Here is a 57,671-nt window from a genome sequence, read left to right on the forward strand (position 1 = left end):
ACGGGAATCCAAATGGAACGTTCAAAACCGCCCTCAAGATCGCAATCGATATACGCGCAGGGCTTTTTAGACGCATAACCGTTCGAGAACGAGGAGGCCGCCTTCTTATCGGGAAAGACGACCGTGGCGTCGGTCACCGTATACGACATGTCGGCATCCGCTACTCGTCGTCATCGTCGAGCATTGCGGAGCCATCGATGGCGTACAGCTCATCAAACTCCTCGGGGGCGGGCTGGCCGGTCAACTCAACCTCGGAGGGGGCATCATCGTCATACTCAAGGCCGCAGGCAAGGCGAACCTTGTGCTCGATCTCGTCAGCGCAATCGGGATGCTCACGCAGGAATGTCTTGGCGGCCTCGCGACCGTTGCCGAGCTTATCCTCGCCATAGGCAAACCAGGACCCCATCTTTTTGCAGATGCCGCACTCGACGGCCATATCCAGAATCGAGCCCTCTTTAGAGATGCCGGTGCCATACATGATGTCAAATTCGGCCGAGCGGAACGGAGCGGCCACCTTGTTCTTAACAACCTTGGCACGCACGCGATTGCCGATAACCTCGTCCTTGAGCTTGATGGTATCGATTTTGCGAATATCGATTCGTACGGAAGAGAAGAACTTGAGCGCGCGGCCGCCCGTGGTGGTCTCGGGGTTGCCGAACATGACGCCGATCTTCTCGCGCAGCTGGTTAATGAAGATGCAGGTCGTGTTGGACTTGGAAAGCGAGCCGGCGAGCTTGCGGAGCGCCTGGCTCATCAAACGAGCCTGCAGACCCACCGTCGTGTCACCGATCTCGCCCTCGATCTCGGCACGCGGAGTCAAGGCGGCAACAGAGTCGACGACGATGGCGTCGATGGCACCGGAGCGCACAAGCATATCGACAATCTCGAGCGCCTGTTCACCCGTATCGGGCTGGGAAATCAAGACCTCATCGATATCGACGCCGATGCGCGCGGCATAGGTGGGATCAAGCGCGTGCTCGGCATCGATAAATGCCACAACGCCGCCCATGGCCTGCGCCTCTGCAAGAATCTCGAGCGAAAGCGTCGTCTTACCGGAGGACTCGGGGCCATAAATCTCAACGATACGGCCACGCGGCACGCCGCCGATACCCAAGGCGGCATCGAGCGCCAGAGAGCCCGTCGGAATAGCTTCGACCTCGAGCTCGGGACCACCGTCGCCATACCTCATAATAGAGCCCTGGCCGAACTTCTTCTCGATCTCGGCCTTGGTGGTGGCGATCATCTCGTCGCGCTCTTTGCCCGTCGTGCGTGCATGAACGGTACGTACGGGACCTGAATTCTTGGCCATGAATAGCCCTCCTCTTAACAACCTGAAACGATAATAAACGAACGGCTGTTCGTGGTCAACCGTTCAGATTCATCATATGCACCTGACCATTCCAAAACCCGACCAAACGCCGACCAATCACCGACCAAACGCTTGACCGCGCCAATCACAAATACGACTGCTCGAACAAATTTAGGCCATATACCAGCGCAAACACCAATACCGTCAAAGGTCCCTATCTCCACAATTAAGGGGCCCTAAGGCCCCTTAAACCACGTCTATTCCATAGAATTGAGCACGCGGACAATGCACTCCAAAGCCTCCGCGACCGCATAGGCCCGAACGCACGACCGATCGCCCTCATAATGACAACGTGCAGACTCGACAACCGGCGCTCCCCCATCGGCCGCGCGATACGCCCAGCCAATATAGAACGTGCCGGCAGGGTCTTGCTCGGTGCCACCACCGGGCCCAGCGTAGCCCGTTGCGCTTACGGCAATATCGCTCTGATAGAGTTCAAGCGAGCCCGCGGCCATCTCGCGCGCCGTCTGATGCGACACGGCACTAAACCGATCGAGCGTTTCCTGCTCGACGCCGAGCACGCGATGTTTGATCTCATCGCAGTAGGTCACCGCACCACCACGAAGCACCGCCGAGGCACCCGGGATATCGGCAATCGTCGAGGCGATCATGCCCGCCGTCAGCGACTCCGCCGTCGACACCGTCACACCACGGGCACTCGCGCGCTCGACAATATCGCGCGCCAACTCCTCGTTGTTTGCGGCGATCTGCAAATAAGACTCCGTCATACCCACCAGGACCTAGACCGAAAAGACGATCTTACGGCAGTTCCAGAAGTACTGGGCACCCGAGACAATGGTCAAAATCACGGCGATGACGTACAGGAAGCGCGACACCGAATAGACACCGAGCAGCAGCGACACCGGCCCCAGCTGAAGACCGGCCATCGCAAAGACGCACAGATAGCCGCAGATAGAGACCATCGTGGTCGCCGTCTTATACTTGCCGAGCTTATCGGCGGCAACGACCACACCGGCAGCACTTGCGACCATACGAAGGGCGCTCACCAACAGCTCACGGAACAGGATAATGAACACGGACCACACGGTCACCGCGCCAAAATCCAGGAACAGCAGCAGGGCCGAGAACACCAGCAGCTTGTCGGCGATGGGGTCCAAGAACTTGCCGAAATCGGTGATCTCGTTGCGCGAGCGTGCCAGATAACCGTCGACCTTATCGGTGCACGACAGGATCACATACAGAATGAAGGCGGCGGCTGCAAGCGGACCGTCGAAGGTGCTCCAGTCCGTACCGGCAACGCTCGCGTGAGACAGAGCCGAGACGATCATGAACACCGGGATAAAGACGATGCGAACGCACGTCACGATGTTGGCGGGCGTCCAAACACTCGTCAGTTCCTTATTGCTCTCGTTTGCCACAACGCTCTCCTACTCCACAACATGACCGATAAGCTCATAGCAGAAGCTATCGGTAAACTCGACAGTCAGAATATCGCCCACGGACGCCTCGCTGGCATCCAGATGCACCGCGCCATCGGAATCGGGCGCCTGGAACCAAGCGTGACCGATCAGCTCGGCGCCGTCCTCGGTCTCCTCGATGCCATCGACGATCACCTGGGCGCGCTCGCCCACATGGGCCGCCGTGGCGGCAAAACCGAGCGACTCGGCCAGATCCATGGCCTCCTGGGCGCGCTCGAGCTTGACCTCCTCATCGACCTGGCCCTCCATCTTGGCGGCCAGGCTGCCTTCCTCACGCGAGTAGGCAAAGACGCTCGTGTAGTCAAAGCCGACGGTGTCCATAAAGTCGATAAGATCGCGGAACTCGTCGTCGGTCTCGGTCGGGAAGCCAACCATGGCCGTGGAGCGAATCACAATACCGGGGATGCGCTCGCGAAGGTCGCGGAACAGATCCTCGAGCTCCTGGCGCGAACCGGAGCGACGCATGGCCTTGAGGATGCGCGCATCGCAGTGCTGTACGGGGATATCGATATAGGGCAGCACCTCGGGCGTATCGCGAATCGTCTCGATAAGCTCGTCGGTCATGCCCTCGGGCTGCAGATAGAGCACGCGGACCCAGACGTTATGCGGGCGCACAGCCTCGGCGACGGCACGCAGCAGCTGCGCCAGATTGCGCGGCGAGCCCTCGGCGACGTCCTCGTCGGCAAAGTCGGTGCCCCAAATGCCTGTGTCCTGGCCGATCAGCACGATCTCGCGCACACCGCCGGCAACCAGGTCACGCACCTCGGAGATAATGCTCTCGGCATTGCGCGAATGATAGCGACCGCGAATATAGGGGATCATGCAGAAGCTGCAAAAACGATTGCAGCCATCGGAAATCTTGACGTAGGCAACGGCACCCTCGACGGTACGCTTGACCTGCGGGATATAGGCCGCGATCTCGCGCTCCACGCCCAGTACGCCATCGATGACAGAGACGATACCGTCTTCCTCATCGGCCTTCACAAAGGCCGCGACCTCGGGAAGCTCGTCGGGCAGGTCGTCGCCGTAACGAGACGGCACGCAACCGCACATGACGATGGGGCATGCGCGAACGCCGTCCTGCACCTCGTTAGCGAGCTCGAGCGTGGTCTCGATACTCTCGGACGTCGCCGAGGCGAGAAACGAGCACGTGTTGACGATAGCGATATCGGCATCCTGCGGATCGAATGCCTCCTCATAGCCCGCGGCGGTCAGCAGCGAACGCATGCGGTCGGTGTCAACCTCGTTCTTAGCGCACCCGAGGGTGATGTAGAGCACGGAGCCCAAAGGTGTATCCATGTTGGAGAACGGTCCTTTCGAGTAAGTTAGCGGTAGTTGGTAAACTGCAGCGGCTGGCCGTAGTCTTGGTCGCGCAGGAACTGGATCACGGTCTGCAGCGCGTCCTTAGAGGCCGAGGAAACGCGCAGTTTATCGGCCTCGATGGTCACCTTGACCTTGAGTTTTTGATCCTTGATGTCCTTATTGATCTTCTTGGCGGTCGCCTGGTCAATGCCCTCGACGATATGGCCGAGCACGCGCACGGTACCGCCCGAAGCCGCCTGCGACGCGTCCCAAGAGACAGCCTTAAGATCGATGCCGCGCTTGATGAGCTTAGAGCTCAGCACGTCAATGATCTGCTTGGAGACGAAATCGGCCGGGGCATTGATTGTAAAGAGCTTGTCGCCCTTCGAAAGCTCGATGGTGGCGCCGGAGTCCTTGAGGTCATAGCGCTGAGAGATCTCGCGGGTGGTCTGTTGGAAGGCGTTATCGACCTCCTGCATATTGACCTCGGACACAACGTCGAAGCTGGAATCTTTAGCCATGGTTCTTCCTTTCGGTACGGGGAGCCTTAGTAGCTGTCGTACGAATAGTCATCTGAATCGTTTGCAGTCTGGCCGTCGGATGCCGTGTCGGTACCGTCGGTAGATTGGGCGTCGGTGCCGTCGGTAGACTGGGCGTCGGTGCCGTCGGCGGTATCGGTGCCGTCGGCACTCTCACCGTCTTCGGAGTCAGTGGTCTCCTTCTTGGGAACGGTAATGGTCACGCGCGCCACGCCCGATGTCTTGGTGTCGTAGCGAACCTTTTCACCGTTCTTGGTAACCGTGACATCGGAGGGCTTGGACGTGGTGATCTCGATCGAGGACTCGGGCGTGTACTCCTGCTCAAAGGGACCGGTTGCCTGGGCGCCAAAGACCGATTTACCGTCGACCTTGACCTCGATCCAGGCGGTCTTGCCCTTGGCAACGGAGACCTTGACCTTGATAACCTCGTCCTCTTTCTTTTTCGCGTTCGCCTTGGCGGCATCGGAATCGGCAGAATCCGTCGCCTCGTCGATGCCTTCATCCTCGTCAACAGATTCGGTCGTCTTGGAAGACTTCTTGGTCGTCGTCTTGGTGGCCGCGGGCGTCTCGGGCGTCGACTCGGGTGCAGAAGAGCCGCAGCCACGCAGGAGGACCACGATGAGCAGAATCAACAAAAGCGCCACGGCACCGATGCCGGCGTAGATGATGCGCGGATCGAGTCCATTGTTCTGGGGGGCACGTCCACCGCCGCGTCCGCGATTAGAGCCACCGCGACCGTTTACCTGCGGCATACGGCCGCGACTGCTATCGGGACGACCACGATATCCGCCTTGGCTCTGCGAGCCGCGCTGACCCGAACGCGGCGCAAGCTCGCCACGGTTCTGATAGCCACGCTGGCCAGAGCGAGGCGCCGAAGAGCGTTGCCCGTAAGGCTGCGATTGAGAACGGAGGCGCGGCGTCACCTGCGTGGTATCGGCGTCGGCATATCCACCGTGGGAACGCCCGGCAGATACTCCGCGATAACCACGACCGGAGTAGCCACCGTCGCCGTAACCGGCGCGGGGATCGCGACTCAACCCGCGAGCGGCGGGAAGCGCACGATCATCCGGCATGGGCGTACTGCGAAAGCGATCTCGCTGAGAACGAATCTCCTCGCTGGAGCCCGTCTCGGTGATATAGCCCGCCTGCGGAGGGCGCTGGCCGTACCGCGTCGAGCGACCACCCTGAACCATCAGAAAGCGTCCGTTATCGACCGACGAACGCGAGTTAACGTAGCCGGCAGCATCCTGAAAACGACCGCCCTGCTGCGAGGTCTCGCGTTCATATGCCATGAGGTCATCAAAATAAGCGTTGACGACCTCGCGCGGGTTAAGCCCCAAAAAGCGAGCATAGCTCGAAATCATGCCCTGCGCATAGCCGCGCGGAGGCATCGATGCAAAGTTACCGGTCTCGAAAAACTCGATGATCTGCGGCCTGATTTTGATGGTGTTGGCGACCTGCTGGATGGAAAGGCCCATCCGGCGACGCTGCTCGAGCAGCATGTCACCAAAGCGTGCAGCCATCAGAATCCTCCAAACTCACGATCTTCACGTGCCATCTCGGCGTCGACAGACTCCAACGCGGCGAGCCCCTCCTCGTCCAGCAGGACCTCGCGCGGCTTGGAACCATCGGGCGGGCCGACGACACCCTTTTCTTCCAGCATGTCCATAATACGCCCGGCGCGCGCATAGCCAACCTTGAGGCGGCGTTGCAGCCCAGATGTGGAGCCCAGCTGCGATTCCACCACAATATGGGCGGCCTCCCAGATAAGCGGGTCGTCATCTTGCGGTTCGGCAACGCCCGTGCGAACAATGCCGCCACCAGCCATGGACATGGAAGCGGGCGCCACGGCAGAGAGAATCTCCTCATGGTAGTCGGGCTCGCTTTGCGACTTAACGAACTCGACGATCTCGTTGATCTCGTCGTCCGAAACAAAGCAGCCCTGGATACGGCGGGGCTTACCCCAGTCGACTTTGGAGAACAGCATGTCGCCCAAACCAGTAAGCTTTTCGGCGCCCACCTGGTCGATAATGACGCGGGAATCGATGCCCGTAGCCACGTTAAAGGCAATACGATTGGTGATGTTGGCCTTGATAAGGCCCGTCACCACGTTGGAGCTGGGGCGCTGCGTAGCCACGATAAGGTGAATACCGGCGGCACGGCCCAGCTGGGCGATACGGACGATCGAGGCCTCGACATCCTTGCCGGCTACCATCATCAGGTCCGAAAGCTCGTCGATGATGATGACCAGATAGGGCATCTTTTGCGGCGGGTTATCGTAATGCTCGAACTCGCCGGCAGCCTGCTTTTCGTTATAGGTCGAAATCTTGCGAACGTTGAGGCGCTCGAAGACCTTCAGGCGACGCTCCATCTCGGACACGGCCCACTGCAGCGCACTGGCAGCCTGCTTGGGCTCGGTCACCACGGGCACATAGAGATGCGGCAGGCCGTTATAGCCCGCAAGCTCGACGCGCTTGGGGTCGACCATGATAAGGCGAACGTCCTCGGGAAGGGCGCGCATGAGCAAGGTCGTGATGATGGAGTTGATCATGACCGACTTACCCGAACCGGTGGTGCCGGCGATCAGCAGATGGGGCATCTTGGCGAGGTCGGCGACAACCGGCGTGCCCTCGGCATCGCGACCGATGGCAAGCTCGAGCGGACCGCCCTTCACATAGGGAAGCACGTCGCCCAGGTTGACGTTCTGACGCTTGCGATTGGGGATCTCGATACCCACAAGCGAGGTGTCGGGAATCGGCGCAAAAATGCGCACCGACTGGGCGGCAAGCGAAAGCGCGATATCGTCCTCGAGGCTCGAGATCTTACTCACGCGCTCGCCCTCACCGGGCTGCAGCTTAAAGGTCGTGACCGTGGGGCCGGCAATCCAGCCGACGACGCGGGCGCTACGGCCAAACTCAAGCAAGGTGGACTGCAGCGACTCGGCAGTCTGTTCCAGCTCCTTGTCAGAAGACGCGGAGGACGCCGACTGCGGGTTGGCATGCAGGATTTCGAGCGGCGGGAGCTTGAGGCCGTCCTCTTGGTCGCCCTCGGCATCGGCATTGGTACCGTCCGCTCCCCCATCGCCGGCTGCAACAGAAGCAGCGGAAGCCGTGGGGGCGGAGGCATCGGAAACCTTGGGATGCTTTAGGAAGTCAGGGATCTGCGGAGCTGCCGAAACGGGATTCACGGCAAACGGCGGCTCGGACTCGTCAGCCTTGTCCGGATCGTCTTCCATCGAAAACTGTCCGGTGACCTGTCCTGCCTTGGCACGGCGACGCGGCAGTAAGGTTGTCTTGGCGGTCTCGAGCGGAGCCTCGTCGTCCTCGTCATCGCCCTCGGTGAGTTCGATTTCGCTATCGGACCAAGACGGGTCGGGCTCGCTCGTGTTGAGCTTGGGCACGGCCTTGCCCTTCTTGGTATGGCGGCGCGGCAGCAACGTGGTCTTGGCTCGCTCGGCCTCCACGGTCTCGGACACATCGACAAACGGGTCATCGTCCTCGTCGTCATCCAAAACCGAATCGACATCGCCACCCATGACCTTGGTCACGGCGGCGTCAGTTGCCTTCTGACGCAGGATGCTCAGGTGCGGACGGGCGACGCCGGGAACCGACAGGGCCTCTTCGTCGCCCCACGGGCTCGCATTGACATCGGCACGACGGCGCTCGGCAAAATCGGCGGCGCGATCGCGTGCGGAGCGCAAAACGCCGCCCACCGAGAAGCCGATAATGACCAGGCCAACGACGACAAGGCCCAGCAAGACAACCATGGCAATAGGTTTACCCAGGGCGTTTTGCAAGGTACTTGCGATAAAGGCGCCAATGTAGCCGCCCGAGGCGGAAAGGTTCTGCGGCGTAAACATGAGGTCACACGAATCGCTCGTGCCCGGCACCATCAGCGACAGGATAGAGACAATGGCCACAAAGACCACGGCGCCGCCCGCGACCGAGCGAATGTTGAGCGGCGAGTCCTCACCCAAAAAGAGCGTGGCGGCGAACAGCAAGATGACGATCGGCAGCACGTAAGCGCCCAGGCCAAAGCCGAGGTGATAGAAGCCGGCGACAGCAGCCGTCACGGGCGCCGTTGCCGGCGAAATCACGGCAATGAAGGATGCAATCGCCAAAACGGCAATGACCACGCCGGCGATATCGCGATTGGCCGAAGGCTCGACCAGGGGCTCGAACTCATCGAACTCGGACTCGTGGCCCTTATTGGCACGCAGATGGGAACCGGCACCCTTCGCAGATGCCGGTTGGTTGTTGGCCTTATTGCCTTTGGCGTTTTGTGCAGATCCGCGCGCCAAACTAAACCTCCATGACGACCGGGATGATCATCGGGCGAGTGCGCGTACGGCTCCAGATAAAGTTGGAGAGCGAATCGCGCACGGCTTTGCGAATGGCATCGGAGCCGCTGCTGGTAAAGCTAAACTTGCCCTTCTCGATCGTCTTCATGATGGCTGCGGAGGCATCCTCGGAGAACTGATCGTCGATGGCAAACGAAACGCCGCGGCCCGAGAACTCGATAGCCTCGATCTTCTTGTGCTTGAGCGAGACGATGGCAACGGCCGTGACCATACCGTCGTTGGCGAGCTTTTGGCGATCGCGCAGGACGATGGGATCGGTGTCACCGATGCGCAGACCGTCGACATAGACGACGCCGGACTCGACGGGCGTACCGCGCTTTACGATACCACCGCGCATCTCGAGCGTGTCACCGTTGTCGAGGATAAAGATGTGATCGTCCTTGATGCCCATCTTACGGGCAAGCTGGGCATGGGCGCGCAGATGCACGGCTTCGCCGTGAACCGGCATAAAGTAGGTAGGCTTGGCCATGGCCATCAGAAGCTTGAGCTCCTCCTGGCTGCCGTGGCCCGAGACATGAACGAGTGCGCGATTCTTATCCCAGACGTCGCAGCCGAGCTTGGCCAGGCTGTTGACGACCTGCTGGACGGCCTTCTCGTTGCCGGGAACGGGAGTTGCCGAGAGGATGACGGTATCGCCCTCGTGGATGGAGAGCGTCTTGTGCTCGCCGTTAGCCATGCGGGACAGGGCCGACAGCGGCTCGCCCTGCGAACCGGTGCACATGACGACGATCTTATCGTCAGGCAGGTTATCGATATCGAAGGCATCGAGGATATCGGCATCGTCGATGTTGAGGTAGCCCAGCTCGCGCGCCACGCGGGTGTTGGTGAGCATGGAGCGTCCGGTCACGACGACCTTGCGGCCGCACTTGCGAGCGGCGTCGCAAATCTGCTGTAGGCGATGGATGTGGCTCGAGAACGACGCGACGAACACGCGGCCCGGGGCGTTCTTGATGGCGTGCAGCAGGTTGGGGCCGACTTCGGCCTCGGACTTGGTAAAGCCCGGAACCGTGGCGTTGGTGGAGTCGGAAAGCAGCAGGTCGATGCCCTGTTTAGCAAAGCGGCTGATGGCGGCATAGTCGGGCGTGACGCCATCGATGGGCGTCTGGTCGAGCTTAAAATCGCCCGTGTGCATGACGGTGCCCTGATTGGTGCGAATGAACACGCCCAGAGCGCCGGGGATGGAGTGCGTCATGGAGAAGAAATCGAGCGAGATGCCACCGAGATTGACGTGGCTGCCGCCCTTGACCTCACGGAACTTGGGCGCGCGAATGCGGAACTCGGAGAGCTTACCCTCGATAAAACCGAGCGTCAGCTTGCTCGAGAAGATGGGCACCTTGTTGTTGAGGTCCTGCAGCAGGTACGGAAGCGAACCGGTGTGGTCCTCGTGGCCGTGGGTGACGACGATGCCGCGGAGCTTCTCCTCGTTCTCCAGGACATAGGTGTAGTCGGGAAGCACCAGGTCGATACCGGGCTGGGAGTCGTCGGGGAACATGAGGCCGGCGTCGACGAGCACCATGTCGTCGCCGCACTCGAAGACCGTCATGTTCTTGCCGATGCCGTCAAGGCCGCCGAGCGGAATGATCTTCAAGGGAGATGATTTTTTAGCTGCCATAGGTTCGTGTGGTTTCCTTTCTTCGAAACGGGTCTGGAACAACCGACGGGGCGCTTCTGGCAAACCGACCGCCGGGAACGTACAAACATGCATCGCAGAGTCGATGCAGTAACCACAGCATCATACCCAATTGTCCATCAACAGACCACCCATGCATCAAAGCCCCATCTGAACCTGTGTATCCCCTTGATTCTCATTTTCATTGCAACAGCCTCAGGACTCAGCGCAACGCGTTGCGCTGAGTCCTGAGGCGCGAATCCGGGTAGGCAACCCCAGAGGGGCCGGAATCCCCCGGCCCGCGATGGAGGGAGGCCGGCATGTCCAGACCCAAGCCGTCCGGAAGGTCGTACGGGAGGCTCACGAGGCACGAGAGGAACACGGTCGAGAGGATGCTCGACCGCAACCGCAGCGCCCGCGAGATCGCCGCGGAGCTCGGCAGGTCGCCATCGACCGTGACCAGGGAGGTGGCGGCGCACCGCTACGTCACCGCGCCGCGCTCGCGCTACGGCGAGCCCGCGCCCGCGGACCTGTCGGGGGCCTGCCCCAGGCTCTCCGCGTGGCCGAGGTGCTGCAACGGCTGCTCGCACAGGAGGGGCTACGGCTGCTCGAGGAGGCCCAGGGTGTTCTACAGCGCAAGGAGGGCGCAGGAGGCGGCCGACGCCGAGCTCTCGGCGAGCAGGTCCGGGATCGACGAGACCGAGGAGGGCGCCGCCGCCAAGCTCGCGGCCATCAGGGACGGGCTCGCGCGCGGGCTCTCCCCGCAGCAGATAGCGGCGACGACCCCCGGGCTCAGCGCCTCCACCGTCTACAGGTGGGTGGACGCCGGCTACGACGGCATGACGAACATGGAGCTCAGGCGCAAGGTCGGCTACAGGCCGAGGTCGCGCCGGGCCCCGGGGAGGGCGACGTCCCACTCGCCGCGCAGGTCGCACGCGTCGTTCCTCGCGCTCGGCGAGGACGCCTGCGCCGCGGCCTGGGAGATGGACACCGTCGAGGGCCCCAGGGGCGACTCCGCCAGGCTCCTCACGCTCCTGCACCGCCCGAGCCGCTTCCAGCTGGCCCTGCCGCTGCCGGACGGCACGTGCGCCTCGGTCCTGGCGGCGCTCTCCTCCCTGCGCGGGGTCCTCGGCGAGGACGGCGCGAGGCGCGCCTTCGGCGCCGTGCTCACCGACAACGGGAGCGAGTTCGCCGACGAGGGCGCCATCGCGGCGCTGTTCGGCGAGCGGGACGGCGAGACCAGGCTCTTCTACTGCGACCCCCGGCAGAGCCAGCAGAAGGGCGCGTGCGAGAAGAACCACGTGGAGATCAGGAAGCTGCTGCCCAAGGGCGCAGGGGCCAGGTTCGACCGGCTGACGGCGGCGGACTGCGCGCTGCTCATGTCGCAGGTGAACTCCGAGCCGAGGGGGGCGCTCGGGTTCCTGACGCCGGCGCGCGTGCTGCGGATGGCCCTCGGGGAGGACGCCTCCGCCCTCATGGACGCGTTCGGGATAGAGGAGCTGGCGCCCGGCGAGCTCGACCTCACGCCCGGCTGCATCGACAGGGCCAGGGCCGCGAGGGGCGAGGGGCCGCTGGCGGGATAGGCGGCGGGCCGGGACATGGGCCGGAGGGCCCGTTGCGCTGAGTCCGGAACGGCTGCGCGGCGGGCTGGCGGAGCATGCGGCGGCGGCACGGGGACGCCGGCCTCCACAGCCTCTCCACCTGCGGAAACGAGGCGACGACCAGGTGCCGGGGGCTATTCCCGCGTTGCGCTAGCTGCGGAAACGCGGAGCCCGTTCAGGCTGTTGCGTTGAGATTGAAAATCAACCAACCTGTGTATCCCGCCGGTCTGGGCTCAGCGGCCCCGGCACGGGCTAAGTTTCCTGCTCTACAGTCCTGCTCACGACGGAGGCCACATTAAGTGGCCTCCTGTTCGTGCGGAACTCGCGATAAACTTAGCCCGTGCCGGGGCCGCTGAGACCAGACCTGCCAATAAAGGACAGGTTTATTTAAGTAGGTTTTATCTGAGGAAATGCTGCTACGTCTATCTACAGATCTGAAATCTGACTACTGAATAGACCGTCTAACTAAATAGCGAGCGGCATTAACCAGCCCTTTTGCTTGCGCCCGGGAGGGCCGTATATGAAGTTTATCGCGAGTTCCGCACGCAAAGGAAAGCACTTAATGTGCTTTCCGTCTTGCGCAGGACTGTAGAGCAGGAAACTTCATATGCGTCCCTCCCGGGCGCAAGCAAAAGGGCGACCCCGCAGTGGGGTCGCCCTTGTTGAGCTGCTTATATGCGGCTGTTACTCGGCGTCGTGGTGACGGCGGGGCTTGCGGCCTCCGTTGTCGCCGGGACGGCGCGGACGGTCACTGCGCTCGGAGCGCTCGCGACGCGAACGCTCACGGCGCTGGAAGTGCTCGCCGTCGCCCTCGGAGGCACCCTCGGCGCGAGCAGGGGCCTCGGGCTTGTCAAGACGATCGAGCGAGATCTTGCCGCGATCGTCGACCTCGATGACGACGACCTTGACCTCGTCGCCCACATTGAGGACGTCCTCGACCTTCTCCACGCGACCCTTGGCGACGCGGGAGATGTGCAGCAGGCCGTCCTTGCCGGGCAGCAGGTTGACGAAGGCGCCGAAGGGCTGGATGGAGACCACGCGACCGGTGTACTCCTCGCCCGGCTCGGGAACCTTGATGATGAGCTTGATGCGCTCGACGGCCTGGTCGACGGACTCGCCGGTGCCGCCGACAAAGACGGTGCCGTCCTCCTGGATGTCGACCGAAGCGCCGGTCTCGTCCTGGATACCGCGGATGACCTTGCCGCCGGAGCCAATGACGTCGCGAATCTTATCGGTAGGAACCTGGATGGAGACGATGCGCGGAGCGGTGCTGCGTGTGGTGTGGCGCGGCTCGGGAATCACATCGAGCATCTTCTGCAGGATGAAGGCGCGACCCTCCTTGGCCTGCTGCAGGGCGCGGGCCAGGATGTCGAAGGTAAGGCCGGTGGCCTTGTTGTCCATCTGCAGGGCGGTGATGCCCTCGGTGGTGCCGGTGACCTTAAAGTCCATGTCGCCCAGGAAGTCCTCGAGACCCTGGATGTCGGACAGGACCACGGTCTTGCCCTCCTCCTGGATCAGACCCATGGCGATACCGGAGACCGGGCGCTTAATGGGCACGCCGCCGTCCATAAGGGCGAGCGTGGAGCCGCAGGTCGAAGCCATCGAAGAGGAGCCGTTGGACTCCATGACCTCGGAGACCACGCGGATGGCGTAGGGGAACTCGTTCTCGTCGGGGAGCACCGGGAGCAGGGCGCGCTCGGCAAGGTTGCCGTGGCCGATCTCGCGGCGCTTGGGGCTGCCCATGCGGCCGGTCTCGCCGGTGCAGAACGGCGGGAAGTTATAGTGGTGCATGTAGCGCTTGCCCTCGGTGGGCTCGATGGTATCAAGACGCTGGCCCTCGTTGAGCATGCCGAGCGACAGGACGGAGAGCACCTGGGTCTGGCCGCGCTGGAACAGGCCGGAGCCGTGAACGAGCGGCAGGTAGTTGTCCTTCACCATGATGGGACGGATCTCATCGGCGGCACGGCCGTCGACGCGCTCACCGGTCTCGACGACCATGGTGCGCATGGCCTTCTTCTCGAGCTTCTTGAGCGCCACAGGGATCTCGCGCTCCCAAGCGGCCTGCTCCTCCTCGGTGAACTCGGCACGGATGGACTCCTTCAGAGCCTCGACCTTGCCGATACGGGAGAGCTTGTCGGCGTCGCGAAGGGCGGCTGCCATCTCGTCGTAGTGAGCGAAGATGCGCTCCTGGACCTCCTCGACGGGTTGGTCGAGCGGGTACTCCTTCTTGACGATGGGGCCGTTGACCTGCTCCCACTCGGCGACGAACTCGTGTTGAGCCTGGCAGAAGGCAGCAAGGGCTTCCTGGCCAAACTTCATGGCGGCGAGCATATCATCCTCGGAGATCTCCTCGGCGCCGGCCTCGACCATCGAGATATAGTCGGCAGAGCCGCCCAGCTCCAGGTCCAGATCCGAGTTCTCGCGCTCCTCGTAGGTGGGGTTGACGATAAACTCGCCGGTCTCCACGTTACGGCCGATGCGCACGCAGGCAAGCGGGCCCTCGAAGGGCACGCCGCCGAGCGTCATGGCCAGGGAAGCACCCATGACGTTGATGACGTCGAAGGGGTTGACCTGGTCGGCGACGAGCGAGGTGGCGACGATGTGCACCTCGTTGCGGAAGCCGTCCGGGAAGCTCGGGCGAATCGGGCGGTCGATCATGCGTGCGGTGAGCGTGGCCTTCTCGCTGGGACGGCCCTCACGCTTGAGGTAACCACCCGGGATGCGGCCGGCTGCGTACATCTTCTCATTGAAGTCGACGGTCAGCGGGAAGAAGTCGTAGTTCTTGCGCTCCTTAGAGACGACCACGGTGTCGAGCATCGTGGTGTCGCCCTGCTTGACCAGGCACGCGCCGGTGGCCTGCTTGGCAAGCTCGCCCGACTCAAAGGTGTAGGTCTTGCCGTACAGCTCAAAGGTCTTGGATACGAGTGTCATTGTTCTCCTTTACCCCACAGGCCCCTTGCCTGCGGGCTTCTCATGTGACACGGGCCCCCTGCCCCCGCCACGCTTCAGAGCGTGATTGTTCACGCCCTTACACAAAAAGAGCGCCCCGCTGCGCAGGACGCTCTTAGCATGTACAAATCCTTACTGGATGTTGTCGCGGATGCCCAGAGCCTTGATGAGCTCACGGTACTCGACGATGTCGTTCTTCTTGATGTAGGAGAGAAGACGACGACGGCGGCCGACGAGCATGAGCAGGCCACGACGGGTGTGGAAGTCCTTCTGGTGGGACTTCATGTGCTCGGTCAGCTCCTTGATGCGCTCGGACAGGATGGCGACCTGAACCTTGGGGTTGCCGGTGTCGACCGGGGTGTTACCGAACTGGGCAGTCAGCTCAGCCTTGCGCTCTTTGGAAACAGTCATTGTTTCACCTTTCGTTTCTTGTCGCCCGCGGGCGACATTATACGCCTCGGACTGGGAAGCCGCCGGTGGAGCGAGCATCCAAGGTCGAGGTACCAACAGGTCGGTATGTTACCACAAGCGGCCCGCGCCTGCGCATCATCACCGACCCAACATGAATTCCATCGCACGGAGGCGCTGATCGGTGTGCGTCGCAGCCCAAACATGCGAAAGCCCCAATAAAAAGGCAGCGGTATGGGGATCGATCCTCTCGGCCATGAGTGCATCGAAGGTCATGGACATGAGGGCGCGCAGCCACGCGACCTCACCGGTCGACACCAGCTCGGCACCCGGAACGCTCGACGCGCACGACCCGCACATGAGCCCGCCCACCCGGGGCGAAAAAAACGACAGCATGGGGTCTCCGCACAGCACGCAGGCCGAAAAATCGGGTCGATAGCCAACGTGCGACAGCAGCTTAAAGACATATGCCGCCACAAGTAGATCCATATGCGCCGTGTCGAGCCCGCTGCCCACCAGGGCAAGCGCTCGCTGCGTGATGGCAAAGGTAAATGGATCCTCGGCGTCCTCAAACGAGCACACGCGCGCGACCTCGGCGATCGCGCTTGCGGCACAGGTCGTCTCGTAATCGGGCGCAGCGCCGAGCGGCGCCTCCATAAGCTCGGCCTGGGAAACCACGTCGAGCGACCGTCCATGCGCGAGCAGCATATCGACGGTACAGAACAGCTCGCAGCGCGCAGCCAGGCGCCCACCGGGTTTGCGGGCGCCCTTTGCCACGGCGCGAACCTGCCGACCCCGTTCGTCAAGCATCGTCAGGATCAGGTCCGTCTCTTTGAGCTTCGTCTTGTCGAGGACGAGCGCCTTCGTGCGATATGTCCGGGAGCCTGCCATGCGCGCCGCGCGTCCTTAGTCCTCGGCGTTGTAGCCAAAGCGGCGAATCTGGGCCTCGTCGTCACGCCAGCCGGCCTTGACCTTCACGTCCAGCTCCAAAAAGACCTGCGTGCCAAAGATGCGCTCAAGATCGCGGCGAGCGTCGATACCGATATGTTTGATCATCTCGCCGCCCTTGCCGATGATGATGCCCTTTTGGCCCTCGCGCTCGACGTAAATGGTAGCGTGCACGCGCAGCACCTTCTTGGTCTGCTCGAGCGCATCGCAGATCACGCCAACGGAGTGCGGGATCTCATCACGGGTGCGGCGCAAGACCTTCTCGCGCACAAACTCGGCAACGAGCGTCTCATCGGAAGCGTCGGTACCCATGTCCTCGGGGAACCAACGCGGACCCTCGGGCAAAAAGTGCGCAACGGTCTCGATAAAGGCATCGACGTTGAAGTTCTTGACCGACGACGTCACGATCTCGTCGTCATATTCCATAAGCTCGTGGGCGGCCTTAAGCTGCTCCATGACCTGTGCGGGGTCGGCCTCATCGGCCTTGGTGAGCACCAGGACCTTCTTGGAACGGGCATTCTTGACGCGCTCGGCAACCCAGGCGTCTCCCCTGCCGATCGGCTTGGTGGCATCAATCAAAAACGCGACGACATCGACATCGTTCAGCTCGAACAGCGCGCTCTTGTTGAGCTCGGACCCCAGGCCGTCCTTGGGCTTGTGAATACCCGGGGTATCGACAAAGACCAGCTGGTAGCCGGGGCGATTGACGACGGCGCGCATGCGACGGCGGGTGGTCTGGGCCACCGGCGAGGTGATGGCAACCTTTTTGCCATAGCAGGCGTTGAGCAGCGTGGACTTACCGGCGTTGGGACGGCCGACCAGGGCCACGAAGCCGCTGCGAAAACCGGGTTCCACGTCGCCAAAACCCGCGAGGCTCTCATCCTCGTCGCACAGGGCGTCGAGCTCCTCGTCGCTCATGCCCTCAAACGGATCGAATTCCTCGACATCCTCGCAATCCTCGGTCGCTTCGGCATCCACCGCATCCAGGGACTCGTCGTCCAGAGTTTCATCGAAAGGCTGCATATTGTCGGACATGAAAATCCCTTTCTAAATAAAGTCGAGCGCGTGGGCAAATACCAGCAATCCCACAATCGCGGCGGTGATGGAAAGTACGTATACGGAGGCGGCGGCGATATCCTTCGCACGCTTTGCCAGCGGATGGAGCTCCTGGGTCGCCAGGTCGACGATCGCCTCCATGGCGGTGTTGCACAGCTCGCCGTGAATCACCAAGCCACAGCAGATGATAACCGTGGCCCACTCGGCAATGTCGAGCCCCACGATGCAGCCGGCAATGACGGTGCACACGCCCGCCACGAGCATGACCTTAATGTTGCGCTCGGTCTTAACGGCGGTGACGAAGCCCTCCATGGCGTAGGAGAACGACTTTAAGAAGGACGGATGGTCCTTGTTCGATCCGGGAATCATAGACGGCTCCTAGTCGTGGGCGTGGTTGGTGATGGGGCCGACGTGGACCAGCTTGGGGTCCTCGCCGCGCTCGAGCGCCAGATCGCGCAAGATGGCGTCCTCGCGGGCCTCCATGACCTCGGCCTCGTCGTCCTCGATATGGTCATACCCCAGCAGGTGCAGCATGCCATGCACGAGCATCAGGCGGCACTCGTCGGTAGGGCTATTACCAAAGCCGGGGGCCTGGCGGGCAATGACCTCCGGGGCCAGGATAATATCGCCGAGCTCGAGCGTCTCGTCGGCGGGAATATCCTCGTCAAAGGCCGAGTCGCACTCAAACGAGAGGACATCGGTGGTACGGTCGATACCGCGCCACTCGTGGTTGAGCTCGTGCATCTCGTCCTCATCGACATACGAAAGGGAAATCTCAACTTCACGCTCAACGCCCTCGGCGGCAAGCACGACCTCGCAGATGTGCTCTACCTCCTGCGCGTCGAGCAGCGTATCGAGCTCGGCATCGTTGCTGATCAATACACTCAACGGGACTCCTTTCGGTCGTCCACGCGCTTATCGCGCACATCATCATAAGCATCGTATGCCTCGACGATACGCCCCACCAAGGCATGGCGCACCACGTCGGCACGCTCGAGGTGAGAAAATGCGACATCGTCGACACGGCCTAAAATCCGCTCAACGTCGGCAAGACCGCCGCGACGACCCACCAGGTCGCGCTGACTCAGGTCGCCGGTAATCACAAACTTGGAGTTAAAACCCAGGCGCGTCAGGAACATCTTCATCTGCTCGGGCGTGGTATTTTGCGCCTCGTCGAGCACCACGAAGGCATCGCTCAGCGTGCGGCCGCGCATGTAGGCAAGCGGGGCGATCTCAATCACGCCGCGCTCCATGAGCTCATCGGTGCGCTCGCGATCCATCATGTCAAAAAGGGCGTCGTAGAGCGGACGCATGTAGGGGTCAATCTTTTCCTCGAGGGTACCGGGCAAAAAGCCCAGATTCTCCCCCGCCTCGACAACCGGACGCGTCAAGATCAGACGGCCCACCTCGTGACGCTTGAGCGCGGCAACGGCGAGCGCCATGGCCAGATAGGTCTTACCGGTACCGGCGGGACCAAGGCCAAACGTGATGGTATGCGAGCGGATGGCATCCACGTAGCGCTTTTGGCCGAGCGTCTTGGGGCGAATGGCACGACCGCGATACGAAAGCAGCACATCATCGCGAAGCGACGTAGCCTCGTGCTCACCGTCGCGCAAGACGGCCAGGCAGCGAGAAACATCGTCGGCAGACAGCGTGCGTCCGGCGGCCGCCTCGCGAAAAGTATGGTCGAAAAAACGCGCCACGAGCTCGACCTCGTCCGGGTCACCGCTCACGGCGATGCTGTCGCCACGGACGACCACATGGGCACGAACCAAACTCTCGAGTGCACGAAGGACACCGTCGCCGGCGCCCAAAACGCGCGAGGGGTCAATACCCTCGGGAACGGTAAGTCTAATCTTCGAGGCTTCCATGAACCTCCCTGCGTGCATGGACCAAGCCGGAATCATCGACTCCGATGATAGCAACATCGAGCAGGCACGGGGCTGTGAGTCCACAGGTATCGTCAAGACGGGCATGATGGAACGAACCGAGCGTCAGGTTGTCGCCATACTCAAGCACGGCACGCTCGACGGTTCCCACGCGACGGCGAGCGTCGGCAATGGCGAGTTCCTGCGCCGCGGCCCTCATGCGGCGGCTACGCTCGGCCATAACCTCGGGCGGCACCTGGTCGGGCATATCGGCAGCAAGGGTACCGGGACGCTTGCTGTAGCGGAACACGTGCATACGCGAAAAGCCCACACGGCGGCACAGTGCCAGCGACTCCTCAAACTCCTCGTCCGTCTCACCGGGAAAACCGACGATGACATCGCACGAAAGGGACACCTGAGGCAAGTTGGTGCGAATCATGCGCACCGTTTCCTCGAAGGCCTCGGCGCTATAGGGACGGCCCATGCGATGCAGTGTCCTGGTGCAGCCGGACTGCACGGGCAGATGTAAAAACGGGGCGATGCGCTTCGGATAGCGCGCCATGACCTTAAGCAGGGACTCGGAGATATCCATGGGCTCGACCGAGGAAATGCGCACATGCGGAATGGACGTGCGCTCCATGATCGCCTCGAGCAGCTCATCGATCTCGACGTGTTCATCAGTCGCGCTCTTGCCATCGTAGGCGCCCAGGTTCACACCCGTCAGCACCACCTCGGGCACGCCGGCCTCCTGTGCCTCGCGAACTTGCTCGAGCACGGACTCGACCGGCACGGAGCGCTCGGGGCCGCGGGCCTTCCACACAATGCAATAGGTGCAACGATGGTTGCAGCCGTCCTGGATCTTCACGCCCAGACGCGAGCGACCGAGCGCGTCGACAACCTCGCCGTCGCTGCAGGCGGGAACGTCATCGGACTCAACGCCCAGCACCTCACAGACGCGTTCGGCGACATCGATCTTGGACGGCTCGGCGATCACGCGGTCCGAGAGCTCCAGCAGCTCCTCGGGATGCAGATTGACCACGCATCCGGTCACGACCACATAGGGCTCGTTTGGATAGGCCAGCGCATGGCGAACGGCCTTACGGGTCTTGGCCTCGGCCTCGCCCGTAACGGCACAGGTGTTAATGACGATCAGCTCAGCATCCTGAGGCTCCACCATCGCAAAGCCCAGGCGCATTAGATCGGCAGTGATACGGTCGGACTCAACCCGGTTGACACGGCAGCCGAGGTTGACGACAGAGATATGAGGTGCGAGCACGCGGGCTCCTTAATCGAGGATGTCGTCGAGGGCACTCTTGATACGGTCGGTCACTGACTTCTTACCGGATGCGACGTCATCGCCTATCTCGTCGGCAAAGGCGCGAAGCAGCTCGCGCTGCTTATTGGAAAGGTTCGTGGGGACGACCACACGCAGCTGCACGATCAGACGACCGCGCGAACCGCCACCGCCGATACGCGGCATGCCGTAATTGTTGACGCTCACGGTGTCGCCGTACTGGGCGCCAGCGGGGACGCACACCTTGACGACCTCGTCAGGCATAATGCCCTCGACCTCGATCTCGCATCCGAGCGCAGCCTGCGCAATCGAGATATCGCTCACGAGGTACAGGTCGTCGCCGTTGCGCTTAAAACGCTCGTGGTCGGCGACGCGCACGTTGACGATCAGGTCGCCCGACGGCTCGCCGCGAAGGCCGGCCTCGCCAAAACCGCTCACGCGCAGCTGGCGACCGGTCGAAACGCCGGCGGGAATATCGATATCGATCTTTTCGTGCGAAGGCGTGCGGCCCTGACCGTCACAGGTCTCGCAGGGATGGTCGATGACCGTGCCTTCGCCGTGGCAGTCGGGACAGGGCGAAGAGGACTGAACCTGGCCCAGGAAAGAACGCTGGACCGTCGTCACATAGCCCGTGCCGTGGCAGCGGCTGCACTGCTTTTCCTGTGCGCCCTCGGCCCTACCGGTGCCGTTGCAATCCTCGCAGGGGGCAAGGCGGTCATAGCTGATCGTCTTTTTGCAACCGAGTGCCGCCTCCTCAAGGGTCACCGAAAGGGAGATGGCCATATCGCGGCCGCGACGACGCTCACGGCGATTTCGGGCGCCACCGCCGGCACCGCCGCCAAAGAACGACGAGAAGAGGTCGTCCATGCCCATGCCACCAAAGATATCGTTGATGTCGACATAGCCAGAGCCACCGGGGCCGTCCGCGGTGCCGTAACGGTCGTAGTTAGCACGCTTCTGCTCGTCGGAAAGAACGGAATACGCCTCGTTGAGCTCTTTGAACTTGGCCTCGGCCTCGGGGTCGTCCGAAACGTCCGGGTGTACGGTACGGGCCTTCTTTAGAAACGCGCGCTTAATCGTCCGCGCGTCGGCATCCTTGTCGACGCCAAGTACCTCGTAGTAATCCCTATTTTCCGACACGACCGAATCCTTCCGACTTTCATTATTGTCACAGTGCGTCCTATACCCAAGCTGGGCCGGCCGCAAACAGAGGGGTTGATGTTATTGCATTGCGTAGGGCGAAAGCATGGCACGTTGCGAGCAGCTCGCAAACCAAACCGACACGAGCGCAAACATAAATCCGTTGGCAAAACCGTTGGCAAACTGCATCGCGCCGCGCTTCCACCACAGCAGGCTGCGGTGCAGCACGCCGTCCGAGACCACCATGAACAGGCCCATGGCAAACGGAATAAAGCACATCACGGCAAAGGCCGAGAACACGCCCGAGATGGCCGACAGCACCAAAAACGGCGCCACGATGCCCATCAGGTAAAAACCGGTACGGGCCTTGCCCTCCAGACGCTCGGCCTCGACATGAGCGCGGCCGACCAGATCGCCACCCGAGGCACCGTTGGTGCCGGCGTGACCCATGCCGCCAATGCGGACCTCGTCGCCATCGTGCGTACCGGCAGGAAACTCAATCGTCTGCTCGGAGGTCACACGGACACGGCCGCTGCCGCCGCAATCGGGGCAGGGGTCGGCGACGACCTTACCGGAACCGCCGCACTCGGGGCAGACCGACTGAAACGTGCCGGCACCGAACAGGAAGGACAGGTCGACATCGATGTGGCCGCGACCACCGCAGCTCGGACAGGTATGTGCATGCTCGGACGAAACAGAACCCGAGCCGCCACAGTGGCCACAGGTATCGAAGCGCGTATAGCGGACGGTCTTGCGGGCACCGCCCTTGGCCTCCTTAGCGTCGAGCTTGATATCGACGACCACGTTGGCGCCGTTCTCGGGATTATAGGCAGCCTGCCCGCGACGCGGCTGGCCCCAGGCGCCACCAAAGGGAAAGCCGCCCTCAAAGGGATTGCCATAGCCTGCGCTGCCGGCGTAGCCGCCGCCATAGGGCGAAGCCGTAGGAGCGCCGGCGAAGGGGTTGCCCGAGCGCATGGCGTCGTAGCGCGCACGCTTCTGCTCGTCCGAAAGCACGGCGTAGGCCTCGGAAACCTCTTTAAACTTTTCCTCGGCATCAGGTTCTTTGTTGACGTCCGGATGGAGCTTGCGGGCCTTTTGCTGGAAGGCCTTCTGTATATCACGCGAGGTGGCGTCCTTGGAGACACCCAAAATCTCGTAGTAATCTTTTTCGTTCATCGTCGCCATGCGCGGCAACCTCCTGCTCACAGCAGCGTATATATTGCGGTAATTCTACCCGAGCGGCCTAAGCTAGACCCCAAAACAGCTCGAACAGCACATTTCCATCGAGCCAGCCCAAGTGGGTGGGCGCTAAACGGGCGTGGGCACGACCTGCGATAACGTCTTTCGAGGCGACGCACCCCGCATGCCCCTCGACATAATCGGGCACCCAAGTGGCAAGACCCAACTCGAGCGCACGGTCACAGGCCGCCACCAGCTCGTCTGCAGCGATCACGCTTGCCGAGCGAACCAACAGATCGGGCCCAATGCCACGCGTCATGCGGCAGGCGAGCATCAAATCCTCGGCCGCAGCCTCGCGCTGCGACAGATACTCGGCATCAAACGTCGTCGCGGCGTCGTCGCGTTGCACCAAGCGCACGCGATACGCATCGCCGCGAGCAGGCACGTCGGGAAACAGCCCGGCCAAGCGATCGAAATCCTCGGCGTCGAGCATACCGGCGGCAGAGCGGCCCAAGCCCAGATAGCCCCGTCCTGTCCAATAGGCAATGTTGTGGGCACACTCATGTCCGTCGAGCGCGTAGCTTGCCACCTCATACGGGTGATAGCCGGCCGCACCCAGGCACTCACGCGCCGCGTCCATGCACGCAGCCTGAAAATCCTCGTCGGGCTCGAGCGACTCGTCGCGACACGCCATGTGGTAGAGCGGCGTGCCCTTCTCGAGCGTGAGCGGGTACACCGACACATGATGCGGCGCCGCCGCCAGCACGCCATCGAGCGTGCGTTGCCAGCTTACGGCGGTCTGCCCGGGAAGTCCGCACATCAGGTCGCAGGACACATCGAGCCCAGCGTCCTTAACCGTCGTGATGGCAGCGAGCGCCCGATCGGCATCGTGAATACGGCCAATCGCAGCAAGCTCGGCGTTGTCAAGGGTTTGAACTCCCAGAGAGACGCGTGTGACACCGACCTTGGCAAGCGCAGTGGCAAGCCCGGCGGTCAACGACTCGGGATTGGCCTCGCAGGTAAACTCAACGGGCTTGCACCACATGCAAATACGCCGGGCAAGCTCCACCAGACGCTCTCCTGCCAGCGACGGCGTACCGCCGCCAACATAGACGGTGCGGACCTGCGCAAGCGCGCCTGCGTCGCCAAAGGAATCGAGGCGCGCATACAGTTGCTCAAAATAGAAATCGAGCGCAGCACTCAGGTCGCACGAAGCAAAACTGCGTGAGTCAAAGTCGCAGTATCGGCACTTTTGGGCGCAAAACGGCACGTGGACGTACAGCGCGGTAACGGCCACCGTTAGGCCTCCAGCGGATGAGCGGGCACCGACTCGCCGGCGGCAAGCGCGGCCTCGCAGGCCACCACATCGCGCTCGATATCATCGACCAATGCCATGAACTCCTCGTATGTGGAGCAGCGCACCACCTGCGCGCGCCAGGCGGCGGCATGGGGCATGCCCTTAAGATACCAGCTCGCGTACGTGCGGGCACGTGACATAAGCGGCAACAGCTCATGCGTGAGCGTCAGGTGCTCGCGCAGGGCATCCAGGCGCTCGACCGAGCTACGCACCGGTACTGGCGTGCCATCGAGTGCAAGGGCTCGAGCATCACCGAACACCCAGGGGTTGCCATAGATACCGCGCGCGATAAACACGGCACTGGCGCCCGAGTTGCGCAGGCGTTCCGCCGCATCCTCGGCGCAGAACACATCGCCCGAACCGATAACGGGAATCTCGACGGCGTCGGCCACCTCATCGACGACCGACCAATCGGCCTGGCCCGTATAGAGCTGCGTGGCACAGCGGCCGTGCACCGCCACCGCAGCTGCCCCTGCCCCCTCGAGCATCTGGGCAAACGTCGCGGCATTGCGGTCTTCGGCGTAAAAGCCCTTGCGAATCTTCACGGTCACGGGAACATGCGCCGCGCCCACCGCTGCCTCGACAATCCGCTCGGCCAGGTCGGGCGTACGCATAAGCGCCGAGCCCTCGCCCTTGGTAACGACCTTGCGAGCCGGACAGGCCATGTTGATATCAATCAATGACAGGCGATCGCCCACGCGTTCCTCGACGGCAGCGACGGCACCCGCAAACTGATCGGGCTTGGAACCAAAGAGCTGCACGCAGATCTGCTGCTCCTCGTCGGCCGGCAACACCAGGCGCCACGTCTTGTTGCTGGCATAGGCAAGGCCCGCAACGCTCACCATCTCGCTGTAGGCAAGGTTGGCACCGCGGCGGCGACACATGATGCGATAGGCGGGGTCGGTTACGCCCGCCATGGGAGCCATAAGGAACGGCTGCTCGGCATAGGCGCCCAGCAGACGCTTGCTGTATTCAGAAAGCGCCATGGACTTACTCGTCTACCTTTAGGATCGCCATAAAGGCCTCCTGCGGGACCTCGACCGAACCGATGGCCTTCATGCGCTTCTTGCCCTCTTTCTGCTTCTCGAGCAGCTTGCGCTTTCGCGAGATATCGCCGCCATAGCACTTGGCCAAAACGTCCTTGCGACGCGCCTTGACGGTAGAGCGGGCAATGATCTTGTTGCCGATGGCGCCCTGAATAGGCACCTCGAACAGCTGGCGCGGGATGATTTCCTTGAGCTTGTCACACAGGCCGCGGGCCAGGCCATAGGCCTTATCCTTGTGCACGATAAACGAAAGCGCGTCCACCTCATCGCCCGAAAGCAAAATATCGAGCTTGACGAGTTCGGAGGGACGGTACTCGTTGAACTCGTAGTCGAGTGAGGCATAGCCCTTGGTGCGACTCTTGAGCTGGTCAAAGAAGTCCAGGATGAGCTCGGCGAGCGGCATGTCAAAGCGCATCTCGACCGATTTGCTCGTGAGATGGATCATGTCAGTTGTAATGCCGCGGTGCTCGATAGCGAGCTGCATGACGGCACCCGTATACTCGGGCGGGCAGATAATTTTGGCCTTGAGGTAAGGCTCCTCAATGCGCTCGATGCGCGTAGCCTCGGGCAGATCCTGCGGGCTGCGAACATCAATCATCTCGCCGTCGGTCTTATAGACGTGATAGTCCACCGAAGGGCTCGTAGCAATGAGGTCAAGGTTGAACTCGCGCTCCAGGCGCTCCTTGACGACTTCCATATGCAGCAGGCCTAAGAAGCCCACGCGGAAGCCAAAGCCGAGCGCCACCGAGGTCTCGGGCTCCCACACCAACGACGGGTCGTTGACGTGCAGCTTATCGAGAGCGTCGCGCAGGTTCTCGTAATCCTTGTTGTCGATCGGAAACAGGCCCGTATAGACCATGGGCTTGGCCTCGCGGTAACCGGGAAGCGGCTCGGGGCAGGGATTCGACGCCCACGTGAGGGTATCGCCCACGTGCACGGCCTCAGGATCCTTCAGACCCGTGACCACGTAGCCGACCTCGCCAACCGTCAGTGCGTCAACCGGGGTCTCGGCAGGACGCTTGACGCCCACGCCGTCGACCAAGAAGTCACCTTCTGCCTGCATCATGCGCAGGGTATCGCTCTTCTTGATGGAGCCGTCAAAGACGCGGACCGTGGCAACGACGCCGCGGTACTCATCGAAATACGAATCCAGGATAAGCGCCTTGAGCGGCGCGTTCGCATCGCCCTTGGGCGGTGAAATCAAAAAGACGATGGACTCCAACAGGTCGTGGATACCCTCGCCGGTCTTGCCTGATACGCATACGGCATCGTCGGCGGGAATCGCCAGGTCATCCTCGATCTCGGTCTTGACCTCATCGGGGTGTGCCGACGGCAGGTCGATCTTGTTGATGGCGGGCACGATATCCAGGTTGGCGTTCATGGCGAGCGTCGCGTTGGAGACGGTCTGCGCCTCGACGCCCTGCGTGGCGTCGACGACGAGCACCGCGCCCTCGCAGGCGGCCAGCGAACGCGAGACCTCGTAGGTAAAGTCCACGTGGCCCGGCGTATCGATCAGGTTGAACTGATACGTCTCGCCATCGTCGGCGTCATAGGAAACGCGAACGGCATTGGACTTGATCGTAATGCCGCGCTCGCGCTCGATATCCATGGTGTCGAGCAGCTGCGACTCCATGTCGCGCTCGTCGACGGTATGGGTGAGTTCGAGGATACGGTCACTGATCGTGGACTTGCCATGGTCGATGTGCGCTACGATCGAGAAGTTACGGATGTGGGAAATGTCAATTGAAGTATTCATGCGGACTATCTTACCCGAGCGGTACAAAAAATGGAGCCTGTTCCATAAAACAGGCTCCATTTATGCGCGTAATCTGTGTGGTGTGAAATTTACAACTTAGGCGTTGATGCTGTTCACGAGCTTGGCAAGACCGGACTTGCGGTTGGAAGCCTGGTTCTTGTGGATAACATGCTTGGCGGCAGCCATGTCGAGACGCTTGGTGACGGTCTTGAGGGCAGCCTGGGCCTTCTCGGCGTCGCCCTCGGCGACGGCGGACTGGACGTGCTTGGTCAGCGTCTTGAGCTCGGACTTGACAGCCTTGTTACGCATGCGAGCTGCCTCATTGGTGCGGATACGCTTCTTCTGAGACTTGATGTTTGCCACTTCTGGAGTTCCTTTCGAGTTCCTTGCAAAAAATGTATGACACCTCTGAGACACGGTGAGGTCATGCAAGCGCCTACTATAGCACGCTCCCCCTCAAAGGGATAGAACGAATTTGTCAAATAGGCAGGTATCATCACGATTTTCTCAAGATGTTCGTAATCCAGAGCAAAAGCGCGGTCTCCGAATCAGCCGAACCCTTCAGTGCGAGCTCCACATCGACGGCACCCTCGAGCGCGGAAACGAGCTCGGTCATCGAAAAACGACGTGCCCAGGTCAGGTGATTCTTGACCTGCCAGGCCTGAAGCTTGAGCGTCGCGGCAAGCTCACGACCCTGCCCACGCGCATCGAGCGCCTTGGCAACGATAAGCTCGCGAATACGCCCGCACAGCAATGTGTAAGTCCACACGTAGCTCTTGGCGGGCAGTAGATTGAAGAGCTCAAGCGAGCGGCGCATATCGCGGGCCGACACTGCGTTGAGAAAGTCCCAGGGCTGAACTTCGGCCGTGCGCACGATCCAGCGCTCCACATCGGCAAGCTCAATTTGCGGCGCCTCGACCATCTGGGCAAGCTTGGCCAAGTCGTTATCGAGCATGCGGGTGTTCTCGCCCGAGCGCGAGACGAGCTCCTCGGCAGCAGCTGTCGAGATGGACTTACCGCGCTGCGTCGCCATCTGCTGAACGCGGCGCGGCAGTTCCCAGCGCTTGGTACCCGAACAATCGACGATAGCCTTCTTGTCGATCTTGGCGATTGCCTTATACAGGCGCGTATTCTTGGCAAGTGAGTCGGCAATAATGAGACAGACCGTCGTGGGGCTGGGACTTGCGAGGTACTCGACAAGCGGTTCCGAGACCGCCTTGGCAAGCTTGGAGCAGCCGTCGAGGATCACCAGGCGAAACTCGCTGCCCATGGGAAAGGTATTGAGCGAGCCGATGATCGACTCAATATCGGGATCTTTCGTCATGTCACGTTCATCGAGGTTGAACTCAACCATACCCGACTTTTCCAAGCGAGCTTTCATACGCGAGACGGCGTGGTCGCGCTTGACCCCATCGGTACCGACGATCAGATATGCCGGCAGCAGACCGGTTTCGGACATTGCGCTCCCCTCCCGCAGGATCTCGTGTTCGTACCGTGCCATTCTAGCCCACGGGTTGGTCCCGCGCCAACGGCAGCATCACGGTCGCTGACATCGCATGGCAAAACCGGTTGCGGTCGGCGAGACGGTAATGTCTCCTTGTTCGATAGTGCATGCGAACGCGCCGCCCGCATCGCGAACGGCATCGATACAGGCATCGGATGGATGGCCGTAGCGGTTGCCCTCGCCCGCACTCGCGATAGAGAGCTCGGGCTTAAGCGTTTCCAGCAGCTCTGTGTCGACGGAAACTTTTGAGCCGTGATGTCCCAGCTTAAGCACATCGATATCGCCCACCTCCTGTACAAACTCGCGCTCCTGATCGAGTTCGGCATCACCAGTGAGGAGCATACGCAGGCTCTTGCCTTCCCGAGCATAGGAGAGCAGCAAGACAAGCGAGTCCTCATTGCCCTCGCCATCCACTGTGTCAAACGGCCACATCACACGAGCCCGAAATGCGCCGATATCGACCGTGTCTCCGCGGGCCACCTGCCGATACGTTACGCCGGGGCGATTTAGGACCTCAGAAGGCGCGCCGTCCAGCGCATCCGCTGCAACCGCAATGGATCCAACCGAAAACTGATCGAGCACATCGGGAAGACCACCCCAATGGTCTTCATCCCAATGCGTCACGAAGACGGCGTCGATATGGTGGACATTGTTGCGAACCAACGCCGACACCACGCGGTCATCGAGCCCACAGTCGACGAGCGCCACAGCGCTGCCTTGGCGAACCAGAATCGCATCGGCCTGACCAACATCGAGAACCGTTACCGAAGGCGGCACACATCGATCCCAATAGACATACGGAACCCCCGCAGCAAGCATCAAACATAGCAGCCCCACTGCCATGGGCCGCACGCGGGGGCGTGGCCACCAGACCAAGAGGACCGCCAGCGCAAACGGCACCACGTATACCAAGAGCGTATCGGGCGGCACGCTAACGGATGCGCCCGGAACGGCGGCAAAGAGCTGTTCAAAGAACAGAGCGCAGCGAGCGACAATCATGGGCACCACGAGCGCCCCGTGACGCAGCAGCGGCACAAGCGAGCAGGGCACCAACACAACCGATACAGCGAGCAGCATGCTTATCACCGGACCGATCACGGCATTTGCAAGCGGGGCAATGAGTGAAAACGTCCCAAATGCGGGAATGGTTACGGGAAGTGTCGCCAGCTGCGAGCACAGCGTGACGGACAAAATACTGGCGAGGCCCGGTGGCACACTCAGCTCGCCCAAGGCGTAGGTAGCGTAGGGGCAAAAACAAAGGATGGCAAAGACACTGGCGCACGATAGCTGAAAACCCATCTCGAACAATACCGTCGGACGCAGCAACACAAAGATTGCCATGGTGACGAACAGAGCCGAGAGGCCATGCCGACGACGCCCGGCGCCGTTGGCGACAAGCGACGCCGCCACCATGCAGCACGCGCGCACGGCCGAGGGCGAAGCGCCCGTAAAAACGGCATAGGCAGCGAGGGCCAGCACCAACAGCCCCCGCTGCAGCCCACGAGAGAGGCGTGTCTTTTGCAGGGCGCTCTCAATCACAAACCCCACGATGGCAAGATGACTACCCGAGACAGCGATAAGATGTGCGGTGCCCGTTACCGAAAACCAATCGCCCGCCGGCTGGGCACGCAGCTCGGCCGAGCGTCCGCAGACAACGCCGGCAATGAGCGAGCGCGCTGGATCGGTCGCGGGCGCGATAACGGCAAGGAGCTCGTTTCGAAGCCAAGACAACGGGCCTGGAGGGCCCTCGTCGATCGATACCAACCGGACGACTTTAACCTTTCGAAGCTCGCCCCGAAGCACGCGTGAGCGCCCATACGCATCATTCTCAAAGCGCGAAATTCGACCGATAGCACGTACATGCGAACCGACGCCGAGCTCACGATCGCACGACAGCCATACCTGACCCAAATGCTTTTCGCCCGCAAACGCATCGCAGGTATAGGAGTACACACCGTCATTGATGGACGGATCGCCGTGCACAACAAACTCAAGACTGCTCGCAGCCCGATTATCCAGTGCCCTCGATGCGTGTAGCGCTCCTATCGCCCAAGCCGCGGACACGACCGCTCCCGCAACGAGGCCAAGGGCCGCGGCATACAGCCATCGCTTCCACCGCACAAGACGCATACAGGACCGTGCCAATACGATGCACGTCGCAGCCGCGAAGGGAATGGCCATAAGCAATGTGACGGGCGCCGCCCGCTCTCCCAGCAGCGCATCGGCCGCCATGTTAAGCACTAACCCACAGCTCGCACACAAGCCGGCACAAAGGGCTATCGCCCACGGCATCAATGGGCGCGGTGGCATCACATGCTCGCGCTCGGTCGCACTCATACGCAGATGCAATCTTTAATTTTGGCGAGTTTCTTCTCACCGATCCCCGATACGCGCATAAGGTCATCGACCGAGGCAAAGGCCCCGTTTTGCGTCCGTTCGTCGATAATTGACTGGGCCATAGAAGGCCCGATGCCCGAAAGCGTCTGCAGCTCCGCCGCACTTGCCGTATTGATATTCACAAGTCCCGACGAAGACCCTGTACCAGGGGTCGTGGAAGCACTGCTTTCGGCGGCGCCGACGGCCGCAGCCGTTTGTTGCTCCCCTACCGTCGGCACATAGATCTTTTGACCATCGGTGATCTTGGACGCACGGTTAAGAACCGTCACATCCGCCTCGGCCGTAAGCCCTCCGGCGGCATCAATCGCCTGGGACACCCGTGCTCCATCTTTAAGCCGGTACACGCCAGGCCTCACAACGGCGCCATCCACATCAACGTACACCTCGGCAGCAGAAGAGCTCTTGGCAGACGACTCATCGGCATCATCAGGAGACGCATCCCCGGCCCCGCGCACATTCGAGGTGCCCGCCTCATCACTACGCTCAAACGACACGCCGCTAGAGTGGCCACCAAAACTTGCCATCGCCAAGCCGCTCGCGGCGGCAATGACAACCAGGATCGCCACGACCATCGCCTTATGGCCGAGCAGCTTTTCTGCCCAGCGGTCCATCCGTTTAACCCGTTCGTGTTGCTCGCGCTGCGCCATAGCAAACACCTCCCAACACCATCGTGTCAGGAAACGAACGCCGCAGCCTCCGCACGCCCACACCGGTTTTCGCGGTCAAACCAAAAGCTGACCAAAACCTTGCGGAAAAGTGTCCATTTATTCAGGCACACGTCGACAAATGAACCGTTTATCGCCTAATGCCCAGATAGAAAAAGACCGACGATGCAAAATCACCGCCGGTCTATACACAACATTATTCGTGATCTTGGTAAATCTCACGTGGAGCGAGCTCGGAATGTTTGCGTTTTAAGGTCTTAGGGGCCTTATACGTGTTGCTCTCGAAGTCGATATACTCGGTCTGCTTGAGCAAGCGCTCAATCATCTCCTCGTGATCGAACAGCTCCCACGCCTCATGCACGGCATCGAGTTTGGCGTGCGTCTCGGGGCGGCGCGGCATAAAGAGCGTGCAGCAATCGGGAGCGGCCTCGGTCGAGATATCGAAGGTACCGATTTCCTCGGCACGCGCGATGATCTCCTGCTTGTCCGAACCAATCAGCGGGCGGAACACGGGGATCTTGACGGCCTCGTTGACGGCCATGATGTTCTCGAGCGTCTGGGAAGCAACCTGACCGAGCGATTCACCGGTCACAATAGCCTTGGCGCCCTCGATATGCGCAATGCGCTCGGCAACCGAATACATAATGCGACGGTACATGATCACGCGCAGGTTGCTGGGGCAGGTCACCGAGATCTCACGCTGACAATCGCCAAACGGCACCACGTACAGGCGGCCGATCTGGACACCCGGCTCAAGCGCACGGATGATGTCCTGCACCAAATACTCGCTCGTGTCGGGCGTCTGCGGACGACCGGAGAAATGTACCGGCACGCACACCGCGCCGCGACGCGCGAGCATCCAGGTCGCTACCGGAGAATCGATACCCGACGACAGTAGCGTCACGACCTTGCCGGCAGATCCCACCGGCAGACCGCCCACGCCGCGCTCGGAGCGCGCGTACACATAAACGCTACCCTGGACCACCAGCACGTGCACCATTGCGTCGGGGTCGTGCATCTGGACCTTTTTATCGGGAAACGCCTCGCACAACACCTCTCCCACCTGACGATTGATATCAATCGAGGTGAGCTCGTAGTCGGTGTTCGAGCGCTTGGCATGCACCTTAAACGACTCAAAGGGACCAAACTCGCGCAGCGCCTTCACGGCGGCGGCGCAGTACTCCTGCGGGTCGCGGTTCGTGTGATATGCCAGGGACACGCGAGCAACGCCGGGGACGGTGCGAATGACGCGCGCCGCCTCGTCGGCCTGATGCTCGTTAAAGGTCACGAGGATATAACCGGAAATTCGAGACACGGCATTCACGGAAAAGGCGGCCAAGGCCGCCTTGATGTTATCCATGAGGATATGCTCAAAATGTGCGCGGTTCTTGCCCTTTAGTCCAACCTCGTGATAGTGGACCAGGCAGACGCGGGCTGCCATTTAGGCTTCAGCAACCTTATGGCCGAGTGCCTTCTCGTAACGGGCCTCGTCGTAGGAGATGTCGCCGTCGACAATCTCGTCCATAGCCATCGAGATGGTATCGGCGCCGGAAAGCGCAATAGTGATGTCATCGACATCCTGGACGGCGAGCACGCGGTTGTGCTGGCCACGCAACATGCTGTTAATGTCGCAGGCGCGCTTGGAGGCAAGCGAGGCGAGCAGGAAGCGGTTGTGATCGGTCTTCTCCAGAAGATCGTCAATGCAAGGCTTTACAACGGACACGGACCTCAGATCCTTTCATGCATATCGAGAACGCGAACGAGCTCATCGGTCGCGCGGTCGAGATCGTCATTCACCACGACGTCGTCGTAGCGGTCGGCAAGGGCAAGTTCATCGGCGGCGTTTGCCATACGCAGCTCAATCGTCTCGGGCGTCTCGGTACCGCGACCGACCAGACGCTCGCGGAGCACCTCGAGCGAAGGCGGCTTGATAAAGATCAGCACGGCCTCGGGGAAACGCTCCTTGACCTGCAGGGCTCCCTGGACATCGATCTCCAAGATCAGAGACGAGCCAGAGGCGAGCTTGGATGTGACCTCGCTCACCAAGGTGCCGTAGCAGTTACCGTGGACCTCGGCCCACTCAACAAACTCACCGTTTGCCACGCGGCGGTCGAACTCCTCGCGCGTCAGGAAAAAGTAGTTGACGCCGTCGACCTCACCTTTGCGTGGTGCTCGCGTGGTAGCCGAAACCGTCAGGCCCAGGTTCGAGCGACGCTCGCGCACACGAGTGACGAGCGTGCCCTTGCCTGCACCTGACGGTCCAGAAATCACAAAGAGCTTTGAATCCTGAGCGCTCACTTATTTGGTCAGCTGCTCGAGGAGCTGCTCGCGCTGGCGGACGCCGAGGCCCTGGACGCGACGGGTAGCGGAGATGCCGAGCTCCTCCATGATCTTGGCGGCCTTGGCCTTGCCATAACCGGGGAGAGACTCGATGAGGGTGGAAACCTTCATGCGGGAAGCGATGGGGTCATCGGAGTTGAGCACGGACTCGAGGGACTTCTCGCCCTTCTTGATCTGCTCGCGAAGCTCAGCGCGGGCGTGACGTGCGGCGGCAGCCTTCTCAAGAGCCTGCTTGCGCTGCTCGTCGGTAAGCTGAGGGAGTGCCATTCGAACCTCCAAATAGTTGGGTTATATCTGATGCAATAATTGGCATTTTAGCACGTCAAACGCACTAAATGCCCAATCGACGGCACCATAGGTTAGACGATACCTGCGAAAAGTGCAATATACGGAGGTTAAAGTTGAGCCCCTGACCTGCGATTCCACACAAAGGATGGGAAAGTTTTCGCAGGCACAGGGGCTAATTTGTGCTAATGAGACCCAAAAGTGGTGACTTGAGGGAATCTTTTAGGCGACGTTTTCGACCAGCTCGGCAACGATAGCGTCAAAGGCGGCAACCGGGTCGTCGGCACCGGTGATGGGTCGGCCCACCACGATATGGCTCGCGCCGCGCTCGATAGCCTGAGAAGGCGTCGCCACACGGGACTGGTCACCAAGGGCGGCACCCACCGGACGAACGCCCGGAGTCACGATCAACGCGTCGGGGCCGAGCAGCTCGCGCATGTCATGGGCCTCCATCGGCGAGCACACGATGCCGTCGATACCGTTGGCCTGGGCAAGCTTTGCCAGGCGGGCGGCCTCCTCGGCCACGGGTGACTCGACGCCGATCTCAGCCAGCGAATCCTGGTTCATGCTCGTGAGCACGGTGATGGCGACGAGCTTGGCGCGGTCCTCGCGCGCCTCCTCGGCACCCTCACGGCACGCAGCGAGCATAGCACCAGAACCCAGGCCGTGGACCGAGAGCAGGTCGGCACCGGCAAGCGAGGCCGAACGGGCGGCACCGCGCACCTGATGCGGAATGTCATGGAACTTGAGGTCGAGGAAGACCTTAAAGCCCAGGTCCTTGAACGTCTTGACGATCTCGGGCCCCTCGGCGTAATAGAGCGTCATGCCCACCTTGAGCCAAGCGGCATGACCAGAAAGCTCGTGGGCGAGCTCGAGCGCACGCTCACGGTCGCAGTCGAGGGCGACGATAACGCGGTCGCGGGCGTCGGTCTCTAGCATTCGAAAGCACCTACCAGCTCGTTGATGTCCTTCACGCCCTGGGACTCCGCCCAGGCCTCGAGCTCGTGCGCGATCTTAATTGAGGCGCACGGATCGACGAAATTGGCCATGCCGACCGACACGCAGGTGGCGCCGGCCAGGATAAACTCGGCCGCATCCTCGCCCGTCATGACGCCGCCGACACCGTTGATGGGGATATCGACGGCCTGAGCGACCTCCCAGACCATGCGAACGGCGATGTGGTGGCACAGCGGACCCGAAAGGCCGCCCTTGGGCTTGGCCACACGGGACTTGCGGGTATGAACGTCAATGGCCATGCCCTGGATGGAGTTGATGACCGAAAGGCCGTCGGCTCCCGCGGCCTCGAGAGCCTTGGCAATCTCGACGACGTTGACCGGCGCCATCTTTACGAACAGCGGCTTATCGGTCACCTTGCGGCAGGCAGCCATAACGGCAGAGGCGCCCTCGGGCGAGGAGCCCATGGCGGCACCGCCGGCAGCAATATTGGGGCAGCTCACGTTGATCTCGTAGCCGGCAGCCCAGGGGCACAGCTCGACATACATCTCGAGCGCGCGGACAAACTCCTCGACGGAATGACCGGCAACCTGGCAAATGACCTGGCAACCGTCCTTGGACAGCTGCTCGAGCCACGGGCCGGACTCGCGGGCAAAGGCGGCGACACCGGGGTTCTGCAGGCCCACGGAGTTGATCATACCGCCGGGAATCTCGGCCATGCGGGGCGCAGGGTTGCCCGGCCAGGGCTCGGCGGCGCAGCCCTTAGTGGTGATGGCGCCCAGCTGGGAGACATCAAAGAAGTTCTGGAACTGCCAACCGTAGCCAAAGGTACCGGCTGCGGTGTTGATGGGGTTCTGCATCTTGACGCCGCCGAAATCGACGGCCATGTTCACGGTACCCACTAGAAGACCACCACCTTGGAAGCATCGAACACGGGGCCGCACATGCAGGCGCCCTTCATACCGTCGACCGTCTCGACGTTGCAGGTGTTGCAGGCGCCAAAGCCGCAGCTCATCATGCGCTCGAGCGACACCTCGCAGTACGCACCGGCCTCGGCGGCAGCGGCGGCGACTTTCTTCATCATGACGGCGGGGCCGCAGCTGGCCACGTAGTCGTAGCCGCCCTCGCCAAGCAGCTCGGCTGCCGGGTCGGTGCAAAAACCGTGCATACCCAGCGTGCCGTCGTCGGTGCACACGTTAACCGTGGCGCCCAGCGCGCGGAACTCATCGACACCCACAGCCTTGGCAGCGGTACCAAAGCCCAGGCACACGTCCACATCAACACTCTGCTCGGCAAGCATACCGGCAAGACACAGCACAGGCGGAACGCCGATGCCACCGGCGACGAGCAGGGCCTTCCTGGTGCCCTCGGGTACCATCCAGCCACGGCCACCGGGGCCCAGCAGGTTAGAGGTGGAGCCAGGACCCATCTGGGACAAACGACGGGTATCGTCGCCCACGACGGCATACCACAGCTCGACGGTGCCGGCCTCGGCGTCGGCGCGGTAGTAGCTCAGGGGCACACGAAGCAGCGAGGACGTATCGCCGGGTACGGCGATGTTCACAAACTGACCGGGCTTGAGCGCACTTGCAAGCTTGGGGGCCGAGATGACGAGCGAGAAGATGCCGTCGGCAATCTCCCGGTTCGAGACGACCTCGAAGTCGTGCATGCGTGCAGTGGAAGGTGTGGGCATAGACGCTCCAATCCCCCATGCGGTTGCATGGTCAAAACGAACAGAAAGCGCGGCACCGCAAGGGCACCGCGCACAAAAGCGATAAGGCTATGCTAGCAGATGCAGCCGTCGGCAAGCGTCTGCTTACCGCCGACAAACACATCGGTGGCACGACCGGTGAGCGTACGGCCGGCAAAACCGGAGTTCTCGGCGCGCGACTCGTAACCGTCCTCGCCGACCGTCCAGGTTGCGGCCGGGTCGAACACGGTCAGGTCGGCAACGGAGCCCCCCTTGACCTGAACCTGATCAAGGCCCAAAATCTCGCGCGGCTTGATGGCCATGAGCTCGACCATGCGGCCCATGCTCATCTTGCCCGTGTTGACCAGCTCGGTGAGCACGAGCGACAGCGAGGTCTCGAGGCCGATCATGCCAAAGGGCGCAAGCTCGAACTCGCGGGCCTTCTCCCACGGGGTGTGGGGAGCGTGATCGGTGACGATAACGTCGACGGTACCGTCGATGACACCCTGACGGATGGCCTCGGCGTCCTCGTCGGTGCGCAGCGGCGGATTGACCTTGAGCGAGGTGTTGTAGGTCTCGTCCAGGTCGTTCTCGGTCAGGAACATGTGGTGCGGGGTGGCCTCGCAGGTCACCTGGACACCGGCGGCCTTACCGGCACGCACGAGCTCCAGGCCGTGAGCGGTGGAGATGTGCTGGATGTGCAGCTTGGCACCGGTCAGCTTGGCGATCTCGATGTCGCGGGCGATCTGAAGCTCCTCGCCGGCGGCCGGCCAGCCCTCGAGGGCCAGACGGGTCGAGACCTTGCCCTCGTTGATCTGGCCGTGGCCGACCAGGTCCTCGTCCTGGCAGTGGCTCATAAAGACCTTGCCGAACATCTTGCCGTAGTCCATGCAGCGACGAAGCATGCCTGCGCCCTGCACGCCGCGTCCGTCGTCGGTGAAGGCGACGGCGCCGTGGGCGACCATATCGCCCATCTCGGACATGGCCTCGCCCTTAAGGCCGCGGGTCATGGCGCCCGACGGATAGACGCGGCAGTGACCGACCTCGGCAGCGCGGGACTTGACGAACTCCACGACGGTGCCGTTATCGGTGACGGGATCGGTGTTGGGCATGGCGCACACGCCGGTGAAGCCGCCCTTGGCAGCAGCGCGGGTGCCACTCTCGATGTCCTCTTTGACCTCGTAGCCGGGCTCGCGCAGGTGCACGTGCATATCCACCAGGCCGGGGACGAGATACTTGCCGGAAAGGTCGCGGACCTCGGCTCCCTCGGCGACGAGGTTCTCGCCGACCTCGGCGATCTTGTCACCGTCAATCAAGACGTCGACGACACCGTCGAGCTCGACAGACGGATCGACGACGTGGGCATTCTTAAGAAGCAAGGCCATTATCGGCACCTCCAAGCAGCAGATACAGGATAGCCATACGCACGCAGATACCGGCGTAGACCTGCTCCAGAATAACGGAGCGTTGCGGGTGGTCGGCCATATAGGAGTCGAACTCGACGCCGCGGTTGATGGGGCCCGGGTGGCAGATGATCGCATCGGGTTTCATGAGCTTCTCGCGGTCCTTAGTCAGACCGAAGAGCTTGTGGTACTCGCGAATCGTGGGGAACGGTGCGCCCTCGAGGCGCTCCTGCTGCACGCGCAGCATGTAGACGACGTCCAGCTCGGGCAGGACGGAATCGAGGTCGCTTGTCACGTGGTCGCAGCCCAGGACCTCGGGTGCCGGAGGCAACAGCGTGCCGGGGGCAACGGCATAGGTCTCACAGCCCATGATCTTAAGGGCGGGGATCAGCGAGCCGCAGACGCGGGAGTGGGCGATGTCGCCGACGACGGCGACCTTCAGACCGTGGAAGTCACCCTTGTGCTCCCAGATGGTGTACAGGTCGAGCAGGGCCTGCGTGGGGTGGTTGTGCTTGCCGTCGCCGGCGCAGATGACGCTCGCGGGCGAGTTCTGCGTGACGATGTAGGGCGCGCCGGCGTGCTTGTCGCGCACGACGATGCAGTCGATCTTATAGGCGTTGAGGGTCTCGACCGTGTCGACGAGGCTCTCGCCCTTGACCGTGGAGGTCGAGGAGCCGCCAAAGTTGAGGCTATCGGCCGAAAGACGCTTCTCAGCGAGCTCGAAGGAGCTGCGGGTGCGCGTCGAGGGCTCGTTGAACATGTTGACGATAGTCTTGCCCTTAAGCGTAGGGACCTTCTTGATCGCACGCTCGTTGACCTCGGAGAACGCCTTGGCGGTCTCGAGGATGAGCTTGATATCCTCTTCGGAGTACTCGGTAATGTCGATCAGGTGCTTATGGTTGAACGCCACGGTACTACTCACCTCCCAGCGGCGCAGAACCCACGTGGGAGCCCGGCGCGACGTCGTTGATCTCGACAGCGGTGTGGCCGTCGACTTCCTTCATATATAGGTGCACGTTCTCCTCGTGCGACGAGGGAACGTTCTTGCCGACAAAGTCCGGCGAGATGGGGAGCTCGCGGTGGCCGCGGTCAACGAGGACTGCCAGCTCAATGCGGCTCGGACGGCCCAAATCCATAACGGCGTCCAGAGCGGCGCGAATGGTACGGCCCGTATACAGGATGTCGTCCACCAGCACGACGCGCTTGCCGTCGACGCTAAAGGGAATGTTGGTGGCGTGGATCGCGGGAGCGAAATTGGTGGCGTAGTCATCGCGGTAGAAGCTGATGTCCAGGCTGCCGAGCGGAACTTCGACGCCCTCGATCTCCTTGATCTCCTCGGCGAGCTTCTTTGCCAGAAGGTCGCCGCGCGTGACGATACCGACCAGAGCGAGGTCTTCACAGCCCTCGTTGCGCTCGAGAATCTCGTGCGCGATGCGGGTCATCGCTCGATTGACGGCGGTCTCGTCCATGATGACCGCCTTGGGGGAAGTCGTGCCCATCGATCTCCTTCCTCACATGTCTTGACTGCTGACACAGTCAAAAAAATAGATGCCCGACCGCTTAAAGCGGACCAGACACCCACAGGAAGGGCTGCTCTTTGGCAGCTATGTAATTCCATGCGGGTATCTCGTACCCCTTTAATGGTCAAGGGATAGTGTAGCCAACCTCGAGCTTAATTGCGAGCATAAATACAGAACAATCCGTAAACGGAGCCCAATGCTCCATAAACCTATATATATTTGTGGGACGAGCTTGAAAACGCACGCACGAGCTGGCATAATCCCCTCTGCTGCACGCAAATCGGATCTACGTCCAGGGCCGTGGCGTGAGCACTATCGCCAAAAGAGGAATATCTCTGTGTAGATTACGCACAGGGAGCTGCTTCTGTGCTATAGTTCAGGCTTGTTTGTTAACGCGACATGTTCGTTTGTCGCCCAAGGAGGGTCAGTTATGTCCAAAGTTTGCGAAGTTTGCGGTAAGCACCCCGTTGCCGGTCGCTCCATCAGCCACTCTCACCGCGTCACCAACCGTAAGTTCCGCCCCAACATCCAGCGCGTTTACGTCGTCGTCGATGGTCACCGTCGCAAGATGAACGTTTGCTCCACCTGCCTCAAGTCCGGCAAGGTTGCGCGCTCCTAAATAAGGTCTTACCAACAAGTACCTCGGACTCTCCGGGTCAAAGACCTCGCGTTCATATAGAACTTACCAAAGGCGTCCTCCCCCACGGAGGGCGCCTTTTTGCACTCATTGGGGACAGACTTACATGAGTGTTTGCAGATGTCAAAGGAATCATAGCCCAGCTAATATGCCTTGAAGCTTGACCAGCGGTACGCATCGAGCGAGTCGAGCGCGCCTTTCACACGATTGAGATGGATATAATCGAGAACTGGACCGCCTGCGTGTCCGACTCGACCGCGACCCGCGAATAGCGATTGTCAAACAGGTGCCCCGTTCTCCCCGTTTTCCCATTGAAATACTCATATAAGTCTGTCCCCAATGAGTGGGGCGATACGGCAAACGGAAAGTTAAAAGTTATAGTTGAAGCGTTTCAGTTTATTGAAGCGTTTTAGTGTGCCTTTTACGGGAATCTTACCGTTTACCGAATTATTTCTTGCTATCATGAAAGACGTAGGGTAAATCTCCGATCGCAAGGAGACACAAATGGTGAAAAAGTCACCGGAAAACACTACTCCCGCAATTGTGGACAACGTAGAGGCGCTTGAGGCTAAGCTCGCTCAGATGCGAGAGGCCCAGGCGCTTTTTGCTACGTACACGCAGGAGCAGGTCGACAAGATCTTCTATGAGGCCGCCATGGCCGCCAACAAGGCTCGTATCCCGTTGGCGAAGATGGCCATCGAGGAGACCGGCCGCGGCGTTCTTGAGGACAAGGTCATCAAGAACCACTACGCCGCAGAGTACATCTACAACGCTTACAAGAACACCAAGACCTGTGGTGTCCTGGAGCGCGACGAGGCCTACGGCATCACCAAGATCGCCGAGCCCATCGGCATCGTGGGCGCCGTCATCCCGACGACCAACCCCACCTCCACTGCGATCTTCAAGACGCTGATCAGCCTGAAGACCCGCAACGCCATCATCATCTCCCCGCACCCGGCTGCCGCCAAGTGCACCATCGCCGCCGCTAAGCTCGTGCTTGACGCCGCCGTCAAGGCCGGTGCCCCCGAGGGCATCATCGGCTGGGTCGATGTCCCCTCCATCGAGCTGACCAACATGGTCATGCGCGACGTCGACATCATCCTCGCCACCGGTGGCCCGGGCATGGTCAAGGCCGCCTACTCCTCGGGCAAGCCCGCCCTGGGCGTTGGCGCCGGTAACACCCCGGTCGTCATCGACGACACCGCCGACGTGCTGCTCGCCGTCAACTCCATCATCCACTCCAAGACCTTCGACAACGGCATGATCTGCGCTTCCGAGCAGTCCGTGACCGTCATCGACACCATCTATGACCAGGTTAAGGCCGAGTTCCAGAAGCGCGGCTGCTACTTCGTCAAGCAGGGTGCCGAGATGGAGGCTCTGCGTGCCGCCATGTTCAAGAACGGCGCTCTCGACCACCGCATCCCCGGCATGGCTGCCGCCAAGATCGCCGAGCTCGCAGGCATCGAGGTTCCCGCCAAGACCAAGATCCTGATCGCCGAGGTCACCTCCACCGACCCCGCCAAGGAGGAGTTCTCCCACGAGAAGCTCTCCCCGGTCCTGGCCATGTACCACGCCAAGGACTTCCAGGAGGCCGTCGACAAGGCCGAGCACCTGGTGCTCGCCGGTGGCCCGGGCCACACCGCCTCTCTGTACGTGCACCCCGCCCAGGCCGAGAAGATCAGCCTGTTCGAGCACGTCATGAAGGCCTGCCGTATCGTCATCAACACCCCGTCCTCGCACGGCGGCATCGGTGACCTGTACAACTTTGGCATGAAGCCGTCTCTGACCCTGGGCTGCGGCTCCTGGGGCGGCAACTCCGTCTCCGAGAACGTTGGGGTGAAGCACTTGATCAACGTTAAGACTGTGGCCGAGCGCCGTGAGAACATGCTGTGGTTCCGCGCTCCCGAGAAGGTCTACTTCAAGAAGGGTTCCACGCCCGTCGCCCTCGACGAGCTCGGTACCGTCATGGGCAAGAAGCGCGCCTTCATCGTCACCGACCAGTTCCTCTTCAAGAATGGCAACACCCGCGCCATCGAGGCCAAGCTCGACGAGATGGGCATCGCCCACGACTGCTTCTACGACGTCGAGCCCGATCCGTCGCTGCAGTGCGCACGTCGCGGCGCCAAGCAGATGGCTCTCTTTGAGCCTGACGTGATCATCGCCGTCGGCGGTGGCTCCGCTATGGACGCCGGCAAGATCATGTGGATGATGTACGAGCACCCCGAGTGCAAGTTTGAGGACATGGCCATGGACTTCATGGACATCCGCAAGCGTATCTTCACTTTCCCCGAGATGGGCAAGAAGGCCTACTTCGTCGCCGTCCCGACCTCTTCGGGTACCGGCTCCGAGTGCACGCCGTTCGCCATCATCACCGACAAGGAGACCGGCATCAAGTGGCCGCTCGCCGACTACGCGCTGCTCCCCAACATGGCTATCGTCGACGCCGACAACTGCATGACCGCCCCGCGCGGCCTGACCGCTGCCTCCGGCATCGACGTCATGACCCACGCCATCGAGTCCTATGTCTCCATCATGGCTTCCGACTACACCAAGGGCCTCTCCGAGCGCGCTGCTAAGCTCGTCTTCGAGAACCTGCCCTCCAGCTTCACGAACGGCGCCAAGGACCCGCATGCCCGCGAGGAGATGCACAACGCCTCCTGCATGGCCGGTATGGCCTTCGCCAACGCCTTCCTGGGCCTCAACCACTCCATGGCTCACAAGCTCGGCGCCTTCCATCACCTGCCCCACGGCCTCGCCAACGCCGTCATCCTGACCCGCGTTATGCGCTACAACGCCGCCGAGGCTCCCGTCAAGATGGGTACCTTCTCCCAGTATCCTTACCCCAACGCGCTGCACAACTACGCCGAGATGGCCAAGTACTGCGGCATCGAGGGCAAGGACGACAAGGAGGTCTTCGAGAACTTCATCACGAAGCTCGAGGAGCTCAAGGACTTCATCGGCGTCAAGAAGACCATCGCCGACTACGGTGTTGACGAGCAGTACTTCCTCGACACCCTCGACGAGATGACCGAGCAGGCATTCAACGACCAGTGCACCGGCGCCAACCCGCGCTACCCGCTCATGAGCGAGATCAAGGAGCTCTACCTGGACGCCTACTACGGCCGCGAGCCTCAGGACTACGCCGTCTGCTAGTTTTAGCCCGGTTTTTAACGGCGGGGGTGCACGGGTGTTTCACACACCCCCGCCGTCGCTTCTATCGCATCGTTGAAAGGATGCAACCATGCTGCTACCCGATTCCAAGACCGAGCTCGTCCGCCGTGGCAACAAGGTCGTTTACGACCTGGGCGACAAGATTGTCAAGGTCTTTAACGAGACCAAGCCTGTCTCCGACGTGTTCAACGAGGCTTTGAATCTTGCCCGCATCAATGAGTGCGGCATCCGCAGCCCCAAGGCTCTCGAGGTTTCCCAGCTCGAGAACGCCAACGGCTGGGCGCTCGTGACCGAGAAGGTTCCGGGCACCACCCTTGCCGAGAAGATGACTGCCGAGCCCCAGCGCTTTGGTGAGTATCTCGAGATGTTCGTCGACCTCCAGATCGAGATCCACGGCTACACCTCCCCGCTGCTCAACCGTCAGCGCGACAAGTTCGCCCGCATGATCGACAGCCTTGATCAGCTCAATGCCACCACGCGCTACAACCTTCAGGAGCGTCTGGACGGCATGACCAAGGAGTTCAAGGTCTGCCACGGCGACTTCAACCCCTCCAACGTCATCGTCGGCGACGACGGCCAGCTCTATGTGTGCGACTGGGCACACGCCACCCAGGGCTCCCCTGCTGCCGACGTTGCCACCACCTACCTGCTCTTCGCCCTCAACAGCAAGGATCAGGCCGAGGCCTACCTGGAGCTCTACTGCGACCGCGCCGACATGCCCATGCAGGTCGTGCGTCAGTGGACGAGCATCGTCGCCGCTTCCGAGCTCGCTCGTAAGCGCAACGTGAACGATGAGTTCCTGAAGAACTGGATCGACGTCGTCGATTATCAGTAAAATCTGAGCGATTCATTTCGCATCGGAGGCACAAAGGAAAACCCCGCAGCTCATATGGGCTGTGGGGTTTTCCTTTACCCGTCGAGCTTATTCGCGCAACAAAATAGACTGCTCCGCATCTCTTCCTAAGAGAGATACGGAGCAGTCCCGCAATTACATCTAATAGCAGAAACGTCGATTAACGGCGGGCCGCCTTAACAAGCTCGGCAACCTTGGCGACGACCTCGTCGATCGCCACGTCCTCACGCTCGCCCGTGGCACGGTCCTTGAGCTCCACAGTACCATTCTTGAGGCCACGCTTACCCAGAACGACCTGATACGGGAAGCCCATGAGGTCGTTATCGGCAAACTTAAAGCCGGGACGCTCGTCACGGTCATCGACGACAACCTCGATACCCTCGGCGCACAGGCCCTCGACGATTTGGTCGCAAACGTTAGCGCACTCCTCCTTCTTGGGATCGAGCGGAATCACCGCGACCTCGTACGGGGCAACGGAGACCGGCCAGACGATGCCGTGTTCGTCGTTGTGCTGCTCCACGACGGCAGCAAGCGAGCGGGACACACCAACGCCGTAGCAACCCATGATGAGCGGCTTCTCCTTGCCGTCCTCGTCCATAAAGGTGGCACCCATGGCCTCGGAGTACTTGGTGCCCAGCTGGAACACCTGAGAGACCTCGATGCCGCGGGCAGCAGAGAGCGGCTTGCCGCAGTGCGGGCAGGGATCGCCGGCAACGACGGTGACCAGATCTGCCCACTCATCGACGGTAAAGTCGCGCTCGGGGCAGGCACCGGTAAAGTGATAATCGACCTCGTTGGCACCGCAGACCCACTGCTTGGACTCGCGCAGGTTCTCGTCGCACACCAGACGGATGCCCTCGGGCAAGTTAACCGGTCCGATAAAGCCCTTGTGCAGACCGTAGGTCTGGAGCTCCTCGTCGGTCATCATGCGATAGCCCTTGCCAAAGACGTGCTCGGCCTTGCAGTCATTGAGCTCGTGGTCGCCCGGGACAATGGCCACGACTGGCTTGCCCTCGGCATCGATCAACGCCAGCGACTTTCGCGTACCGTTCTCGGGGAAGCCAAAGAACTTGGCAACGGCCTCGATGGTGCCCATGCCCGGAGTCTCGACCTTGGTGAGCGTACCGTCGCCGGGGCCCTCGGTCACGACGACCTTGGTGCTTGCCGCCTCGTCATCGGCAGCAAAGCCGCAATCGTCGCAGTAGACCAGCGAAGCCTCGCCGGCGTCGGCCAAAGCCATGTACTCGACGGAGGTATCGCCACCGATCTCGCCGGAGTCAGCGACAACGGGCAGAGCCTTGATGTAGCAGCGCTCGCAGATGTTGGCGTAGGCCTGCTTCATCTTGTCGTACTCCTCCTGCAGACTCTCCTGCGTGGCGGAGAAGCTGTAGGCGTCCTTCATGATGAACTCGCGACCGCGCATCAGGCCAAAGCGAGGGCGGAACTCGTCGCGGAACTTGTCCTGAATGTGGTACAGATTGACAGGCAGCTGCTTGTAGGAACGCAGCTCATTGCGCACCAGGGCCGTGACGGTCTCCTCGTGGGTGGGGCCCAGCACGAACTCGCGACCATGACGGTCGTCAAAGCGCACAAGCTCCTTGCCATAGGCATCGATACGGCCGGACTCACGCCACAGCTCGGCGTCGACCATAATGGGCATCATGAGCTCCTGAGCGCCCGCAGCGTCCATCTCGTCGCGCACGATATTCTCGATCTTGCGAATCGAGCGCCAAGCAAGCGGCAGGTAGGAATACAGGCCGGCGGCCTCCTTGCGGATCATGCCGGCACGGAGCAGCAGGCGGTGACTGGCGAGCTCGGCGTCCGCCGGATCCTCTTTAAGCGTCGGCGCATAGAGCTTAGACATATACATTGCTCGGGTCATTTATTTCTCCTCAATAAGCTTGTCGACCTCGGCCATAAGCGCGTCGACAATTTGGTCCTCAGCTACTTTACCAATGATCTGGCCATGCGAAAAGAGCAAGGCCTGACCACGTCCGCAAGCAACGCCCAGGTCGGCATCGGAAGCCTCGCCGGGGCCATTAACGGCACATCCCATAACGGCGATGGAAAGCGGAGCGGTATAGTTCTTAAGCCGCTCGGTTACTTCCTCGGCGATAGGAATCAGGTTAACCTGACAGCGGGCGCACGTGGGGCACGAGACAATCTCGGGACCGCGGCGACGCAGGCCCAGCGACTGCAAAATTCCCCAGGCGACCGGCGGCTCCTCGACCGGATCGGCCGTGAGCGACACACGCATGGTGTCGCCAATGCCCTCGGAAAGCAAAATACCCAAGCCTACAGAGCTCTTGATGGTGCCCTGGAGCTTGGTCCCCGCCTCCGTCACGCCCAGGTGAAGCGGAACGTGGGGAATCTCACGTGACAGGGCTCGATAAGTATCGAGCGTCGTTTGCACGCTATGGGCCTTGGCCGAAAGCACAATGTTCGTAAAGCCGCGGTCCTCAAAGTGCTTGACGAAGCGCTCGCTCGACATCACGAGCTTTTCGGGCTGCGTGAGGTCTTCGCGCTCGGCGATATCCTGCTCAAGCGAGCCCGCGTTCACGCCAATGCGAATCGCGCACCCAGCGGCGCCCGCGGCATCGATCACGGCATCGACCTTGGCCCAATCGCCAATGTTGCCGGGATTGATGCGGAGCTTGGCGGCACCGGCCTCAACGGCACCAATGGCGAGCTTATGGTTAAAGTGGATATCAGCGACAATCGGCACCGGAGACTCGGCACAGATGGTGCGGAAACCCTCAAGCGCGGCCTCGGTGGGCACGCTCACACGCACGATATCGCAGCCAGCCTGCGCCAACGCGCCCACTTGCGCAAGCGTTGCCTGGGCATCAGCGGTATCGGTGCAGGTCATGGATTGGACCACCACCGGCGCGCCGCCACCGATCTGCACACCGCCCACATGCACGGGGCGCGTCAACTCGCGAGGCAAAGGATGGGATAAAGACAATCCAAACACTCCCCTACAGAATAAATCGAAGGATGTCGGAACGAAGCATATAGACAAACAGCAGCGCAAAGAGCGCGATGCCCACATAGCTCACAATCGTCTGGACCTTGAGCGGAAGCTCGCGGCCCGCAATCTTTTGAATGATCTCGATGACCAGCTTGCCGCCATCGAGTGGTGGGATGGGCAACAGGTTCATAAAGCCCAGCGAGAACGAAATGAGGGCGGCAAACGAAAGGAACGTGGCAGGGCCGGCAGCAGCAGCCTGTGAGGACATAACGCTAATACCCACGATCGAAGAAGACTGATCGAGAATCTCCATCGTATGCTGCGGCTGGAGCAGGCGCATCACGCCCTCCGCTGTCTGCACGACGTAAGAGAACGACAGGCGAGCCGACGTGATGGGGTCTAAACGGACCACCTGCGTAGAGGCATACACACCTAGGCGCTCGTCCTCTTTGAGCGCAACCGTGGTCGAATGCTGCTTGCCGTCACGCTCGTACTCGATGGCGATATCGTCCTTACCGGCAGCCTTGCCGATGGCATCGTAAACGTCAATCCAGGTAGAGCACGATACTCCGTCAACCAAAAGAATCGCGTCACCGCCCTCGATACCCGCCTTGGCGGCAATAGACCCCTCGTCAACCTGACCGATCACGTTGGTATCCATCGGCACGGTGACACCCGCAATGGAATAGATACTCATAAGGAGCAAAAAGCCCGTCAAGATATTGACAATAATGCCTGCGAGCAGCATAAAGGCGCGCTTGAGAAAGCCTTGGCCAAGATAGGTGTGCGAGCGCTCTTGCGCAAGGAACTCGGCCTCGCCGCACGGCAGCTCCCACACATCGCCCTCGGCAGTCGCATGTTCGCGATCGAAACGGCGACCATCAAAGGTGGTATAGCCTGCCGTGTCTCGCGGCAACGTCTGATATTTGGTGGGATAGTAGCTCGGCGAGGGCTTCTCCCCTTCCTCATACCAGGGCGCGATGGAGCCCCAGCCCAGCAAAAGGGCGCATGCCTCGAGCACATCCTCCTCGGAAAGCTCGAGCTCGACAGCAAGGTCGGCCACGGTCACGCGACCATGACGATAGATAGCCGCGAGCACGCGATCGGCGCACGAAACATTGGTCGGATCCATACCGCAGATGGCAGCGTAGCCACCCAGCAGCAGCGGGGTCACGCCAAACTTGGTTCCAATGCGACGCGACGTGTAATGGATGTCAAAGCGGCACGGCAGACCCAAAAAGAACTCGGTCACACGGACGCCGCAGGCACGCGCCGCCAAAAAGTGGCCGCCCTCGTGCAAAAACACGAGGACGGAAAGCATCAGCAGGCCCCAAAAGACCGATGAGAGAACGCTCAGAACAGTATCCATAAAACGAAAAAGCAATCCTTATGGGTTAGGAACGGGTTGCGGCGAGCACCTGCGCAGCCTTTTCACGCGCCCACGCATCGATGTCGCGAAGCTGCTCAAACGAATCGACCGCCTGCATATCGTGGGCGTCCATGCAGGATTCCACAATGCGATCGATATCGGTAAAGCTGCAGCCATCGTGCAGGAAGGCATCGACGGCGACCTCGTTGGCGGCATTGAGCACGCACGGCATGGTGCCACCCGTCTTGCCGGCACGCTCGGCCAGTGCCAGACAGCGGAAGGTATCCATGTCGGCAGCATCAAACGTGAGCTGCCCCAGCTCGCGGAAATCGATACGAGGCGCCGGGGTATCCCAACGCTCGGGATACGAGAACGCGAACTGGATGGGAATACGCATGTCGGATGCACCGAGATGCGCCATCACGGAGCCGTCGGCGAACTCGACCATAGAGTGAATCTTGGACTGACGCTGCACGACCACGTTAATGAAATCGAGGTCGCAGTTAAACAGATGCATGGCCTCAATGCGCTCTAGGCCCTTGTTCATGAGGGTGGCGGAGTCAATGGTGATCTTGGCACCCATGGCCCACGTGGGATGCGCGAGGGCATCGGCACGCGTCACGCGATCGAGCTCGTCGCGCGTGCGGCCAAAGAACGGACCGCCCGAGCAGGTGAGCCAAATGCAGTGGGCCTCGCGCGGGTTCTCCCCCAGATAGCACTGGTAGATGGCGGAATGCTCAGAGTCGACCGGAATAAGCTGGCCCGGTTGCGCCAACGGCATAAGCAAGTCGCCACCGACGACGAGGGACTCCTTGTTGGCAAGGGCAAGGCGCTTATTCGAGGTCAAGGCCGCATGGCTCGCCTCGAGACCGGCGGCGCCCACAATAGCGACGAGCACGCAGTCGACATCGTCGCGACGCGCGAGCTCGCAAACCGCCTGCGCGCCAACACCGAGCTGCGTGCCCTCGGGCAACTCCTGCAGCACGGCGTCATCGCCATGAGCGACATCGGCCACGGCAACCGCCGGAACCGAGAACTCGCGGGCAGCGGCAACGAGCTCGGAGGTACTGGAGTTAACGGACAGCGCCGTCACCTGCAGGCGATCGGCATGCTGACGGCACACATCGAGTGCCTGGGTGCCGATGGAGCCCGTACAACCCAGGATGGCAACGCGAAGGCGTCCATCGGGGCCATACGTCGTTTGGAAGGACATTACAGCACGCCTCCGATCATCAAAAGCAGCTGCGCGGTAATGCAGCCAAAGATAAGCGAATCGCTACGGTCGAGCATGCCGCCATGGCCCGGGATAAGGTTGCCGGAATCTTTGACGCCCACACCGCGCTTGATGCGCGACTCGATGAGGTCGCCGATAACGCCCAGAATGGACACGACCACGCCGCACAGCAGCGCATAGGGCAGGCTGAGCTTGTAGAAGTGCGTCGCCCACAGGATGAGCCAAATCAAAACCGAGCCCAAGATGCCGCCGGCAAACCCCTCCCAGCTCTTTTTGGGAGAGATCTTGGGAACCATCTTGTGCTTGCCGATACGGCTGCCCACGATGTAGGCAAACGAATCGGAGACCCAAAGGGACGCGCAAACGCCCACTGAAAGCAGGGCGCCGGCAAAACCGGGCACGGCATCGCGCAGCAGCACGATAGCCGACAGCATAAAGCCAGTGTAGATGGGACCCATGAGCGTCACGGCCACATCAGAGATGCGGGTACGCGGCGACCAGACATACCAAATGCCCACAGCGAGCATCAAGGCAAAAAGCAGGGCATTCAGCAACATCGAATCGCCCAACGCCGACAGCGGAAAGAGTACGGCGGCAGCGATACCCATGCGCTCGTTAGCCATCTTGCCATCGAGCCTTGTCATACGGAAAAACTCATAGCAGCACAGACCGCTCATGACGGAGACAAAAATGGCAGTGGGAACGATACCCAAAACCAAGCAGAGAATAAATACGACGGCGTAGACGATACCTGCGGCGGCGCGGGTAATAAAGCCGGCCAACCACGAAGTCGCAGCCGCGCCGCTCTTGGCGGAAGGTGCCTTGGGAGTTGGCGCCTTGGGAGCAGACGCCTTGGGACGATCGGACACGATTAAGCCTCCTCGGTCTTGCTCAGTCCACCAAACCTGCGGTCGCGGCCCTGGTAGGCCAAAATGGCGTCGACAAGGCCCCAACGATCAAAGTCGGGCCAATAGGTATCGGTGACATAAAACTCGGAATAGGCAACCTGCCACAGCAGATAATTCGAAAGGCGAAGCTCGCCGGAGGTGCGAATCACAAGCTCAGGATCGGGCAGCCCAGCAGTATAGAGGTGCGAGGCAACCATATCATCATCGATAGCGGCGGGATCGATCTTGCCGGCGGCGGCATCGAGCGCGATCTGACGGACAGCACGGGTGATCTCAGCACGGGCGCCGTAGTTGACGGCAAGCACCAGCGTCATGCCGGTGTGGGCGGCACACTCGGCAAGACCTCGCTCAAAGACATCGCGGGTCTTCTTAGGCAGTGCGGAAATATCGCCCAAAAAGACAACGCGCACGTTTTCGCGCTTAAGCAGCGGCAACTCATCGATAAACGTCTTGGCAAACAAATGCATCAAAACGTTGACCTCGTGCTGCGGACGGTTCCAGTTTTCGGTGGAAAACGCATAGGCCGAAAGGACGTCGACGCCCAAGCGCACGCATGCGGTAATAATCTCGCGCAGGGAGACGATACCGGCCTTGTGGCCCTCGGTGCGGGCAAGACCGCGCGCCGTGGCCCAGCGACCGTTACCGTCCATGATGCACGAGATATGATGCGGAATCTTATTGAGGTCAAGGTCGGAAAAACCGACGCCCGCAGGGGCGTCGGCAAAGTACTCGACCAGTTTGTTCTCGTCGTATTGCACCTTAGATCTCCATGACCTCGGCTTCTTTTTCCTTCAGAAGCTCCTCGACCTTGGAAACATACTCATCGGTATGCTTCTGGACCTTGGCCTGCTCGCGACGAACATCGTCCTCGGTGAGCTCTTCGTCGCGCTCGAGCTTGTTGTTAAAGTCACGACGGATGTTGCGAATGGAGACCTTGGCCTGCTCGGCATACTCGCGGCACTCCTTGACGAGCTCGCGACGGCGCTCCTCAGTGGGAGCCGGGAACGGAAGACGAACGACGGTGCCATCGGAGTTGGGGGTAATACCCAGATCGGAAGCGCCGATGGCCTTGACGATAGCATTGATGAGCGCCTTATCCCACGGCTCGATGAGCAGCATGTGAGCCTCGGGGGTCTTGACGGCGGCAACCTGCGTGACCGGCGTGGGGACACCGTAATAATCGACGGTGATGTCGGACAGAATGTTGGCGTTGGCACGACCGGTACGAACCTTGGAGAAGTTATGCTTGAGGGACTCGAGCGACTTGTCCATATGGGCGGTGATGTTCTCTGCCATGCTTAATCCTCCTGATAGACGAGCGTGCCGACGGGCTCACCCGCGAGCGCGCGCTTGACGGTGTCCTCGCCATCGATGTTGAGGACCAAAATAGGCATACGGTTATCCTGGCACAGGGCCGTAGCTGTGGAATCCATAACCTGCAGACCGCGAACGAGAACCTCGTGATAGGTAATCTTGTCAAAACGGACGGCATCGGCGCACTTGACGGGATCCTTGTCGTAGATGCCGTCAACCTTGGTGGCTTTAATCAGAATCTCGGCGCCGATCTCGCACGCACGAAGAGCCGCGGCGGTGTCGGTCGTAAAGTACGGATTGCCCGAACCGGCGGCAAAAATAACGACGTTGCCCTTGGAAAGGTGGTTGATGGCGCGACGGCGAATATAGGGCTCGCAGATCTCGTTCATCTGGATAGCGCTCATCACACGGCAGGGAACGTCGTTATGCTCGAAAGCATCCTGCAGGGCGAGCGCGTTCATAACGGTCGCGAGCATGCCCATGTAGTCGGCCTGAGCACGCTCCATGCCACCGGCAGCGCCTGCCATGCCGCGGAAAATATTGCCGCCGCCGACAACGACGCCGACCTCATGGCCAACGGCGAGCAGCTCCTTGACCTGCTTGGCAAGATGATCGGTAACCTTGGGGTCGATGCCATATTGGCCGTCGCCCATCAGCGCTTCGCCGGAAAGCTTAAGAAGCACTCGTTTATATCGGATGTCGGACAAAGCGATCCTCCTTTAATTAGACTCTCAATATGATATCAAAGGCTCTGATAAGAGCCATGAAAAAGCAGGCTGTGAGTAAAACCCACAGCCTGCTCATTACCAGCTACAAGAGCTTATTTACTCGCCACGGACCAGACGGTCAAAGGCAACGACGGTAATGGTGTCGCCGAGCTCCTTGGAGACCTGCTCAGCGTACTTCTTGATGGTGAGGGAGCTGTCCTTGATGAACTCCTGCTCGGTGAGCACGGACTGCTTGTAGAACTTCTCCAGACGGCCAACAGCCATCTTCTCCTGGATAGCCTCGGGCTTGCCGGACTCGGCAGCCTGGGCCATGTAGATCTGCTTCTCGTGCTCGACGGTCTCGGCCGGAACCTGATCGCGGGTAGCGCAAATCGGGGCGACGGCGGCAACCTGAAGGGCAACGTCGTGAGCGAAGGTCTTGAAGGACTCAGCCTGAGCGGTCTCGGCCTTCTCGAAGGCGAACTCGACGAGGACGCCGATCTTACCACCCATGTGGATGTAAGAAGCGAGCGCGCCGTTCTCGGCCTTGCGGGCAGCGAAGCGGGAGATCTTCATGTTCTCGCCCATGATGTGAATCATCTCGGTGAGCTCGGAGGAAACGGTCTCCTCGCCCATCGGCTTCTCGAGCAGAGCGTCGACGTCAGCAGGCTCGGTGGTAGCGACAACCTCAGCGACCTTAGAAGCAAAGCCGGTGAACTTGGCGTTGGAGCCAACGAAGTCGGTCTCGCAGGAGAGCTCGAGCAGAGCGCCGGTCTTGCCATCCTCGGAGACGAACGCGGCGACAGCGCCCTCGTTGGTCTCACGGCCAGCCTTCTTGGCAGCCTTGGCAAGGCCGTTCTTACGCAGAACGTCGACAGCGGCGTCCATGTCGCCGTCAGCCTCGACGAGAGCCTTCTTGCACTCCATCATCGGGGAGTCGGTCATCTCGCGGAGCTGCTTGACCATAGCGGCGGTAATCTGGGCCATTGTGGTTCCTTTCAAAGAGATGAAAAAGACTTAAATAGGACTGATTTACTCGGCCTTGGGCTCAGCGGCCATCTCGGCCTCGGAGACCTGCTCCTTACCGGAGCCAGCGAGGCAGGCGTCAGCCATGAGCTCGCACATAAGGGTGACAGCGGAGATAGCGTCATCGTTGCAGGGGATGCCGTACTCGACCTCGTCGGGATCGGAGTTGGTGTCGATCAGAGCGACGACGGGGATGTTCAGGCGCTGAGCCTCCTTGATGGCGTTCTCCTCGCGCTTAGTGTCGATGACGAAGAGAGCCTGGGGCAGACCCTTCATGTCGCGGGCGCCACCGAGGTTGGTCTGGAGCTTGGTGAGCTCCTTGCCGAGCACAGCCTGCTCCTTCTTGGGGAGCACTGCCATGCGGCCGTCCTCGACCATGGCCTCGAGCTCCTCCATGCGGTTGATGCGGGAGCGGATGGTGACGAAGTTGGTCAGCATACCGCCGAGCCAACGCTGGTTGATGTAGGGCATATTAGCGCGCTCAGCAGCGTTCTTGACGGCCTCCTGAGCCTGCTTCTTGGTGCCGACGAACAGCACGTTGCCACCCTTGGCGACGTTCTTGACGAAGGTGTAGGCCTGGTCGGCGTCGAGGATGGTCTGCTTGAGGTCGAGGATGTAGATGCCGTTGCGCTCACCGAAGATGAACGGCTTCATCTTGGGGTTCCAGCGACGGGTCTGGTGACCGAAGTGGCAGCCGGCCTCGAGCAGGGTGCGGATATTAATCTTGGTAGCCATGTTAAACCTCCTGTGGTTTGCCTCCGCGCGGGGTCATCCTCCAAAACCAACCCGGACATGTGCTACCAAAGCCCGAGCACCACGGTATGAAGTAGCCGCGCGTGCGTGATAAAAACATGTTGCCGTGAAGCAACCCGATGAATGATAGCAGGAATGCATCTTCGTGCCAACCCGCAATCAAAACCACACACCTGAGTGCGGCGCGGGACGTCCCAGCCACTATTCGCCTCGGGGATGGGCTTGAGCCACGGCACGTTTGAGCCGATCGGGCGTGAGGTGCGTGTAGATCTGCGTCGTGGACAGGCTCGCATGACCCAGCAGCTCTTGAACCGAGCGCAGGTCCGCACCGCCCTCGAGCAAGTCGGTCGCAAAGGTATGGCGCATCGCATGCGGGGCGATGTCGGCCGGAATGCCGGCGAGTGTCGCCAGAGTATGGAACCGCCGCCTGAGCATGGCGGCACTCATGCGATTACCGCGCGCCGATATAAGCAGCGGATGCGCGCCGTTCGCACCGTCGCTACGCTTTGCCTGTGCAAGGAGCTGCGGCCTCCCTTCCTCAATATAGCGGCGGGCAGCCTCGAGAGCGCGCCGATACAGGGGCACGATACGCTCCTTGCTCCCCTTGCCCCAAAGTCGCAGCGTTCGCTCGGACCAACCGATAGACTCCACGTTGAGCGCCGCGAGCTCCGAGATTCGAGCGCCGGAGGCATAGAGCAGCTCGAGCATAGCCGCATCGCGCAGTCCCGCGGGTGTTGAGGTATCAGGCGTCTTGAGCAGCGCCTCCACCTGTTGGGTCGTCAGCACACCGGGTAGATCGCGCGGGAGCTTGGGCGAGGAAATTGCCGAGACCACATCGCCCTCCACGACCCCCTCGGCAGCCATCCACCGATAGAGCGAGCGAATGGCAGACAGGTGTGCCGCAAGCGTTCGGGGAGCCACCTGCTCACGCGAAAGTTCGGCAAGATAGCGACGAATGGTGCGCACGTCGGCAGCGAAAGCATCTATATCCTCACGCTCGCACCAGGCAGCAAAACGCTCCAGCCTCGAGCCATAGGCCGTCACCGTGTTGGGAGAAAGTCCCTCGACACGTGAGATATAGGCGATAAACGAGTCGACGGTGTCGTACAGGTCAAAGGCTATGACCGGTCGCCTCCAAACAAATCGGGGCGAGTGGCCAGATAGGCATCAAGGGCCTCGAGCGCACGGTCCGCATAGGCCTGGTAGCGGTCGCGCTTGCTGCGGCGCTTACCATCCTCGAGTGGCGGCACCAGGCCAAAGTTGACATGCATAGGCTGATAGCCCACGGTGGCAGGATCGGTCGCATAGCCCACGAGCGCACCCAGGGCGCCCACACGCGGCAGCTCGACGCCCGCGGCCCCGATAGCCTCGGCATAGGTGTTGAGCGCCGCGAGCAGACCCGTCGCCACGGCTTCCATGTACCCCTCGGTGCCGGTGATCTGACCGGCCAGGCGCACGCCGGTGCCGGGCACGGCAAAGGTGCCATCGAGCACGTGCGGGGCGTCGACAAAGGTATTACGGTGCATGACACCGTAGCGGAAGAACTCAGCGTTCTCCAGGCCCGGCACCATATGGAAGACGCGCTTCTGCTCGCCAAAGGTCAAGTTGGTCTGGAAGCCCACCAGGTTATAGGCGGTCTTCTCCTTATTCTCGGCACGCAGCTGAATCGCCGCCCAGGGACGACGACCGGTTCGCGGATCGGTGAGGCCGACAGGCTTCATGGCGCCAAAGCGAATGGCGTCCTTGCCGGTGCGCGCAACTTCCTCGGCAGGCTGGCAGGCCTGGAACAGATCGCCGCCCTCAAAGTCCTTGAGCACCACGCGGTCGGCCGTGGTAAGCGCCTCGATAAAGGCCTCGTACTCCTCCTTATTGAGCGGAGCGTTGAGATAGTCGCCGCTCCCCTGCTCCTCGTAGCGCGACTGCGAGAACAGCACGTCCATATCGAGCGTGGAGGCATCGACGATCGGCGCCGCGGCATCGAAGAACGCAAGGGCGTCGCCACCGACGAGCTTCATGACCTCTTCGCTCAGCGCCGGCGAGCACAAGGGGCCGGCGGCAATGACCACGTGACCTTCGGGAATCTGCGTGACCTCGCCGTGAACGATCTCGATATTGGGACGGGCGGCAACCTCGGCCTCGACAAACTCGGAAAACTTGACGCGGTCGACCGCCAAGGCGCCACCGGCGGGAACAGCCGCGCGATGGGCGCAATCGAGCAGGACTGAACCCATGCGCTCAAGCTCGGCCTTCAGCAATCCAGCCGCAGAATCCGGACGGGTCGACTTAAACGAATTGGAACAGACGAGCTCTGCCAGGTGATCGGTATGGTGGGCCGGGGAGCTAACCTGGGGGCGCATCTCGCACAGCTTTACGGCGAACCCGCGATCTGCAAGCTGAATCGCGCACTCCGAACCCGCCAGACCGCCACCGATAACCGTCACCTGATCAAACAGCATCTGCAAACACCTTTCTAATTGACATGTTTTCCATTGTGACCGAAGGGTGTCTGAGCGTGAAGGGCAAACTTGGAGGGCGCATACCTTCCATCCATCATGCGCTCGATAAGACCCTCGAGCTCAAGCGAACCCAGGAGTTTGAGTACGCCGACGGCATCGAGCGAGACGAGCGCCGCGATGTCGTCGACCTTGAGCGGAGAGGCGATGAGCGCATGCATCACGGTCTGCTGTGTTTGATCCAGGTCGGCAATGCCGGGAGCATCGGGGCGCGAGTAGCGCAGGGTGCCGTAGATG

At 61.2% G+C, this 57,671-nt stretch carries 53 protein-coding genes (2 of these 53 cut by a window edge); 4 read left to right on the plus strand and 49 right to left on the minus strand.

Annotation, left to right across the window (positions count from 1 at the left end; translation table 11 throughout):
• The 9 genes from ACGHEN_RS06050 to ACGHEN_RS06090 form a co-directional block, all read right to left on the minus strand.
• Window positions 1-149: the 5' end (the start) of a regulatory protein RecX gene (locus ACGHEN_RS06050; RefSeq protein ID WP_390398113.1), read on the minus strand. 544 nt of this gene lie to the left of the window's left edge; the window shows 149 of its 693 coding nt (coding positions 1-149); it begins with the start codon at window positions 147-149; its stop codon lies beyond the left edge, outside the window.
• Window positions 150-160: 11 nt separating this feature from the next.
• Window positions 161-1,309 carry a recombinase RecA gene (gene recA, locus ACGHEN_RS06055; RefSeq protein WP_329738093.1) on the minus strand — a complete coding sequence of 383 codons (1,149 nt, stop codon included), beginning with the start codon at window positions 1,307-1,309 and terminating at the stop codon, window positions 161-163.
• 257 nt (window positions 1,310-1,566) lie between these two features.
• Window positions 1,567-2,082 carry a CinA family protein gene (locus ACGHEN_RS06060; RefSeq protein WP_329738094.1) on the minus strand — a complete coding sequence of 172 codons (516 nt, stop codon included), beginning with the start codon at window positions 2,080-2,082 and terminating at the stop codon, window positions 1,567-1,569.
• A gap of 27 nt (window positions 2,083-2,109) precedes the next feature.
• A complete protein-coding gene (pgsA, locus tag ACGHEN_RS06065) occupies window positions 2,110-2,748 on the minus strand; it encodes a CDP-diacylglycerol--glycerol-3-phosphate 3-phosphatidyltransferase (RefSeq protein WP_118079882.1) in 639 nt (212 codons plus the stop codon).
• Between the two features lie 9 nt (window positions 2,749-2,757).
• Window positions 2,758-4,107 carry a 30S ribosomal protein S12 methylthiotransferase RimO gene (gene rimO / locus ACGHEN_RS06070; RefSeq protein ID WP_390398116.1) on the minus strand — a complete coding sequence of 450 codons (1,350 nt, stop codon included), beginning with the start codon at window positions 4,105-4,107 and terminating at the stop codon, window positions 2,758-2,760.
• 26 nt (window positions 4,108-4,133) lie between these two features.
• Window positions 4,134-4,631 carry a YajQ family cyclic di-GMP-binding protein gene (locus tag ACGHEN_RS06075; protein ID WP_390398119.1) on the minus strand — a complete coding sequence of 166 codons (498 nt, stop codon included), beginning with the start codon at window positions 4,629-4,631 and terminating at the stop codon, window positions 4,134-4,136.
• 26 nt (window positions 4,632-4,657) lie between these two features.
• The gene (locus tag ACGHEN_RS06080; RefSeq protein WP_347478486.1) at window positions 4,658-6,172 is read right to left on the minus strand and encodes a helix-turn-helix transcriptional regulator; all 1,515 of its coding nucleotides are present in this window, start codon (window positions 6,170-6,172) and stop codon (window positions 4,658-4,660) included.
• Window positions 6,172-8,949 carry a DNA translocase FtsK 4TM domain-containing protein gene (locus ACGHEN_RS06085; protein ID WP_390398122.1) on the minus strand — a complete coding sequence of 926 codons (2,778 nt, stop codon included), beginning with the start codon at window positions 8,947-8,949 and terminating at the stop codon, window positions 6,172-6,174. The genes ACGHEN_RS06080 and ACGHEN_RS06085 overlap by 1 nt, the downstream gene beginning before the upstream one ends.
• 1 nt (window position 8,950) lies before the next feature.
• Window positions 8,951-10,621, minus strand: a complete 1,671-nt coding sequence (locus ACGHEN_RS06090; protein ID WP_118079872.1) for a ribonuclease J — start codon at window positions 10,619-10,621, stop codon at window positions 8,951-8,953.
• A gap of 317 nt (window positions 10,622-10,938) precedes the next feature.
• On the opposite strand from ACGHEN_RS06090, the gene ACGHEN_RS06095 reads away from it, so the two are divergent.
• Window positions 10,939-12,201: an IS30 family transposase gene (locus ACGHEN_RS06095; RefSeq protein ID WP_390397345.1), complete on the plus strand. Its 1,263-nt coding sequence runs from the start codon at window positions 10,939-10,941 to the stop codon at window positions 12,199-12,201.
• 702 nt (window positions 12,202-12,903) lie between these two features.
• Here the strand turns inward: ACGHEN_RS06095 and ACGHEN_RS06100 are convergent.
• The 27 genes from ACGHEN_RS06100 to pyrR all read right to left on the minus strand — a co-directional run bounded on the left by ACGHEN_RS06100 (window position 12,904) and on the right by pyrR (window position 39,957).
• Window positions 12,904-15,150: a polyribonucleotide nucleotidyltransferase gene (locus ACGHEN_RS06100; protein ID WP_390398125.1), complete on the minus strand. Its 2,247-nt coding sequence runs from the start codon at window positions 15,148-15,150 to the stop codon at window positions 12,904-12,906.
• A 150-nt stretch (window positions 15,151-15,300) separates the two neighbouring features.
• Window positions 15,301-15,579, minus strand: coding sequence for a 30S ribosomal protein S15 (gene rpsO, locus ACGHEN_RS06105; protein ID WP_035138510.1), 279 nt, complete (start codon window positions 15,577-15,579; stop codon window positions 15,301-15,303).
• A gap of 138 nt (window positions 15,580-15,717) precedes the next feature.
• Window positions 15,718-16,467: a DNA repair protein RecO gene (gene recO, locus ACGHEN_RS06110; protein WP_390398127.1), complete on the minus strand. Its 750-nt coding sequence runs from the start codon at window positions 16,465-16,467 to the stop codon at window positions 15,718-15,720.
• 15 nt (window positions 16,468-16,482) lie between these two features.
• The gene (gene era, locus ACGHEN_RS06115) at window positions 16,483-17,559 is read right to left on the minus strand and encodes a GTPase Era (RefSeq protein WP_347478491.1); all 1,077 of its coding nucleotides are present in this window, start codon (window positions 17,557-17,559) and stop codon (window positions 16,483-16,485) included.
• A gap of 12 nt (window positions 17,560-17,571) precedes the next feature.
• Window positions 17,572-17,949, minus strand: a complete 378-nt coding sequence (locus tag ACGHEN_RS06120) for a diacylglycerol kinase family protein (protein WP_022094706.1) — start codon at window positions 17,947-17,949, stop codon at window positions 17,572-17,574.
• Between the two features lie 9 nt (window positions 17,950-17,958).
• Window positions 17,959-18,468 carry an rRNA maturation RNase YbeY gene (gene ybeY / locus ACGHEN_RS06125; protein WP_347478492.1) on the minus strand — a complete coding sequence of 170 codons (510 nt, stop codon included), beginning with the start codon at window positions 18,466-18,468 and terminating at the stop codon, window positions 17,959-17,961.
• A complete protein-coding gene (locus ACGHEN_RS06130; protein WP_390398131.1) occupies window positions 18,465-19,451 on the minus strand; it encodes a PhoH family protein in 987 nt (328 codons plus the stop codon). The genes ybeY and ACGHEN_RS06130 overlap by 4 nt, the downstream gene beginning before the upstream one ends.
• Window positions 19,432-20,724, minus strand: a complete 1,293-nt coding sequence (locus tag ACGHEN_RS06135) for a MiaB/RimO family radical SAM methylthiotransferase (protein ID WP_349125253.1) — start codon at window positions 20,722-20,724, stop codon at window positions 19,432-19,434. The genes ACGHEN_RS06130 and ACGHEN_RS06135 overlap by 20 nt, the downstream gene beginning before the upstream one ends.
• A gap of 9 nt (window positions 20,725-20,733) precedes the next feature.
• Window positions 20,734-21,882, minus strand: coding sequence for a molecular chaperone DnaJ (gene dnaJ, locus ACGHEN_RS06140; RefSeq protein WP_390398134.1), 1,149 nt, complete (start codon window positions 21,880-21,882; stop codon window positions 20,734-20,736).
• A gap of 81 nt (window positions 21,883-21,963) precedes the next feature.
• Complete coding sequence (locus ACGHEN_RS06145; protein ID WP_320678003.1) at window positions 21,964-23,067, minus strand: DnaJ domain-containing protein; 1,104 nt, start codon at window positions 23,065-23,067, stop codon at window positions 21,964-21,966.
• Between the two features lie 58 nt (window positions 23,068-23,125).
• Complete coding sequence (hemW, locus tag ACGHEN_RS06150; RefSeq protein WP_390398137.1) at window positions 23,126-24,358, minus strand: radical SAM family heme chaperone HemW; 1,233 nt, start codon at window positions 24,356-24,358, stop codon at window positions 23,126-23,128.
• Between the two features lie 2 nt (window positions 24,359-24,360).
• Window positions 24,361-25,404 carry a tRNA dihydrouridine synthase DusB gene (gene dusB / locus ACGHEN_RS06155; protein ID WP_390398140.1) on the minus strand — a complete coding sequence of 348 codons (1,044 nt, stop codon included), beginning with the start codon at window positions 25,402-25,404 and terminating at the stop codon, window positions 24,361-24,363.
• Between the two features lie 4 nt (window positions 25,405-25,408).
• A complete protein-coding gene (gene lepA / locus ACGHEN_RS06160; RefSeq protein ID WP_390398143.1) occupies window positions 25,409-27,220 on the minus strand; it encodes a translation elongation factor 4 in 1,812 nt (603 codons plus the stop codon).
• Between the two features lie 96 nt (window positions 27,221-27,316).
• Window positions 27,317-27,583 carry a 30S ribosomal protein S20 gene (gene rpsT, locus ACGHEN_RS06165; protein WP_022094714.1) on the minus strand — a complete coding sequence of 89 codons (267 nt, stop codon included), beginning with the start codon at window positions 27,581-27,583 and terminating at the stop codon, window positions 27,317-27,319.
• Window positions 27,584-27,716: 133 nt separating this feature from the next.
• A complete protein-coding gene (holA, locus tag ACGHEN_RS06170) occupies window positions 27,717-28,679 on the minus strand; it encodes a DNA polymerase III subunit delta (RefSeq protein ID WP_390398145.1) in 963 nt (320 codons plus the stop codon).
• 78 nt (window positions 28,680-28,757) lie between these two features.
• The gene (locus ACGHEN_RS06175; protein WP_390398148.1) at window positions 28,758-30,788 is read right to left on the minus strand and encodes a DNA internalization-related competence protein ComEC/Rec2; all 2,031 of its coding nucleotides are present in this window, start codon (window positions 30,786-30,788) and stop codon (window positions 28,758-28,760) included.
• Between the two features lie 269 nt (window positions 30,789-31,057).
• Window positions 31,058-31,768, minus strand: a complete 711-nt coding sequence (locus ACGHEN_RS06180) for a helix-hairpin-helix domain-containing protein (protein ID WP_390398151.1) — start codon at window positions 31,766-31,768, stop codon at window positions 31,058-31,060.
• 214 nt (window positions 31,769-31,982) lie between these two features.
• Window positions 31,983-33,227 carry a tRNA uracil 4-sulfurtransferase ThiI gene (gene thiI, locus ACGHEN_RS06185; protein ID WP_118079857.1) on the minus strand — a complete coding sequence of 415 codons (1,245 nt, stop codon included), beginning with the start codon at window positions 33,225-33,227 and terminating at the stop codon, window positions 31,983-31,985.
• On the minus strand, window positions 33,228-33,509 hold the full coding sequence (locus tag ACGHEN_RS06190; protein WP_055250050.1) for a DNA-directed RNA polymerase subunit omega: 282 nt from the start codon (window positions 33,507-33,509) through the stop codon (window positions 33,228-33,230).
• 5 nt (window positions 33,510-33,514) lie between these two features.
• Complete coding sequence (gene gmk / locus ACGHEN_RS06195; RefSeq protein ID WP_099431806.1) at window positions 33,515-34,084, minus strand: guanylate kinase; 570 nt, start codon at window positions 34,082-34,084, stop codon at window positions 33,515-33,517.
• A complete protein-coding gene (mihF, locus tag ACGHEN_RS06200; RefSeq protein ID WP_006236130.1) occupies window positions 34,085-34,393 on the minus strand; it encodes an integration host factor, actinobacterial type in 309 nt (102 codons plus the stop codon). It abuts the gene before it with no gap.
• A 240-nt stretch (window positions 34,394-34,633) separates the two neighbouring features.
• Window positions 34,634-35,350: an orotidine-5'-phosphate decarboxylase gene (gene pyrF, locus ACGHEN_RS06205; protein ID WP_195233596.1), complete on the minus strand. Its 717-nt coding sequence runs from the start codon at window positions 35,348-35,350 to the stop codon at window positions 34,634-34,636.
• Window positions 35,344-36,252 carry a dihydroorotate dehydrogenase gene (locus ACGHEN_RS06210; protein WP_390399382.1) on the minus strand — a complete coding sequence of 303 codons (909 nt, stop codon included), beginning with the start codon at window positions 36,250-36,252 and terminating at the stop codon, window positions 35,344-35,346. The genes pyrF and ACGHEN_RS06210 overlap by 7 nt, the downstream gene beginning before the upstream one ends.
• Window positions 36,253-36,266: 14 nt before the next feature.
• On the minus strand, window positions 36,267-37,034 hold the full coding sequence (locus tag ACGHEN_RS06215; protein ID WP_390399385.1) for a dihydroorotate dehydrogenase electron transfer subunit: 768 nt from the start codon (window positions 37,032-37,034) through the stop codon (window positions 36,267-36,269).
• 116 nt (window positions 37,035-37,150) lie between these two features.
• Window positions 37,151-38,440, minus strand: coding sequence for a dihydroorotase (locus tag ACGHEN_RS06220; protein WP_390398154.1), 1,290 nt, complete (start codon window positions 38,438-38,440; stop codon window positions 37,151-37,153).
• Window positions 38,424-39,368: an aspartate carbamoyltransferase catalytic subunit gene (locus tag ACGHEN_RS06225; protein WP_035138537.1), complete on the minus strand. Its 945-nt coding sequence runs from the start codon at window positions 39,366-39,368 to the stop codon at window positions 38,424-38,426. The genes ACGHEN_RS06220 and ACGHEN_RS06225 overlap by 17 nt, the downstream gene beginning before the upstream one ends.
• Before the next feature lie 4 nt (window positions 39,369-39,372).
• The gene (pyrR, locus tag ACGHEN_RS06230) at window positions 39,373-39,957 is read right to left on the minus strand and encodes a bifunctional pyr operon transcriptional regulator/uracil phosphoribosyltransferase PyrR (protein ID WP_117770320.1); all 585 of its coding nucleotides are present in this window, start codon (window positions 39,955-39,957) and stop codon (window positions 39,373-39,375) included.
• Window positions 39,958-40,408: 451 nt separating this feature from the next.
• Between pyrR and rpmB the strand changes: the two genes are divergently transcribed.
• From rpmB to ACGHEN_RS06245, 3 genes are all read left to right on the plus strand, one after another.
• A complete protein-coding gene (rpmB, locus tag ACGHEN_RS06235) occupies window positions 40,409-40,597 on the plus strand; it encodes a 50S ribosomal protein L28 (protein ID WP_022094725.1) in 189 nt (62 codons plus the stop codon).
• Between the two features lie 522 nt (window positions 40,598-41,119).
• The gene (gene adhE / locus ACGHEN_RS06240) at window positions 41,120-43,768 is read left to right on the plus strand and encodes a bifunctional acetaldehyde-CoA/alcohol dehydrogenase (protein ID WP_055250041.1); all 2,649 of its coding nucleotides are present in this window, start codon (window positions 41,120-41,122) and stop codon (window positions 43,766-43,768) included.
• 88 nt (window positions 43,769-43,856) lie between these two features.
• Window positions 43,857-44,621 carry an aminoglycoside phosphotransferase family protein gene (locus ACGHEN_RS06245; RefSeq protein WP_006236119.1) on the plus strand — a complete coding sequence of 255 codons (765 nt, stop codon included), beginning with the start codon at window positions 43,857-43,859 and terminating at the stop codon, window positions 44,619-44,621.
• Between the two features lie 178 nt (window positions 44,622-44,799).
• Here the strand turns inward: ACGHEN_RS06245 and ACGHEN_RS06250 are convergent, their stop codons facing one another.
• From ACGHEN_RS06250 to ACGHEN_RS06310, 13 genes are all read right to left on the minus strand, one after another.
• A complete protein-coding gene (locus ACGHEN_RS06250) occupies window positions 44,800-46,521 on the minus strand; it encodes a proline--tRNA ligase (RefSeq protein ID WP_390398157.1) in 1,722 nt (573 codons plus the stop codon).
• The gene (gene ispG, locus ACGHEN_RS06255) at window positions 46,522-47,604 is read right to left on the minus strand and encodes a flavodoxin-dependent (E)-4-hydroxy-3-methylbut-2-enyl-diphosphate synthase (RefSeq protein WP_390398159.1); all 1,083 of its coding nucleotides are present in this window, start codon (window positions 47,602-47,604) and stop codon (window positions 46,522-46,524) included.
• 13 nt (window positions 47,605-47,617) lie between these two features.
• On the minus strand, window positions 47,618-48,979 hold the full coding sequence (locus tag ACGHEN_RS06260) for a M50 family metallopeptidase (protein WP_390398160.1): 1,362 nt from the start codon (window positions 48,977-48,979) through the stop codon (window positions 47,618-47,620).
• A gap of 25 nt (window positions 48,980-49,004) precedes the next feature.
• On the minus strand, window positions 49,005-50,192 hold the full coding sequence (dxr, locus tag ACGHEN_RS06265) for a 1-deoxy-D-xylulose-5-phosphate reductoisomerase (RefSeq protein WP_117736677.1): 1,188 nt from the start codon (window positions 50,190-50,192) through the stop codon (window positions 49,005-49,007).
• Window positions 50,192-51,082 (minus strand): phosphatidate cytidylyltransferase, encoded by an 891-nt coding sequence (locus ACGHEN_RS06270; RefSeq protein ID WP_390398163.1) that lies wholly within the window; start codon window positions 51,080-51,082, stop codon window positions 50,192-50,194. The genes dxr and ACGHEN_RS06270 overlap by 1 nt, the downstream gene beginning before the upstream one ends.
• 2 nt (window positions 51,083-51,084) lie before the next feature.
• Complete coding sequence (locus ACGHEN_RS06275) at window positions 51,085-51,879, minus strand: isoprenyl transferase (RefSeq protein ID WP_390398166.1); 795 nt, start codon at window positions 51,877-51,879, stop codon at window positions 51,085-51,087.
• A gap of 1 nt (window position 51,880) precedes the next feature.
• On the minus strand, window positions 51,881-52,417 hold the full coding sequence (gene frr, locus ACGHEN_RS06280) for a ribosome recycling factor (RefSeq protein ID WP_390398168.1): 537 nt from the start codon (window positions 52,415-52,417) through the stop codon (window positions 51,881-51,883).
• Between the two features lie 2 nt (window positions 52,418-52,419).
• Window positions 52,420-53,142 carry a UMP kinase gene (gene pyrH, locus ACGHEN_RS06285; RefSeq protein WP_040359955.1) on the minus strand — a complete coding sequence of 241 codons (723 nt, stop codon included), beginning with the start codon at window positions 53,140-53,142 and terminating at the stop codon, window positions 52,420-52,422.
• A 117-nt stretch (window positions 53,143-53,259) separates the two neighbouring features.
• On the minus strand, window positions 53,260-54,129 hold the full coding sequence (gene tsf / locus ACGHEN_RS06290) for a translation elongation factor Ts (RefSeq protein WP_022094736.1): 870 nt from the start codon (window positions 54,127-54,129) through the stop codon (window positions 53,260-53,262).
• 45 nt (window positions 54,130-54,174) lie between these two features.
• Window positions 54,175-54,903, minus strand: a complete 729-nt coding sequence (gene rpsB / locus ACGHEN_RS06295; RefSeq protein WP_006236109.1) for a 30S ribosomal protein S2 — start codon at window positions 54,901-54,903, stop codon at window positions 54,175-54,177.
• A 219-nt stretch (window positions 54,904-55,122) separates the two neighbouring features.
• Entirely contained in the window at window positions 55,123-56,043 is a 921-nt protein-coding gene (locus ACGHEN_RS06300; protein WP_390399388.1) for a tyrosine recombinase, read from the minus strand.
• Window positions 56,040-57,377 carry a methylenetetrahydrofolate--tRNA-(uracil(54)-C(5))-methyltransferase (FADH(2)-oxidizing) TrmFO gene (trmFO, locus tag ACGHEN_RS06305; protein WP_128620301.1) on the minus strand — a complete coding sequence of 446 codons (1,338 nt, stop codon included), beginning with the start codon at window positions 57,375-57,377 and terminating at the stop codon, window positions 56,040-56,042. Before trmFO ends, ACGHEN_RS06300 begins: the two co-directional genes overlap by 4 nt.
• Window positions 57,378-57,391: 14 nt before the next feature.
• Window positions 57,392-57,671, minus strand: partial view of a DNA-processing protein DprA gene (locus tag ACGHEN_RS06310; protein WP_271744488.1) — the 3' end only. 653 nt of this gene lie beyond the right edge of the window; the window shows 280 of its 933 coding nt (coding positions 654-933); its start codon lies beyond the right edge, outside the window; it ends in the stop codon at window positions 57,392-57,394.

This window comes from Collinsella sp. i06-0019-1H4 (assembly GCF_042849575.1).
GTDB lineage: Bacteria > Actinomycetota > Coriobacteriia > Coriobacteriales > Coriobacteriaceae > Collinsella.

What these genes read in the sequence shown, in the direction of transcription:
- rpsO (WP_035138510.1), bottom strand. Translation starts at nt 15,579, where the DNA reads ATGACTGTTTCCAAAGAGCGCAAGGCTGAGCTGACTGCCCAGTTCGGT.
- ACGHEN_RS06095 (WP_390397345.1), top strand. Translation starts at nt 10,939, where the DNA reads ATGTCCAGACCCAAGCCGTCCGGAAGGTCGTACGGGAGGCTCACGAGG.
- adhE (WP_055250041.1), top strand. Translation starts at nt 41,120, where the DNA reads ATGGTGAAAAAGTCACCGGAAAACACTACTCCCGCAATTGTGGACAAC.
- ACGHEN_RS06075 (WP_390398119.1), bottom strand. Translation starts at nt 4,631, where the DNA reads ATGGCTAAAGATTCCAGCTTCGACGTTGTGTCCGAGGTCAATATGCAG.
- ACGHEN_RS06210 (WP_390399382.1), bottom strand. Translation starts at nt 36,252, where the DNA reads ATGGCCGTCGATTTCGGCGGCGTCAAGATGCAGAACCCCATCAACACC.
- frr (WP_390398168.1), bottom strand. Translation starts at nt 52,417, where the DNA reads ATGGCAGAGAACATCACCGCCCATATGGACAAGTCGCTCGAGTCCCTC.
- lepA (WP_390398143.1), bottom strand. Translation starts at nt 27,220, where the DNA reads ATGAATACTTCAATTGACATTTCCCACATCCGTAACTTCTCGATCGTA.
- recA (WP_329738093.1), bottom strand. Translation starts at nt 1,309, where the DNA reads ATGGCCAAGAATTCAGGTCCCGTACGTACCGTTCATGCACGCACGACG.
- ACGHEN_RS06100 (WP_390398125.1), bottom strand. Translation starts at nt 15,150, where the DNA reads ATGACACTCGTATCCAAGACCTTTGAGCTGTACGGCAAGACCTACACC.
- dxr (WP_117736677.1), bottom strand. Translation starts at nt 50,192, where the DNA reads ATGTCCTTCCAAACGACGTATGGCCCCGATGGACGCCTTCGCGTTGCC.
- ACGHEN_RS06130 (WP_390398131.1), bottom strand. Translation starts at nt 19,451, where the DNA reads ATGGAAGCCTCGAAGATTAGACTTACCGTTCCCGAGGGTATTGACCCC.
- pyrR (WP_117770320.1), bottom strand. Translation starts at nt 39,957, where the DNA reads ATGGGCACGACTTCCCCCAAGGCGGTCATCATGGACGAGACCGCCGTC.
- recO (WP_390398127.1), bottom strand. Translation starts at nt 16,467, where the DNA reads ATGGCAGGCTCCCGGACATATCGCACGAAGGCGCTCGTCCTCGACAAG.
- ACGHEN_RS06245 (WP_006236119.1), top strand. Translation starts at nt 43,857, where the DNA reads ATGCTGCTACCCGATTCCAAGACCGAGCTCGTCCGCCGTGGCAACAAG.
- ACGHEN_RS06250 (WP_390398157.1), bottom strand. Translation starts at nt 46,521, where the DNA reads ATGACCCGAGCAATGTATATGTCTAAGCTCTATGCGCCGACGCTTAAA.
- mihF (WP_006236130.1), bottom strand. Translation starts at nt 34,393, where the DNA reads ATGGCACTCCCTCAGCTTACCGACGAGCAGCGCAAGCAGGCTCTTGAG.
- holA (WP_390398145.1), bottom strand. Translation starts at nt 28,679, where the DNA reads ATGTCCGAAACCGGTCTGCTGCCGGCATATCTGATCGTCGGTACCGAT.
- rpsB (WP_006236109.1), bottom strand. Translation starts at nt 54,903, where the DNA reads ATGGCTACCAAGATTAATATCCGCACCCTGCTCGAGGCCGGCTGCCAC.
- era (WP_347478491.1), bottom strand. Translation starts at nt 17,559, where the DNA reads ATGTCCGACAATATGCAGCCTTTCGATGAAACTCTGGACGACGAGTCC.
- rpmB (WP_022094725.1), top strand. Translation starts at nt 40,409, where the DNA reads ATGTCCAAAGTTTGCGAAGTTTGCGGTAAGCACCCCGTTGCCGGTCGC.
- ACGHEN_RS06090 (WP_118079872.1), bottom strand. Translation starts at nt 10,621, where the DNA reads ATGGCAGCTAAAAAATCATCTCCCTTGAAGATCATTCCGCTCGGCGGC.
- ACGHEN_RS06145 (WP_320678003.1), bottom strand. Translation starts at nt 23,067, where the DNA reads ATGGCGACGATGAACGAAAAAGATTACTACGAGATTTTGGGTGTCTCC.
- dusB (WP_390398140.1), bottom strand. Translation starts at nt 25,404, where the DNA reads ATGGCGCTTTCTGAATACAGCAAGCGTCTGCTGGGCGCCTATGCCGAG.
- ACGHEN_RS06180 (WP_390398151.1), bottom strand. Translation starts at nt 31,768, where the DNA reads ATGGCGCAGCGCGAGCAACACGAACGGGTTAAACGGATGGACCGCTGG.
- rimO (WP_390398116.1), bottom strand. Translation starts at nt 4,107, where the DNA reads ATGGATACACCTTTGGGCTCCGTGCTCTACATCACCCTCGGGTGCGCT.
- ACGHEN_RS06260 (WP_390398160.1), bottom strand. Translation starts at nt 48,979, where the DNA reads ATGGATACTGTTCTGAGCGTTCTCTCATCGGTCTTTTGGGGCCTGCTG.
- pyrF (WP_195233596.1), bottom strand. Translation starts at nt 35,350, where the DNA reads ATGCTAGAGACCGACGCCCGCGACCGCGTTATCGTCGCCCTCGACTGC.
- ACGHEN_RS06080 (WP_347478486.1), bottom strand. Translation starts at nt 6,172, where the DNA reads ATGGCTGCACGCTTTGGTGACATGCTGCTCGAGCAGCGTCGCCGGATG.
- ACGHEN_RS06220 (WP_390398154.1), bottom strand. Translation starts at nt 38,440, where the DNA reads ATGGCCTTGCTTCTTAAGAATGCCCACGTCGTCGATCCGTCTGTCGAG.
- ACGHEN_RS06215 (WP_390399385.1), bottom strand. Translation starts at nt 37,034, where the DNA reads ATGCACGACTTCGAGGTCGTCTCGAACCGGGAGATTGCCGACGGCATC.
- ACGHEN_RS06120 (WP_022094706.1), bottom strand. Translation starts at nt 17,949, where the DNA reads ATGATTCCCGGATCGAACAAGGACCATCCGTCCTTCTTAAAGTCGTTC.
- trmFO (WP_128620301.1), bottom strand. Translation starts at nt 57,377, where the DNA reads ATGCTGTTTGATCAGGTGACGGTTATCGGTGGCGGTCTGGCGGGTTCG.
- thiI (WP_118079857.1), bottom strand. Translation starts at nt 33,227, where the DNA reads ATGGCAGCCCGCGTCTGCCTGGTCCACTATCACGAGGTTGGACTAAAG.
- tsf (WP_022094736.1), bottom strand. Translation starts at nt 54,129, where the DNA reads ATGGCCCAGATTACCGCCGCTATGGTCAAGCAGCTCCGCGAGATGACC.